The organism is Sutcliffiella horikoshii (genome assembly GCF_008180725.1).
In the GTDB taxonomy this organism is placed as follows: domain Bacteria; phylum Bacillota; class Bacilli; order Bacillales; family Bacillaceae_I; genus Sutcliffiella_A; species Sutcliffiella_A horikoshii_B.
The window spans coordinates 403,700-458,079 of sequence record NZ_VTEV01000005.1 but is presented as its reverse complement, the minus strand read 5'-3'; the positions used below and the strand labels follow the sequence as shown (position 1 = coordinate 458,079).

The following is a 54,380-nucleotide window of genomic DNA, read 5'->3' as shown; positions in this document are numbered from 1 at the left end:
TCAAACAACAAGCGGAAGTATAGTAACCGGGCAGTTCACTGCGACAGATACCCTTGGTATACCTTTGAGATTTGATTTATTAACTCCACCTGTCAATGGCCGGGTTACATTAGATGCTAGTGGCCGGTTTGTCTATACACCTAATCCTGGCTTTGTCGGGACAGATACCTTTACAGTAATAGTCACAGACGGTGCCGGCGCAGCAGCAACAGCACAAGCAATCATTGTGGTGACTGGTGGAGCACAGCCGCAACCGCCAATTATTTCAGACCAAACATTTTTCTTAAATGTCAATGTTACGATTTGTGCAAAAGTATTAGCTGAGGATCCACAGGGATTACCTTTGGTGTATGAAATTGTTCGTGGGCCGAGAAACGGTGTTGCTTCTATTGATCCGATAACGGGAATCATAACCTACACACCGGACTTGAACTATATTGGAAAAGATGAAGTAGTGGTGCGTGTGACAAACAGTGACGGCTTATCAGCTGAAGCCATGATTACTTTTATTGTTCGACGTGGGTTAACGTTTAGTTGTTATGTTTGACCTGGATTGACCTGAGTTGACTGGATTAGAGATGAACCCTTTCGTGAGGAGAAATCTTCGCGAAAGGTTTTTTTTGTGGAAGGGCTTTACTGTAGATTGTCTTTTGTAATTTTGGAAGGGTCTAATGCTTCAAGTTCATCTTCAAATTTTTCAAAAAATGTAGAAGGTGGGTGAATAAGGGTAGAAGGTCGTTCGGGAAATGTAGAAGGTATCTTGGGAAATGTAGAAGCTCACAGGAAAAGGGTAGAACCTGAGCCGAAAAGTGTATAACATAAAAATTAGAGAACTTCACCCTTTCCCAATTTCTCTTTACAAATCAAACGGGTAGTGCCCCCTGAAAAATAAAATCAAATCTCCAATAACACCGATGCAAAAGAAAATAAAGTAGTAGCTGGCGTTGGAAACTTCCTTATTAAATAGTTCATTAAATGCTTGAACAAACAGGCGATTAAAACCGAACCAGCTTAGTACCCATGCGATTATTAAAAAAGCAACAATGGTCATTTGGCAACCTCTCCTTCATAAAACTATTCTAATTTTAACATATTCAACCAGTAAGCAATTTTTTATCGTACATGTCTTTCTAGAAATTGTTAATAATATCTTTAAAGTCCGTTTTTAGGAGTAGGTATATGCTTAATAAAAGAATGATCATTTCTTTAAGTGTGTTAATTTTTCCATGGTTAACTGTTCCTTTTATAGGAGTGAAATCATTTGTCCGTTTTTTGCCCGTAGCAACTTTCGCTAACCTAGTTATAAGTATATTTACCATAATTGCTAACCGAAAAAAATGGTTTAAAAACAATAACCCTCTATTTTCTAATGCGCCAATAGATCTTACATATATTTTAGGTGCGCACTTTATTGGAACACTGTGGATCTTTAAGTTAACATACGGTTCTTTTCGAAAATTTTTAATTACAAATATAGTGTTAGATTGGATAAATATATTTCTTTTTGGTGGCTTCTTGAAAAAGGTAGGAATATTTAAATTAAAAAGGATGTCACCAAGTATGTACTGGTGTATTACTGTAATTTTAGCAGTTGTTCTATATGGATATCAGTACATAATAGAAAAAGTGATTAGACAAACAAATAGCAAGCCCCCACTTCATGTGGTACAATCGGAACAGCGATTTTAAACGTGAAGGAAGAGAAAATACATGACAGTACCTGTTCAAAAAAATGAATACTACGATGTCACCGTACAGGATTTAACTCATGACGGTGCCGGCGTAGCAAAAATAGATGGTTTTCCGATTTTTGTCCAAAATGCACTTCCAGACGAGGAAATTAAAGTCAAAATTATAAAAGTAAAAAAAGGCTACGCATTCGGCCGGATTGAGGAAATCCACAAGACAAGCCCTTTTCGTGTCGACGCTCCGTGCCCGATATACAAGCAATGCGGAGGCTGCCAGCTTCAACACCTGAGCTATGAAGGTCAGCTTGTTGCCAAGCAAAAGCAAGTCAAGGATGTCCTACAACGCATCGGACACCTAAAAGACGTGCCGGTTCATCCGGTTCTAGGCATGGACAACAATCCGTGGCGCTACCGAAACAAAGCCCAGGTTCCAATTGGGGAACGCGAAGGTGGCCTGATTGCAGGCTTCTACCAACAGCGCAGCCACGAGATCATCGATATGAAGGAATGCTTGATCCAGCAGGAAATCAACGACCGTGTCGTTCAAACCGTCCGTAAAATTTGTGACAAGCATGGTGTGCGTGCTTACAATGAAAAAACACATAAAGGCGTGCTGCGACATGTGATGGCCCGTTATGGGTTAGTGACTGGCGAAGTGATGGTTGTGCTTATCACCCGCACACCAGACATTCCCAACCGCAGAGCGATTGTGGAAGAAATCACTGCCGCCCTACCAGAAGTGAAATCAGTCGTGCAAAACGTAAACACGAAGAAAACGAACGTAATTTTCGGAGACGAAACGCGTGTACTTTGGGGAAATGAGTACATCTATGATTTCATCGGAGACATCAAGTTTGCCATTTCAGCTAGATCCTTTTATCAGGTCAATCCGGAGCAAACGAAGGTCCTGTATGATAAAGCGCTCGAGTATGCCGAACTGACAGGTGAAGAGAGCGTCATTGATGCTTATTGCGGTATCGGAACCATCTCCTTGTTCCTGGCCCAAAAAGCGAAAAAAGTGTTCGGCGTCGAGATCGTGCCAGAAGCAATTGAAGATGCAAAACGTAACGCAGAACTAAACGAAATCACAAATGCACAATTCGCAGTGGGCGAAGCGGAAGTCGTGATCCCGAAATGGTATAAGGAAGGCAACACCGCGGACGTGTTAGTGGTAGATCCACCGCGTAAAGGCTGTGATGAAGCATTACTCCAAACCATTCTGGAAATGAAGCCGAAGAAGGTAGTGTATGTATCCTGTAATCCGGCGACACTTGCGAGAGATTTAAGAGTGTTGGAGGATGGGGGATATCAGACGGTTGAGGTGCAACCGGTGGATATGTTTCCTCATACGGTTCATGTCGAGGCAGTCGCGTTAATAAAGTTAAAATGAATGCTTTCAAAAGCTAGGGCAGCCGACTTTAGTTGAAATTAACATGTTCTATATGACCCTTGGCCCAATAGGTCCAAGGGTTTTTTAAGAAAGCAAGTGGTGGTTCCTTGCTTTAAGCCCACTTCAAATGGGGAAAAGGGACCTGTCCCCAAAAAAATTAACCCAAAAATTTTTGCACCATCCCAAAACCCCATCGCTCTAAGGGTCAATCCCCATAAAAAGTCCCAAAAACTGGACTAAAAAACCATTAAAATTATTAGAAAATTTGAAATAGATCGTTAATCTATGTATAATGGATTACAACAACAAAAACGGAAACGTATTTCCATCTAATGGAAACAAGTGGAAGCGAATCAGGAGTGATGGGATATTTTCGAAAAAAGGGTATTGAACACGCGTAATCAACGTGAACTTGTAAAGCTCATAGAAAAAGATCGAAGGAACAATTTACAGTTCTACGAGTATCTGGAGTACTTACATAATGAAGACAAACGATTTGGATTTTATGGGTATTATGACCACCACAAGCTTGTAGCCGTACAGTATTTTAGTCCATTGAATACTGGAATTTCCATAATGGACAAACACTATCTACCACTCCTCAAGCAACACCTAATCAAAACTACATCCACTTATTTATATGGCAGAGCTGATATACTTTTACATCTGGGCGACATGCCGAATCGACAAACGTATCCCTATTGTTACGGATATTTAAGTAGGACCAATCAATCACCATTACCAACCAACTCGCCGGTCAATCAGGCAACATTTGACCATATACCTGCCATTGAGGAATTTTATGCAGTCAAAGACATTATGATTGAAGTTCCGGAGCGGCTGCCAAACATTATTAGAAATGGTTCTGCTTTTATCGTAAAAGAAGGCAGTAAGGTTGTTTCCATTGCAATGGCACATTCCGAAACCTCCCAAAATGCCTTAATCGGTGGGATCTATACCGATAAGGATTCTCGTGGAAAAGGGTATGGATTGGCATGCACAAGAGCATTAGCAAATCACTTACATAAAAAACAGAGAACACCGTTTTTATTCTACGATGCCACACTGCCACATCTGCATTTGTTTTATCAGGCGTTGGGATTCACACTTACGGATGAATATGTGATGTTGTATTGAAACAAGGCATTTTTCTGCGCTTTAATATGTTCTGAATATATAAAATATTCAGAAGTTTGTACTATTTATTCTGGTAACAGAATAAATTTTTTATAACAAAGAAACGGAAACGTGTTTCCACTATGCGGAATCAACAAACTTAACATTTTTGCTGAAAGGAGGGATCGAAAACATGACACCATCAGTAGATAAAAGTAAAACAGGTGTGAGGGCGGTGGACCGTGCACTTGATATTATTGAGACGTTTTCCTTAAGAGAACGCGAGCTTACACTAGTAGACATCTCAAAAAAAACGGGGTTGCCACTGACAACCGTTCACAGAAATGTCCAATCGCTTTTGCAGCGAGGATATCTGGAACAGGATGAAATATCCGGGAAGTTCCGCCCGGGGATGCAATTTGTCCGGGTTGCAGGAATCCTTATCCAAGGGCTTGACCTGGTACAAAAGGCGTCTCCTTATTTGCAAAGATTGGCGAAAAAGACGGAAATGAATGTCAATTTAAGCATTTATGATGATGGGGAGGCACTGTGTTTAGTCAACATTGAATCATTCCATAACTTTGGATTTGAAATTAAGGTCGGGCAAAAGCTACCCATTTATGCAGGGGCCTTGTCTAAATTAATTTTAGCTTATTTACCAGAAAGAGAGTTTGATCGATTATCAGACACGTTCAAAACCTTTACGCCAATTACCATCTCGCAAAGGCAAGAGCTGAAAAATGACATCGAGTCCATTCGTCAGCACGGCTATGCCAAATCAGAAGGAGAGCTGCAATTAGGCGCTGTTGCCTATGCTGCCCCGGTCTATAACTACGAAGGTAAGCTAGAAGCAGGGATTGCCATAACTGGCCCTGAGCACTTTTTCAGTGAAGATAAACGACAAGCATACCTGAAAACGTTGCTTCTTGCCGCAGAAGAAATCTCGCGGGATTTGGGCTATAAGAAAGTTTACTAGAAAGGAGACTTCCAGATGGAAAAAATTAAACCAAAACGACTCCAGAAAGGAGATACGATTGGAATTGTCGCCCCCGCGAGTCCACACTATAACCGGAGCGATATCATTCGCGGCATCGAGACACTAGAGGAGTGGGGCTTCCGTGTCGTGGTCGGGGAAAATGTCCATAACAAGCATGAGTACTTAGCGGGAACGGACGAGGAGCGGGCCCATGATTTCAATGAGATGTTCCGGAATGATCAGGTCGATGCCGTCTTTGTCACACAGGGTGGATATGGCTCAGCACGAATGCTCAGGTACATAGATTTCGAGCTTGTGAGGAACAATCCGAAGATTTTTATTGGCTATAGTGACATCACCTCTATCCACCTTGCGATCCAAAAATATACAGGCTTAGTGTCCTTCCATGGACCTGGGATGGCGGGTTTTAACTCGGAGGATTTGACTGATTATCGAAAAGAGTTCCTTTTTAAAGCATTGATGGAAACGGAGCCAATTGGGGAAATACGCAAAGCAAATGAGAAGAAGTGGATCAATCAGATTAACAAGGGGGAAGCAGAAGGAGAGCTGGTAGGAGGAAACCTGACGCTCGTCTGTGCTTCACTTGGCACCCCATATGAGATTGACACGAAAGGGAAGATTCTTTTCCTGGAAGAGGTATGGTCAGAACCATGGAATATCGACCATATGTTCACACACCTACTCCATGCTGGCAAGCTACAGGAAGCCGCCGGAATTGTCATTGGCGAATGTACTTTGTGTGAGCCGAAGAAAATGGATCCGGGCTTCCACGTGACCTTTAGCTTGGAAGATATCTTATATGACTTTATTGAACCATTAGGAATTCCTGCAATCCATGGACTTCCGATTGGCCATACCGAAGACCTTGCAACCTTGCCGATGGGCGTGAATGCGTATCTAGATGCAACTAATAAAAAGCTATTTGTAACAGAATCTGGTGTGAAGTAGGGCAGTTTTCGTATTAAGGGGGTTATTTAATGCGAAAGCAGCTTTTCCATAAAAAAAGAGGGGGAAAAAGGATGAAAAAGCTAGGAAGTATATTATTAACTGTCATCTTGGTGTTCAGTTACATTGTACTACCAATGAGCAAGGTGAATGCAGAGGAGGCAGCGACCTTGAAAATCGGTTGGACAGCAGAGGCAGATAGTCTGAGTCCGTTTTTAGCGTGGACGATTTCCGCGACTGAAATCTTTAAGTTAATCTATGATCCATTAGTTGCCTTTGATAATAATGTCGAGCCTGTTGGTAGATTGGCGAAGGATTGGCAGGTAAGTGATGATAATTTAACTTGGACGTTTAATCTGCAAGAGGGAGTCAAATGGCATGATGGGACTCCATTCACTTCTGCAGACGTAAAGTTCACCTATGAAACTTTACAAGAAAGCGGCTTAGGCTTATACGCTGGGTACTTGGACGGAATCACCTCCATTGAAACACCGGATGAGCTGACGGTCGTTATAAAAACAGAGGAACCGAAAGCGAACATGCTGCAAAGCACGACGCCGATTTTACCCAAGCATATCTGGGAAGGCATCTCGATGGCCGACCTGGAAACATGGCCAAATCAAAACCCAATTGGAACAGGTGCTTTTAAGTTTAGTGAATTCAAGAAAGATGAGTATATCAAGCTGGAAAAGAACCCGGACTACTTCTACAAACCAGCCAACGTCGATAGCCTAGTATTCGTTCTTTATGCTAACACAGATACTTTGACGCAATCCTTAAAAATAGGCGAGATCGATGCAGCCATCAATATTGGAGCAAACCAAGTGAAAGTGCTGGACGCAGAGGAAAGCATGGAAGTGGTTTCTGCGACCACACACGGATTTACGGAGCTTTCCATTAACACTTGGCCAGATGACAATTCAAAAGGAAATCCACTCCTTCGTGAAAAAGACATTCGTCATGCGATGAGTTATGCGATTGATAAACAAAAAATCATTGATGTGGCTTATGCCGGTCAAGCAACACCTGGATCGACATTAATCCCACCAAGCTTAGATTTCTGGCACTACAACCCGGAAAACCTGCGTTCCTTTGATCCGGAAAAAGCGAAGGAAATCTTAGATAATGCCGGATTTACGGACGAAGATGGGGATGGAATCCGAGAAGCGGATGGAGAGCCACTAGAGTTTGAATTAATGGTTCGTTCGAAAACTTCTGAGGAGGTCCGTGCTGGGGAAATGATTAGCAGCATGCTAGAAGATGTGGGAATTGGTGTGAAGCTTGAAACAGTTGATGATGGACTTTTGGGCGACCGAATCTATGATAATGCCGACTTTGATATGTTCATATGGGGATGGGGAACAGATGCCGACCCAACTACGATTCTAAATGTAATGTCCTCTGAGGAAATAGGGAACTTAAGCGACTCTTACTATGCCAACGAAGCATACGACAAGCTACTGGAAAAACAAGAAACGATCATAGATAAAGAGGAAAGACAAAAGGTCGTTCATGAAATGCAGGAGATGTTATACGAGGATGCCCCATATATCATCCTTTTGTATGACAACGCTCTTCAAGCTGTGAATACCGACAAATGGGAAGGCTGGACAAAAGTAGCAGGGGTCTACTTCTATTCTTTCAATCACGAAAACTATTTAAATGTGAAATTAGCATCAGCTGGGGAAGAAGTTGCTGACACTGAGGATGGTACCGTAGCTACTGCATCGGACACTAATGAAAATGCAGAAGCATCCGGTAACGCCGGAGCAATCATTGCCGTTGTCATGGTGGCAGCCGTGATTATGACTGGGATGTTCCTTGTAAAACGCAAGAAAAAAGATGTGTCAATTGACGACGATATGTAAGAAAAATAAAGGGCAAAGTGCGAAGCTACTTTGCCCTTTGTTACAAAGGCGAAGGTGAAATCGATGAATAAATACTATTTAATGAAAAAACTCTTCCAATCCATGGTGACAATCTTCCTCGTGTTAATCATTAACTTCTTTCTTTTTCGCGTCATGCCGGGAGACCCGTTAGCCATGATTGTGCGGAACCCGAATGCTTCCGAGGAAGCGATTGAAAAAATCAAAGTGTTATTTGGAGTCGACCAGCCCATGTACGTCCAGTTCTGGCTCTATTTTAAGCAGCTGGCCCAAGGCGATCTCGGAATGTCCTTTATGGCCAAAGAGCCAGTTATTCAAGTCATTGGCGAAAAACTGGTCCCGACGCTTTTACTCGTAGGATTATCCACAATCGTCGCAATCATTGCTGGAATGTTCATTGGGATTGTGGCGGCGTCTAAACGAGGGAAGAAAATTGATATTATCTCTTTAACCTTTTCTCTGATTACTTACGCGATGCCTACCTTTTGGCTTGGAATCATGCTGGTTGTCTTTTTTAGTGTCACACTGAATCTATTTCCAACGAGCGGGATGAGTACAGCAGGTGCGGTATTTGCCAATTCTTTTGAGAAGGCACTGGATGTGTCCAAACATTTATTTTTACCAACCTTAACATTGGCCCTAGTTTTAATTGGGCAATTTGTCTTGATCATGCGTAATTCCTTACTTGAGGTTTTGACAGAGGACTATATCACCACTGCGAAAGCAAAAGGCTTCTCGGAAAAATTAATTATCAGAAGACATGCGCTGCCAAATGCGATGCTCCCCATGGTGACCATCATCGCAATCAACATCGGTTTTATGATTGCAGGCGCTATTCAAATTGAAACGGTATTTTCGTGGCCAGGCTTGGGGCGCTTGATGTATGAAGCATTAAACAACAGAGACTATCCGTTACTACAAGGGATATTCCTTATTGTCAGTGTCTGTGTCGTGCTTGCCAATCTTTGTGCGGACATCATATATGGTTACCTGGATCCACGAATAAATAATAAAGCCTAGGGTGAAACAAGATGGAACAAAAACATATCATTGCAGCAAAGAAAACAAAAGAATTTCTCTCAACATTTATCCGAAACAAAATGGGGTACTCAGGAGCAATCATCCTCGGATTCTTCGTGCTGATTGCAATCTTTGGTCCACTGTTAACCGACTATGATCCAAAGGAATACGGGGTAGCGGACGTGCTAAGCCCCCCTACCTGGGACAACTTGCTCGGAACCGATGACCTTGGCAGAGATGTGTTAGGAGGCGTCATCTTAGGTGCCAGAATCTCGATTATGGTCGGATTTATCTCCACCTTAATTTCGATGTTTGTCGGAACGGTGGTCGGGATCGCTTCTGGCTATTATGGAAGAAAAGTAGATACATTGTTAATGAGAATAACCGACGTGTTTTTGGTGCTACCATGGCTGCCACTTGCCCTCGTCTTAACCGCTATTCTCGGTGCCAGCCTCTGGAACATCATATTGGTCATTGGCTTAACGAGTTGGCCAGGAACGGCCCGGATAGTTCGCTCCCAAACCCTTTCAATCAAAGAAAGGCAGTTCATTGAGCGTGCTCGCTCCATCGGGGCCAATCACTTCTATATTATGAGAAAACATATTTTACCGAACGTATTTCCTTTGATTTTCGCCAACACCGTACTCGTTTCGGCTGTGGCGATATTATCTGAAACAACCTTGAGCTTCTTAGGAATGGGAGATACAACACAGCCAAGCTGGGGCATGATGCTCCATTATGCCTTTGAATCAGGCGCTGCAAGTCTTGGGGCGTACTGGTACTTGATGGCGCCGGGATTATGTGTCGTGCTGGTGGTACTTGGCTTTACCTTTATCGGGTATGCCTTTGATGAAATTTTGAACCCAAAGCTAAAAAGGAGATAGATGATGAGTCTTCTAGAAGTTAAAAACCTAAAAACCTATTTTCATACTAAAGAAGGAATCGTCAAAGCAGTGGACGATGTCAGCTTCACACTTGAAAAGGGCGAAGCGATTGGCCTCGTTGGCGAATCCGGCTGTGGGAAAACGACCACTGCCCTATCCATAACCAGCCTTCTTCCACAGGAAGGGGAGATCGCTGGCGGGGAGATCAATTATAATGGGAAAAATTTAGCAGTGTTAAATGACAACCAAATCAGGCGCTATCGCTGGAATGAAATTGCGATTGCCTTCCAGGGGGCTATGAATGCCTTAAATCCCGTCAAAAAAATCGGCGAACAGCTCACCGATGTGATGATGTACCACAACAAACTCGATTACAAGGCAGCCAGGAAAAAAGCGAAGGGGCTCCTGGAGCTAGTTGAAATCGATCCAGAGCGAATCGACCAATATCCCCACGAATTTAGTGGCGGAATGAAGCAACGGGTTATGATTGCGATGGCTCTTGCCTGCGATCCGAAAATATTAATAGGCGACGAGCCGACAACGGCGCTCGATGTCATGGTGCAAGCACAGATATTGGAATTACTGGAAAAGCTGCGGGCAGAGCTTGGGATGTCGCTCATTCTCATTACACATGACCTATCCGTCATGGCGGAAACGTGTGACAAAGCCGTGGTGATGTATGCCGGGAAAATCGTAGAGACGGGAACGGTGGAAAACGTGATCAATCACAGCTCCCACCCTTACACGCAAAAGCTTGTTAAAGCGTTCCCGGATATTCACGGAAAACGGGAAATGACGGAATCAATTCCCGGGTCTCCGCCCAATTTAATCAACCCGCCAACAGGCTGCTATTTTCATCCGCGCTGCGAGCATGCAACGGAGGAGTGCAGGCGGACGACGCCAGAACTCAGAAAAATAGCCGAAGATCATTATGTCGCCTGTCACTTAAGGGGGGAGTAAGATGAAAAGTCTCATTAAGACAAAAGATTTGCGCGTCCACTTCGATTTACAGACTGGCTTTTTAAAAGGGCTTCTCTCAAAGGAAAAAAAACGCGTCAAAGCGGTGGACGGCATTGATATTGATATTAATAAAGGGGAAATCTTGTCGCTCGTTGGGGAAAGTGGCAGCGGGAAAACGACAACAGGAAAAGCAATCCTGCAATTGCTTGAGAATGTGGAAGGAGATATCACCTACGACGGCAATCCGATCTTGCAAAAGGATAAGAAGCAGCTTCAAGCATTCCGGCAAAAAGCCCAGATGATTTTTCAGGATCCATATGAGTCACTGAACTCCAAGTTTCTAATCATCGACATCGTGGCAGAGCCGTTAGAAATTAATGGCCTTATCAAAAATGAACAACAAAAAAAGGAAAAGGTCAAAGAAGCGTTAGAGTGGGCTGGATTAAGACCAGCGGAGCAATATTTGTACCGTTATCCTCATGAACTAAGCGGCGGACAGCGCCAACGGGTCGTCATTGCGGCAGCCCTGATCTTGAACCCGGAATTTATCGTGGCAGATGAACCGGTGTCAATGCTGGACGTTTCGGTCCGTGCTGATATTTTACGACTGATGGTGGATCTCCGTGATAAAAAAGGCATCTCTTATTTGTTCATCACCCATGATATCTCGCTTGCCTGGTTAATTTCTGACCGGATCGCCATCATGTATTTAGGAAAAATTGTCGAGATTGGTGATGTTGATAAGGTGATTTCCGCAAGCCTCCATCCATACACGAAAGCATTGATTAATGTCATGCCAAAACCAACCGTGGCCGGAGAAAAACGGAAGCGGATGATTCTAAAAGGAGAAACACCTAACCCAAGCAATGTCCCAAGCGGATGCCGGTTCCATACAAGATGTCCGTTTGCGGAAGAACAATGCAAAGCGGAGGAACCACCACTAGTGGAATACAGCGAGAACCATTTTGCAGCCTGTCATTTTGCAGAAGAGCTTAACTAAGGAGTGAATGTTTGTGCCAAAAGAACAAATCGATGCCATCTTAGAACGGGAAAAAGAAGGCTTAGTCGCATTAAGTACCTATATCCAGCAAAACCCGGAGCTGGGAGGAAAAGAGTATAAATCCTCTAAAGCTTTATGTGATTATTTAGAGGAAAAAGGCTTCACGGTTCAACGAGGAGTGGGACCTTTCGAAACAGCGTTTATTGCCAACAAGAAAAAAGGAGAAGGCGGTCCCCATATCGCGTTCTGCGCAGAATACGATGCCCTGCCGGATGTGGGTCATGCGTGTGGGCACCATCTTATTGGTGTCGCCGGTGTCGCAGCCGGTTTAGCGCTTGCACAGATGGAGGTTGATGAGCCGTTCGAAGTATCCGTAATAGGCACCCACGATGAAGAAGGTGTAGGGGGGAAAATCGATCTCATCAACGAAGGTGCCTTTGAAGGTGTGGATGTCGCGATGATGTTAATTGCTGATGGTAATAATTTTATCTAATTGTGCAATGGCTTCCTTGCCTTCCTCAGGAGTAATCTTCTCGCGTTTAAACATGTCATTGTGCATACTCAAGATGATTCTTGATTTCGGTGCTACTTCCCGGATGGGTAAAACAAGACGAGGACGATTAAAAATATGAATTAAGTCAAAAGACTGGTCTTTGATGTATTCGACTACCCCTGCCCGATAAGTCTCTAATAGTCCTCCTGGAACTCTTACATACTGAATACCATCTTTTGTTTCCTTATCAGGCAAGGTTTCATCTTGCCGCCCTATTATCGTTATCGAATGTTTTTGTTTTAAGCTCGGAACAGCTCCTGAAATATATGTTTGGATTGCACCGCCTTTTACTGGTGGGACTGGAAGCTTTTCCGTACTAACGATGAGTACCTTCATTTTCTTTTTCCCCCTCTCCATTCTGCGTGTAATTGTTCAAGCACGGGCCACTTGGTTTGATCGATTTCAACGATTCTGTTTACGACAGCATCAAGCTCGCTACTTAAGGCGATAGTTGGCTCAAATAAGATATCTTTTACATTCTTGTAAAAAAGGTTAGGAAGGGAAAACTCGACTAACAGGATTTCGAATAATTCGTCTGTAATCGGGTTGGCCTCATCATATGCATCCAGCATGGCAACAATCCAATTAATATCCCATTTACCGAGATCATCCATCGACCCGCCGATTAATTTTCGTAAATCTCGAATCGGGATATCATACGCCACTCCATCCAGATCAATAATCCACATTCCTCCTGGACCCATTTGGCCATTCGACCATCCATAATCTTGGTGAACTAATCCCCATTCTTCATTGCCTAATGCGGCAAGCTGTTTATAAGGCGATTCTTCCAGCTTTGTTATGGCGTTCTTAGCCTGCTCTTCAAACATATCAACCGTGTTCAAAATGGTCTTACTAGCAGGCATTTCCGAATATAACTTGGCAATATCTCGGAACCATGTCATTTTTTTCATCACTTTTTGATACGTTTTTGGCCAACGGTAAAGCCTTGAAGCGACTTCTGCTCCTTTAGGGGGAACATATCCTTTTGAAAGTTGATGAAATTCTCCGATTGCATTGCTCAATAGCTTTGCCCCTTCTATGTCTGCAGAAACTGGTTGAAGTGGTTCGATCCATTCAGCTACGAACCAAATCTTACCCCCCATTACTACGACATTACTATCACTTTTTGTCTTGATAATCGCAGGCACTCGAGCATTCTTTTCGTTCACTAAATATTCCTGTGCCCCTATACTAAATAAACTCCGTGTCGGTCTTCGATGGAGTATTTTCAAGCTTTTTGGACCTTTGTTTGTTTCGATTTTCCATATCAGTCCGCCTTTATCTGCCTTCGTGGTAATAACTACCCTACTACTCACGGTGAAATCATAATGCTTAATTACTTCGTCTGCCATTTCCTCTATATATGGCGGAACATAAAATTCACCTAAGGTTTCATCAGCATCATCCCACGGCATAATGAGTTCTTCCAAGCTGTTCATCCCCTTCTCTGAGTATATTGTCTATCTATAGTATTCAATGGGATAGAAACAGGTTAGTCATTTGTCCATTATTAAGAAATAATAGGTAAACGTTTAGAAGGAAATTTATGATGGCACTTTGAACGTTTGTGCCAAAATGAGTCTAGTGAAAGGAAAATAAAGGGGATCCTTCAAAATTTCGTTCCTAGGAGGGCAAAAGTGTTACTGGTTTTAAAAGTGCAGGTTGTTTTGGAGAAAAACAAAAAATTCCTGAAAGGTCATCCATTCATTACAAATGACATACCTAACCTTGCATATATCGCTGATGTAGAAACGGGAGAATATTATTCAGTCTAGAGGTTATGGTATCCTTAGGGAAATCACCATAAGGAGAATATATATGAGCGCAAATTTACACGACTTTGTCCAACATACAATGGACAGGATGGAACCTTTTGATCAGCAAAATGTCGATTGCATCAAAAAACTGGTGAAAGAAGCCATTAATTTTTATCAACTTAATTCTTATCAAGAAGTGGAAGAAACAAAAGAAGGTACCACAGAATTTTTATATATACACTCGATGATGGAGGAAAACCTTTTGTCTAAAGTAGTGGAACTCTCTATGGGAATGGACAAAGGTTTTGACATAGAGGAGGTTTATAAAGGCTGTGTCATAAGAGAATATTAGATAGAAAAATGTGGGTTCCCAGACATTATCGTTGTCGGAGTCCCTTTTTAATAAGGCTCCACAAAAGATATTGTTGCAGCTTATTATCCTTTTATGGTTCCATTTGCCGTGTTTAAGAATCAGGAGTAAAATTGATATAAATTTAGGCGGGCTAAACGACTCTACATTTTTTCAGTGTTGAGTCGTTTTTGTTTTAATTATGGTATACCATGGAAACCGCAATACATTTTTCATTTAGCAGTAATTCCAAATACTAGTGTTTGAAAATTAGGGAGGAAGCATGTTATAAAGTTATTTAGTGTGAAATTTTTGAACGGGTATTAGAAGTTGCAATTATGACGAGAGGATTTGAGTTTGATATGATAGATAATTTTTGGCGTGATTTACCGAAGCCGTTTTTTGTGCTAGCGCCGATGGAAGATGTGACAGATGTAGTTTTTCGCACGGTGGTAAGGAAAGCTGGGCGACCGGATGTGTTCTTTACTGAGTTCACAAACTCCGATAGTTATTGTCATCCAGAAGGAAAAGACAGCGTGCGCGGGCGTTTACTTTTTACAGAAGAAGAACAGCCGATGGTGGCACATATTTGGGGAGACAATCCTGAGTATTTCCGTCAGATGAGTATTGGGATGGCGGAGCTTGGTTTTAAAGGAATAGATATTAACATGGGTTGTCCTGTGCCGAATGTGGCGACTAGAGGGAAAGGGAGCGGCCTTATCCAAAGACCGGATGTAGCAGCCGAACTAATTCAGGCAGCAAAAGCGGGTGGACTTCCTGTCAGCGTCAAAACACGACTTGGCTTTACGGAAGTAGATGAGTGGAAGGAATGGTTGAAGCATATTTTAGAACAGAATATTGCCAACCTATCCATTCACTTGCGAACGCGAAAAGAAATGAGCGAAGTTGATGCGCATTGGGAATTGATACCGGAAATCAAGGAGTTACGTGACCGCATTGCACCGGATACGTTGCTAACCATTAATGGAGATATTCCTAACCGTCAAGTTGGGCAAGAGCTTGCCGATAAATATGGCATTGATGGCGTCATGATTGGACGTGGTATCTTCAAGAATCCTTTTGCTTTTGAAAAAGAGCCGAAAGAACACACTAGCAAGGAGTATTTAGATCTCCTAAGGTTGCAACTGGACCTTCAAGATTATTATGCGGAAATAGTACCGCGCAACATGTCTAAGCTTCACCGCTTTTTCAAAATTTACGTGAAAGGCTTCCGTGGAGCCGGAGAACTGAGAAATCAACTCATGAACACAAAATCAACGGATGAAGTACGTGCATTGTTGGATGAATTTGAAGGTGCGCTGTAGGGACAGGCACCGTGACCCAGGTATACCCAAATATAACAAAAAGCCGAGAATACCTGCGATTCTCGGCTTTCGTGCGTTTATATGGTGAAAAAATGGATCAGAATGCCTGTCCCCTCGAACCCTCTTTCTGATCTAAATAATAACTCAAAAACGTCAGAAGACTCGCACCAACCGCAACAACACCGCCTACCCAAGTGACATGAATGAGGCCCACATTATGGTATACGATTCCGCCTAGTGCAGAACCAAACGCAATGCCGACGTTACTTGCCACTGGCATGAGGGAAGCAGCGAGTCCAGTTGCTGTTGGTTGATAAATTTTGGCTAGATCTATCAGGTAAAGCTGAGTGGATGTAGTTAAAAGAATGGCCATTAAAGACATCAATCCAATGTTGACAAGTCCCAGTCCAAAATGATTAATGGTCCAAAATAAGCTAATCAATACAGCTGCCTGTACAAGAAACACAAATCGAAGGCGACCGATTGCATTATGGCTGGCTATTTTACCTGCCAGGATATTGCTGAAAATCGAGATGAATCCGTACGCAAAAAGAATTAAACTAATGGAATAGCTTGGTGCGCCCATTCCCTCCAAGATAGGAACAAGATACGTGAAAACGACATAGGTCCCCCCAAATCCTAGCGCGGGAATGAAAAAGGCGATCAATATTCTCGGGTTGGTTAACAACGAGAACTGATCTTTGATGGAGCTTCGAACTTGGCTGAGCTTTCTTGGCAGGACAAAATAGGAAGCCAGGAACGCCAACACTCCCAGTATGGTCGTCAACATGAATGTGGAATTCCATCCGAACCAGGATGCCACGACCGTCCCGATTGGTACTCCAATAACATTTGCAAGAGTAAAACCACCAAATACAAAAGATATCGCAAGTCCACGCTTTGCTGCCGGCATGGTTTCACTTGCCACAATCATGGCCAAGGAAATCAAGACCCCTGTTACTATGGCCGTCAAAATCCGAAAAGCAAGCAGCATCGTGTAAGATGTGGAAACGGCGCATAGAGCATTAAAAATAATGAACGCTCCAATCAACACCAACATCCATTTACGCTTTGGGAAATGACTGGTTGCGGACATCACAATCGGGGTGGCGATGGCAAACGTAATCGCAAACGCAGAAACGAGCGTACCAGCTTTAGCATTAGACATATCAAGGCTTGAAGATATATCCGTCAAGATTCCCACTATAACAAACTCACTTGTACCAAGAACAAATGTTAATAAAGATAGGGTTAAAATAAGCAACCAATGTTGCCTCGTTAATTTCTCAGATTGCATAAATACCTCTTTTCTAAGCTGTATGTGCATGTGTAGGATAATAGATAAATAACTTAAATATCATAACATAATGAATGGACTTTTAAGAAATTTTCTAGCATGAAAAAAAGCCAAGAATCTCAAGGATTCTCGGCTTTCCTGCGTATGTGTATGGGGGAATGGGTCGTCGTGCCTGTCCCCTCAACCCATGCAATCACTCTCCACAATATCAACTAATGCTTTCAACTGGCTCACACTAGTTTCCAAGGTTAACGAATAATAGCGCATGGTTCCTTTTTGTTCCATTTGTACCAGTCGATTGGCTTTTAATATTTTTAAATGGTGAGAAATGGCCGGTCGAGAAAGGGAGGACGTGTTTGCAATTTCTCCAACACTAAGGCTTTCGTGTTCTGCCAATAGTAATATGATATCTTGCCTGGCAGGATCACTTAATGTTGTAAACAACGGAATACAGGACCGAAAAACATCTATTGCTTTTTGTGTCATGGATGTGGCCTCATTTATGGATTTAGTTTAGTTTTCTTTCATGACAAGCTTCGCAACTTTAGCTGCTGTTCGTCTTGGTAAAAATTTGGCGGCCAATGCCCCAACTTTATTAAAACCGCCCGTTATCACCACACCTTTTCCTTGCATTAACGCATGATATCCTTGTTGTGCTACAACATCAGAGGACATAGCATTGCTAAACATTTTCGTGTTTTCTACTTTTGCAACTGAGCTAAAGTTTGTTTTGGTTGCGCCAGGACATAGAGTAGTTACTGTGATGTCATCTTCTTTTAACTCTTCAGCCAATGCTTCCGAAAAGGATAGAACAAAAGCTTTTGTTGCATAGTAGACGGCCATGTTAGGTCCTGGTTGAAATGCTGCAGTACTCGCTACGTTTAATATTTTTCCGGTTTTACTCTTTTTCAGGTCTGGCAGCAAATGATACGTTAATTCAGTTAAGGAGGAAACATTGAGCTGGATCATATTTAATTGCTGCTCAATATTCAGCCTTTCAAAGGATCCCAATAATCCAAAACCGGCGTTGTTTACTAATACATCCACGGAGATATTCTGTGATTTCATTTCATCCACTATTTCTTTAATTGCATTAGGCTTGCTTAAGTCCTTAGAAATTACGGTAACGTTAATGTTTGGGAAATCTCTCTTTATTTCTAGAAGCTTTTCTTCATTGCGTGCTATTACTACTAAGTTGTAGCTATCATTGGCAAATAATTTTACAAAGTCCAACCCAAGTCCACTAGATGCGCCTGTGATTAAAGCTGTTTTCGTCATATATAAATTACCTTCCTTTTTGTTAAAGTATTTAAATGTTTAAGTGTTTAAACATATAATACAAAATATATTTTACTTCTGTCAATTGTTTTTTAATAAATGTGTAAGGTAAAATTTGCAATGAATTACTCCTTCTCTGCTTATTCTTTTAATCTAGTGTTAGCTCCATATTTATTGTGAATGTATTGTGCTTGCTTGAAGCCCGATTTTGCGTTTGCCTGTCTCTTTCTCCAATTTCTCTCTGAGGAGAAATCTTAAGGTTCCTTAAGGAATAGACAGGAAGGCGCATAAAGATGAGTAAAAAGCCGAGAACACTTGGTACTCTCGGCTTTCGGGCTTATTCAAACATTATATTGATCAGCGTGCCTGTCCCCAAACTGACTCCAAAAAGTACACCATTTCTTCATTGATTACATATATCTTGATCATGTTACCATTGTAGTCGGGTGCTTTTTTTGTTTCCACAAGCCTTTGAAGTAAAGCGTTTTTTTCTTGATCTGATAAAGTATCCAGCTCATCTTCTAACCAAGTAGAATGCAAGTGAAACGTCTTCCATTCATCCTTAGAGTTTAACCAAGATGGTAAAGATGGTTCCTTTTTTTCGTTGTGGAACCCCTCTTTATATACTTCCATTTGGTCATCTATTGCTAAAATTATTTCAGAATTAAAGATGTTTTGGGAGTGAATATGAAGCCTTATGTAGAATTCATCCAGTTCTGCAGCAGCTTGTTCTTTCCACATTTTATACAGTTCTAGCATGGCGGAGACTACTTTCTTTTTATACCATGCAGGTACAGGGTGAATATCATGATAGGAGAACAACTTTAAGTTATCCACTTTATACTCCGTTAATTGTTGGGTATCAAAAGAAGAATGAGTTTCTATAAGTTTATCCAACTGACGAACTCTTCTTTTCCAGCCTCTAGTTTTTTTCATTTTGATGCACCTCTAGGAGTTATCGTATATGTTTATAAATTAACATATATTCCAAGGAGCAAAGCTTAAATATTCCTTAATATTGGGGGGGCACCGGATAATAAGCTGAGAGTGCCAAAACTCCTGGCTTTCTTACTGAAATAAACACAAAAAGGGCCGAGGTGCCTGTCCCCTCGACCCAAAAAATACTTGAATCCACCAAGAATCCATGGTAAAGTCAAGTAGATTGTATTTTTAATTTTTCAACGTTACTTATAATTATCCCTATTTTAATTTTACAATACAATCCACCTCCGAGTCAACCCCCTAACTATTCATTTTCGAAAAAAAGGAGTGTTTGCATGAGTACGGAAATACAGTTGGAGCAAAAACGTGTAGACGATGTGATGGAGACCATTACAGAGGAGATTGGGAAGCTGGAAAAGGAGACTTCCAGACGTAAGGATGAAGTCATTCATATTCGCAAACACTTTTGGGATGAAGTCAAGGTTAGTACGGATTCTTTTGATGATTATTTGGAAACAATCATTGGCTTAAGGCAAGAGGCACAAGCGCTGTCAGTGAGTCAGAGCTCGCATCGGCATGCGTCTAAACGGTTAATTACGCTGCGCAAAATGCAAGAAATTCCTTATTTCGGCCGGATTGACTTTATAGAGGACGGAACATCGGAAGAAGAGCAAATCTATATTGGAATCTCAGCCCTTATGGATCAAAGTGGGGAGGATTTCCTGGTCTATGATTGGCGAGCACCAATCTCAAGCGTCTACTATGATTACCAGCCTGGGCGGGCGAGGTATATGACCCCGGGTGGCGAAATAGAGGGAACCTTAGAAAAGAAGTGGCAGTACTTAATTCGAAATGGTGAACTCGAGTCCATGTTTGACACAAGTCTCACCATTGGGGATGAAATTTTACAAAAGGTTCTTGGTAAAGCGACTGCAGATAACTATATGCATAATATCGTCGCCACCATCCAGCAAGAACAGAATAGGATTATCCGTCATGACAGCGGTAGACTCTTAATTGTTCATGGTGCGGCAGGTAGCGGGAAGACATCAGCGGCTCTGCAACGGATTGCCTATTTGCTTTATAAATACAGAGATAACCTCGATGCAGACCAAATCCTTTTATTTTCCCCGAACTCCATGTTCAAGAGCTATGTGTCCAATGTCTTGCCGGAGCTTGGTGAGGAAAGCATGGAACAGGTTACCTTTCAAGAGTATCTCGATCACCGTCTGTCTAAAGCGTTTCAGGTGGAAAATCCTTATGAACAGTTGGAATATGTATTGACGGAGAATGGTTCGCCTGGCTATAGCGCAAGGCTTACTGGTATAAAATTTAAGGCGTCCCTTCGTTTTTATGATGCCATCCAATCTTATATGGAATCGTTAGCCGCGGAAGGAATGACGTTTAAGGACATCACTTTTAGAGGGGAAACGATTGTAACGGCCCAACAAATTTCGGATCGATTTTATCAACAAGAAACGTCCCTCCGCCTGTCCAACCGACTGGAAAAATTGAAGGATTGGCTGATTAAAGAGTTAAAATCCATTCAAAAGACGGAAAGCGATCAGTCATGGGTTCAGGAGGAGATGGAGCTTCTCAGTAACGAAGAATACCACGAAGCACGGGCGTTTTTGGCGAAAAAGAAAGGCTTGGAGAGAGAAGAAGTTGCGAATTATGAAGTGGATCCGAGGGCACTTGCACGTTTGCTTGTGCATAAGAAAATGAAGCCATTACGACAGCGGGTTCGCAGCTACCAATTTATCGATTTCAAAAGCCTATATCAGCAGATTTTTGCGGAATCAGCTAAGATTGGACAATGGCTGGAAGGGGAGGCACCTGAAGAGTGGCCGACGATCTGTCAGGGTACAATTGAAGCGCTGACGGCAGATAAACTGTGGTATGAGGATGCGACGCCGTTTTTACTTTTAAAAGAATTGATTCTTGGCTTTCAAATAAACAGTTCGATCAAGCATATTGTCGTGGACGAAGCGCAGGATTATTCTCCGTTTCAATTCGAGTTTATGAAGCGTCTTTTCCCTGCTGCCAGAATGACCGTTCTTGGTGACTTTAACCAGGCGATTTTTGCCCATGCAAGTGAAGCAGTCAACTTTGATGTGCTGGAGGGCCTTTATGGACCGGAGAAAACGGAAATCATTACTATTACGCGTAGTTACCGATCTACACGTCCGATTATCGAGTTTACGAGAAAACTTGTTCCAAATGGAGATAAAATAATTCCGTTTGACCGAGATGGCGAGGAGCCGTTGGTGACGGAAGTGGATGATTTTGAGAGCTTGCATGCTGGGATCACTTCACGAGTGGAGGAGTTAAAGGCTCGTGGATATCAAAGTGTTGCGATCATCTGCAAGTCGAGCGAAGAGAGTGGGAGGGCGTTTGAAGCACTTTCTGTAGACATCGAGAATTTGAAGCTGCTGAAAATGAACTCGATGGAGTACGAACAGGGCGTGGTCGTCGTGCCGTCGTACTTGTCCAAGGGTGTCGAGTTTGATGCTGTCATTATTTATAATGCGTCAGATGAAGTGTATGGTGATGAGAGCTTGAGAAGGGTATTTTATACTGCATGTACTAGGGCGATGCATTATTTGGAAATTTGTACGGTGGGGAAAGGTTCATTGACCCGGTTGTGCGTTAATAGATAGAATTTATTATTGAGAAGAAACCAAGTCTGTAATGATGGACTTGGTTTTCCTTTTAGCAGAATTGATTAAACTCAAGCATCACTTGATATACATAGTGGAAGAAAGAATTTACAATTAACCTATCAAAAGCAAAGAGGTGATGGAAGTGTTTGATATGAAGAGAATTGGAGTGCAGATTGCCAACTGGCGCAAAGAGAAGAAGTTGACACAGATGAATTTGGCGGATCAACTGGGGGTAAGTTATCAGGCGGTGAGTAATTGGGAGCGTGGCGAGACGATGCCGGATATTGCAAAGCTACCTGAACTTGCGACCATTTTAGAGGTAAGTATTGATGAGCTATTGAATCATGAAAAGGGAAGTGCTCTGATTCAGCAGATTATAGCTGGGGAAGAGAAGGAATATATAGCTTCTGCTGAGGAGTTTTCCAATGTAGCGCCGCTCCTTGATTCCGAAAAAGCGGATGTGCTTTTTAAAAGTCTATCAGATACTCTCACCATGAAAGATTTGGCCACATTTGCACCGTTTATCAGTCAAGATGTGCTTGATGAATGTGCCAAAAAGAAATTTGATGAAGAAGGAATAAAACCGTTAGCAGGCATTGCGCCATTTGTAAGTCGTGAACTACTGGATGAATTCGCGGAAAAATCAGTGAGCGAGCAAGGGATTAAATCCATCGCCCCAATTGCCCCATTCATAAACCGTGACAAGCTGGGACTCTTTGCAGAAAAAGAATTTGATTCACAAGGATTAAAACAAATAAGTGTGATTGCTCCTTTTCTGAAACAAGAAGTACTAACTTCACTGGCAAAGCAAGGTTTTGAAAAAGAAGGAATCCGTTCTATTGTACCGCTCTGCCCATTTATGGATAAAGAAGTGTTGAATGAACTTGCGCTCAAAGCTATTTCAGAAAAAGGGTTAAAAGAAATTATACCAGTCATGCCATTCGTTGATCAGGGAGTACTTAATGCGGTTTGTGGGGACAGGTTCCTTGACCCGTCTGTGCGTTAATTTAAAATAAGTATTTGTACTACGAGTGCATAGTCCGCTGCATTGGAATTCGGTTTTTGTCTTGCTGGAAGAAAAATTTACGTAAAGTCCGCCACAAACGTTTGGGATTAAATGTTTGTGGTTTTTTATGTTATGAAACATGGGAGTGAGGGTTTAATCTATCCCACCTTTCGAAAAAACTTGCATTTCTATTTTTGATACCTTATAGTTAACTGCATGGTTAACTATTATAAACAAAATCTTGATCAAGTATTTTCTGTATTATCAGATCCAACCAGAAGGGCCATTATTCAGGAGTTATCAAAAGGTGAGAAGACAGTGAAAAAGCTGGCTGAGCCTTTTGATATGTCTTTACCTGCGTTTTCAAAACATATGAAGGTGTTAGAAAATGCCAAATTAGTCTCTTTTAGAAAGGTAGGAAGGTATAAGTATTATCATCTTCACCCAGAAGCTTTTGATGAGGCGACAAAGTGGCTAAATGATCTCAAGTCGTTCTGGGAAGGTCAGCTGACAAGCTTAGAAAGATATTTATTAAAAGAAGAAAAGGGAGGAAACAATCATGATCACGATGAATAGCCCCCATGATTTTACACTACAGTTAAACCACACTTACCCTGTCAAAAAGGAAAGAGTGTTTCATGCATGGACAAAGCCTGAAGAACTGAAGAACTGGTGGGGGCCAGATGGATTTACCACTACGATTGATGAAATGAATGTGGAAGTGGACGGAGCATACAAATTTAGTATGCATTCTCCAGACGGAAATACACATGTATTAACAGGTCAATATTTAGAAGTCGTACCGCATGATAAATTAGTTTTTACTTGGAAGTGGGAAAATGGAGACGAAGAATTTCCTGCAACAAAAGTTACCATTGATTTCGTGGAAAAGGAAAATTCTACTGAAGTGGTAGTCACACATACACACCTTCCAAGTGAAGAAGCTGCACAGAATCATAATTTTGGTTGGACAAGTTCATTAGAAGAAAGCCTTAGAAAATACGTGGGATAATTAATATAGGATAACGAAAAGGGAGAGAAATGAAATGAATGAAAAAATGATATTTGATCAGATGGAATTTGCGCGTAACATTGTATTAAAGCATGCTGAGGATGTAACAGAAAAAAATGCAGATATGGTTCCAGATGGATTCTCAAATTCTTTGCGCTGGCAGCTTGGTCACATTTACGCTGCAGTAGAAGGCATTGCTTTTCATTATTCAAATGAAACAATGAATCTTCCTGAAGGATATGGAGAACTATTTAAAAGTGGAACACGACCATCAGAGTGGAAAGTAACTCCGCCAGCACTTGATGAAATCCTAACATTATTATCAGAACAAGTTGGTCGGGTTAAAGAAACATTTGCAGGCCGTCTTGATGAAAAGATCTCACAACCAGTACCTATCGGACCTTTAAAACTGGAGACTATTGGGCAATTACTTTCCTTTGCAGCTTTTCATGAAAGTGAACATATCGGTGTGATTAAGTCTTTGAAAAATGCTGTAAAAGAAAAATAATTTCGACATGCTTTTCTTAAGAAAAGAGAGGAGGCGAGCTTTCGTGCCAAACGATTATCATGCAGAAATAACTTTACCGATACCAGCCCTAAAATTGTATCATTCCGTTTCAACAGAAGAGGGCGTTCGCAGTTGGTGGACAGTGTTTACAAAGCTTGAACATGAGGTCGGAGGAACTGCCGAATTTCGTTTTCCAAAAGCCGGTTTTTATGTGAAAGCCGAAATCACTGAGCTAGTACCAAACCAATTAGTGGAATGGAAGGTCATCGATTCTTTGCATCCAGAGAGCAGTGGATTCCAAAGCTTACGTGACTGGGAAGGAACCGTCATTCGTTTTGAAATTCAATCGGTAACTGAAAAAGTATCAGTTTTACAGTTTACCCATGTCGGGCTGAATGAAGAGCTAGAATGCTTTGACGCATGTCAGCGAGGCTGGACTTCTTATTTAACAAGCTTGCAAAACTTGGTTGTCTCTGGAAAAGGGACTCCTTACAAGGAAGAATACTAGGAAAATAATCGGTAATAGCTTTAGCACCCTTTCTAGATATTTTGGAAGGGTGTTTTTTTGTTTCAGCTTGGTGGTGTTATACTTGTTGGTGCATTTTTATTTTCGCATATTATATCAGAATAGGGGACAGTAGAACCGTCCCGTAAGTAAAAGTAGGAGGCGATAATATGCAACAAAAGATGTGGTTCTTGGTGAATGCCTCATGATATTCTATTGGCTGAAACAGTCCTTGGTAATTCTTTTACTTGTTTTATTTGCGTTCGTAGCAAATTTATATCTGATTAACCCTTATTTGACTATGGAAAATACACTTTTAAAACAACTGGTAGTCCTAGTGTCCGTTTCACTGATTTTGTTTGCGTGTAATCAATTGCTCTATAATCATGAAAAGTAAAAAAAGAATTCATGCAGCATCCGATATGGGATAAAATGTTCATCATCCTCCTAGTTACTGAAGTGGTATAAACGCAACAGCCCAACTCCCGTCATTCTCCTTTACCATCTGAAAGGCCCATTCTTGACCATAGATGTTGGTGTAACTTATATGGCCATAGCTATCTCCGTGGTCATGAAAGGTACCATCCTGAATACCAAAGAGGACATCTTTGTCAGGAATGACCATCTCTCTAAAATATTCCTCTTTTTCAATTCGTCTTACATCCTCGCGATCTGTGTAAAGCTCGTATTGTAACTCCCACTCTTTGTCGCTTGTAGCTTGCACAAATAATTTCGCAATGCTGATAGGGGAGAGGTCTAATAGTAGTTGCTGGTTGAAACCCATTTTTAACTGTTGATAAACATCAAGTTCCTCGGCAGTTAACTCAAAATTTGCTGCTTCGGGATTTCCTTCTACTAAAACAGGAGAGTTTCCATTTGCATAAAGCGTGTCAATAGAATAGATTATTTGACCATCTCTCGTTAACCCATGTAGTTCAAACATTTCGTCTGGTTTTATATCTGTAAAAGCAAACCAATATCTCTCTCCACTCTTTGACATAATTTTCTCGGTCTTAACTTCTTGCTTTGTCTCAACCTTTTTCAAAAGTACTTCTGAAACATCTGAGCTAATGATTTTTCCGAAAACTAGAGGGAAGGGAGAATCTTCATTAATAGGAGATATAAATTCATGACTTATATGACTCTGATCAATGATCGCATGTTCTCCACCATCTGTAATATCCTCCCGACCTTGATTAATATTACTAATAAACATGGCACTTACCATTTCTATATTTACCTCTTTTTTTATTTGGTAGGTGAAAAGAACCATCGCACCGGAATCTACTTCTTCTATATGAAGTATTTCATAGTCATCATGTTCAATAAGTAAGTCCGCCACCTTCTCCTCCCAAGTCTCATTTGCAACCACTGCGCTATCACTCGACCTCTCCAAGTTATTGAAAATCGCCGGTATTAAAATAAGCATAAATATCAGCGTTGCCGCACCTAAGGCAACATAGTACTTCCGGGGAGTGGATGCTTTCTTTTCAACAGACTCAGGCATTACGTTCATTCTAGAATTCACCTGTTCTTGAACTCTCTCTCGTTCCTTGTCACTCATCACAATTTTTTGATTTAGGGCTTGGAAGTCATTAGATTGCTTCATATCGGAATCCCTCCTTTTCCAGTTCTTTTCGCAAAATTTTTAGGGCTCGGAATAAATCAACCTTTACCTTTGCCTCAGAACACCCCAGAATCTCAGCTGTCTCCCCAATCGAAAACTCCTTTATTTTGCGTAAAATAATGACATCCCTAAAGGAAGGCTTGATTTTACTTATGGCAAGATACAACTGCTTTTCAGACTCATTTAGAATTGCGATATCTTCTGCTGACTTTTCATCATGCAAGCCAAAGGGAAGAAAGCTTAAGTAGTTTGCTATTGTTTTGTTTTTTCGTATAAAGTCTATGGTTAGGTTACGAGCAATCCGGAATAACCAGCTTTTCTCACGACCACCATGAAAATTTTCTAAATGATTGTAAGCTCGAACAAACGTATCCTGCACAATATCCAACGCCTGCTCCCGGTCCCCAATCATAAAAAAAGCATAATTAAACACATCATTACTGTAAGTCTCATACCAATCATTAATCCGCTGCTTCCTACCGAGATGATCCATACCCCCACCCCTTTCTTTTCTCTTTATTATTACAACGCGCCACCAGAAGATAAGTTACAAAAAATTGAGGAGACAGGCACGGTGACCCATATTATATTAGGACTCGATATTGAAAATTTTCGGATGAAAAAGAAGGGTAACATCCCTAGGCATTGCGACAAAAGGAAATACCTAAACAGAAGATTATGATATTATTTACAATTATAGCACCGTGACCCATTAATAAAACGGCCGCGGTCTCTGTCCCCTCGGCTCTATATTCTCCCACCCATAAACAACTTCCGTAAGTTCCTTCCCAGCAATCTGCACTTCAAGTTCATCTATTTTTATGCCACCTAGTGCTTCGTAAAATAAACACGAATCATTATCTTTCAAAACTAGAACAAGCATGGTGTTTAATCCCATTCCTATGATTTCGTCAACGATTGGTTGAACAAGTGCTTTTCCAACCCCTTGGCCTTGATACTCATTTAAAATATAGATGGCGTATAATTCCCCATCGTAGCCATCATACCTACCACTTCGTTCTTTCCCGCCGGATGAAAAACCAACTATTTCCCCTCCATTATCTTCTGCTACATATACTCCTCCGTTAGGAATGCTGTTAATCCATATTTGTTCCCGGCTTTCATAAGTTAAATTGTTCAAGTATTCATCCGGTACAATTTTGGCATATGTAGTTTTCCAACTTTCAACGTGTACTCTAGCTATCCCTTTCGTATCTGATAAAGTTGCTTTTCTAATTTTAAAAACCTTATTATCCATTTGCTTACCTCCCGTCTAAATATCACTTCAAATCCTCTCACAAGTTGCAGATTAATTTACTAGATTCTACGGTCCTTCAGGCAATTTAGTTTCACAAAAGACACGAGATACTGGTAAAATAATACTAAAACATTAAAACGGTGAAATGAATGCAACTAAAAATGTTTAAAGATATAGATATAACCAACCCAGAGCCACCTTATTTTCAAGTGGATGATAGTCAAAGAATACGGTTTGGATGGACGGTGCTTGAAGAGAATCCAGGAACGCTTAAGAGAATTTTTAAAAGCCTGAAGCTAGAAAAACAATCAAGGGTGGATTGCACCTTTCTTTCTGGCTATGAGTCGGATAGGTTCAAGCAAAAAGAAACACTCCATCTAGGTAGAAGGTTCTCCATCACCAACTGGAGAGAAAATCGAATCTGGAGTGACGATTTAGACTGTACATGTGTTTATACGACCATCACAAATGTAACCACGGGAAGTTTATACCGATAGATGATTGGGCTAATGAGAGGGCATCAGAGGTCGTTACATATTTGCTTTTACAATGAAGCCTTCCTTTTATATGCAAGCTCGGATGTACTTGATATTGTCTCTAGTGAATCGAATATCAGCATTTTTAAAGAAACTTTTAGGGAGTATTATGATACATATCATGAAGAGAGGGAAAGAGGGGACGGTAAAGTTGTTTAAAAAACTATTAATTTTCGCAGGTTTCCTAGCTATTTTAGGAGCTTGCACAACGCAAGAGCAAGAATTAATCAAAGAACCAATAAGCCTTAAAGAAGTGTTAGAGGTATTAACTGAGGAAGGGTATAATTTAGATGAAAAAGAAAACATTGCAACTGAGAGTGTTTTCGCACAAGAACTAAATGCTGTGACACCTGAAGTATATAGTATAGAAGAGAACATGTTGTCCATATATATTTTCGCCTCACCAACCGAAAGAGCAAAAGGTATTGTAGACTTTGAAGAAAAAACCGCCACAATGGAAGTGATAGAACACCATTCTTATGGAATAAATAACATTTTGGTATTCTATGTGAGTGAAGATGAAAAACTGCAGAAAGATTTGTTTGATGCGTTAATTTTATTGGATACCCCAAAGTAAAAGATAGAGGAGGCGATAAACATGACCAACCCCACCAAAGACACCTACAACAAACTAGCCCAAACCTATCAAAATGACACGGACGAAGGAAGTCCTTATAACGCTTACTACGAACGGCCGGCAATGATGGCTGCTTTGCCGGCTGACTTGAAGGGTAAAAAAGTGTTGGATGCCGGTTGCTCGGCTGGCTGGTACTGTGCTCAAATGGTGCATCGCGGTGCCGAAGTTACGGGAATTGACCTAAGTCCGGACATGATAAAAGCGGCAAAAGAGAGGGTGGGGGACGATGCGACGTTTCTTTGCCACGATCTTCAAGAGCCTCTGCCATTTCAGGACGATTCCTTTGATGTGATTGTCAGCTCCCTTACGCTTCACTATTTGAAGGATTGGACCTCGACATTCAAGGAATTTAGCCGTGTTTTGAAGCCAGGCGGGATCTTCTTATTTTCGATTCATCATCCGTTCATGGACTATACGAACTTCCAGTGTGAAGATTACTTCCACACACAGCTACTAACAGATACTTGGCAAAAGCCGACCATCACCATTGAAGTCAGTTTTTACAGGAGGCCGATGGAGGATATCGTCAATCAAACTACTCAATTTTTCATGCTTGATAAACTGATGGAACCAAAGCCTCACGAGAAAATGAGAGACATTAAAGAAAAGGCTTATCACTATCTCATGACAAGTCCTCATTTCCTTATAGTGAAAGCAATGTCTAAAAAAATGCCCAAGGAATAAGATCTCTGGGCAATTGTGCATTTAATTAGGTGGATGGGGAGCGCCAGGTGGATTATATGGTGGTGGCACTCTTAACCAACCTCTGGCTTTCATTAAATTTTTCAGTGGTGCAGCAAATTTCATTAAATTAACCTGTATGGAAAAAAACAAAAGCCCCACATCGGTTCGAACTGTTTTGGACATAGCTTGGGCACAGAAGGTTACGGAGGCCGCAACTTTTACAGAAATAAGATTGGCAATCTCATCATCGGTTAATCTAACACCCTCGGGAACAGCACTTGGTTCGGAGGCTGGTTTATTTGGATAAATAAGGGGCAGTGGCACTCCTTCTTTAATCAGGAATTCCTCTATCTTTTTCGTATCAGCGAAGCTGCCTTCCAGCGCCTCTTCCAAAACGGGCTTCAAGTCAGTGTCAGTGGTAGTGTTGAGTGCAACCTGATAAAGAGTATGCGCTTCCTTAAAAGCTGTAAAAGCTGTCCAAAGATCCATTACTTCGCCAACATGTAAAGGGAATTTAGGCTCTTCATCTGTGAAATTTTTAATGATGGCTGCTATGGCTTCTATTGCGCTAGTCATGGTGAAACCTCCATATCCTGAAAACTTTTTCTAAAAAAGTAGCTCTCTCTAATCTTTTAGTATGGGGTTTTTCGTAAAATTTATTACAGTTTTCGAAATATGGGGAAAGGACCTAGAGGAAAAGGAGGAGGGGAGGCCTCGAACCCTTAAAAGTCGAAGCGATTCTTAATAGCCCTTGCGACATCCTCCGCGCTCATATTCGTATTATCAATCTTAATGTAATTCTCAAATGGTATCTCCCCATCCATTGAGTTCAACCGATGCTTCTCCAACGTCTCCAACAAATCGTTCTCCGACCATTCCAAATCTCGCTTTTTCGGCTTGTGCTCCAGGCGGTTTGGCGTTTTATTTCGCTCCAGCCGCTCGTCTAGATCTGCTTCCAATTCGACATAGTAAACTGTCGCACCTCTGGACTCAAACAACTGGGTGAGGTTCTTCACATACTCCCAATCTGACTCCTTATCAAACATCCAAACATAAGTGAAAATCATGCCATACAGGTCGCTTTTTGAAACCTCTTCAAAAATCTCCTGCCTAAACAAATTCACTAACCGCTTTGCTTCCTTTGTGCTGTAGTCAAAAAAATGCCCAACCAAGTCAATCGTCATATGGTTATGAAAAAGCTTTAAATCCGTTATTTTCTCTAACTCTTGGCCAACCGTCATTTTCCCGACTGCTTGGGGGCCGAATATATGTACAAATTTCATAGGGATCGCTCCTTTAAATATAGAAAATATGAAATCCTAGGTTGTTAGCCTGGTAATCAGCATCATCTAACCGATGACACAAAAGAATTAGGAATATTTTAACATACCAAAAAGTGTTTTTTAATGATTGGTTTGAAAAATATTATATTTCTGAAAAAATAACCGTAGTTATGGATATATATGTTAAATTATAAGGAGAGAATTTTTAAAAAGTAAAGGTACTTGGTGAAAGAGGGGGAAATCAATTTGTTGTACGAAAATTTAAATGCTTTCATTTATGGATTTTTATTTTGGTGGGCTATACTCCTTGTTTTCAAAAGGTTTCCTGGTAGCTATAAGCACAAAAACACTTGGAAAAGAGACATATCCGTTACGTTTATTCAAAGTTTAGTTTTGCTTGCAGCTTTTCAGATTGTCTTTTATTTTCAAAATAGCTGAACACAATTATTAAGCGAAGTAAGAGGGTGTATGGATGATATATAAAGTGCTGTTATTTATGGCCATTGCTATTTTCATTTTCAATTATTTAGTCGGACCGCGTTTCTTAAATATGGAAAGTACTGATAATGGATTATTTGGGGGATTAATGATGTTGTGTATAGTTATCGGGCATATCTTGGAACGAGAAAAATGAGGTGAGAGGTAAAATTGGTCAGTGTGCCTGTCCCCTCGACCATAGGGAGGTTTCTTTCGCTTGTGCAGAGCGGTAGAAACCTCTTTTTTTTGTAAAATTGTAGAACGTTGGCGTGGAAAGGTAGAAGCACGTTTGGGAAATGTAGAAGGTAACTCGGGAAATGTATAAGCTGATCGAAAAAAGGTCGAAGGTGACAGGGAAAAGGTATAAGTGTATGTAAGCAACAAAATGGAGCAACCACGAAAGATGAAAATCGTGTTGGCAGGTAACTGTGTGTGTTTCTAACTTTACTTTCTGACTCTTGAAAAAGGATAAGCGCTTATTTTTTTGAAACTCTATTATTCTCCCATTTCCCACGTTAACCTATGTTATTTTATTAATAGAGGTGACATGATGAAAAAGAAGCCGATTTATGTAGAAATTCCAATTGAGTCTAGTATAGATGACATCTGGGAGAAAACTCAGGATCCTAAATTGCATGAGCAGTGGGATTTACGTTTTTCTTCTATTACCTATTTACCAAAGGAATCAGAGGATAGCCCGCAGTCCTTTTTATATGAAACGAAAATTGGGGGTGGGCTGAAAGTTGCCGGTTGGGGGAAAAGCATTGGTACGCATGATAAGAAGGATGGGTCGAAAACGTCTTCATTGCATTTTGGTACGGATCAAAAGATTTCTCCCATTTCAGAAGGAAAAGGCTACTGGCGATACATACCGACTGATAAAGGGATCACCTTTTTAACCCAGTATGACTATGAGGTGCGTTACGGATGGTTTGGCAGATTGTTAGATTTTTTTTTCCGTCCTGTTATGGGGTGGGCCACAGCGCTTAGCTTTGATGTGCTGAAGCGTTGGGTAGAAAAGGGGGAAACGCCGCGAACACAGTATGTGCGTTTCTTTAGTACCATGCTAATTACTATGCTGTTTTTCTTTGTTTGGTCTTATCAAGGACTTGTCCCGAAGTTGCTGGCTAAACATCCTGAGGAAGTGTCCATGTTTTCTAGCTTAAGCTCCATGGAAGGGGCTGCTGCGGTACAGGCTGTTGGGATTATTGGGGTTTTAGAAATATTATTTGCAGTTCTATGGCTTTTTTATCGTAAAAAAAGACACTTATTTGCTTTGCAGATTCTGGTTTTTCCTCTATTAACCGCCAGTGCCTTAATTGCTAGTCCATCAATGGCAACACACCCGTTTAATCCTGTTACGTTTAATGCTAGTCTTTGGGTTCTTTCCATCATTGGCTTTTTACTAGCAAAGGATGTACCAACGGCAACCAGTTGCAAGCGCACAAGAAGGGGCGATTCAAAATGACCATCTATCAAGAACTATTGGGGGAGGATTTTCAGCGGCTTCACCCAAAACTACAGGATCGTTACGCATTACCAATTGGTAAACCGTTTTATGGAGTGGGAACGATGGTAAAAGTGAAGACAGGTTCACCATGGCTGAAACCCTTTTTAATTTTATCAGCTCGTTGGCAATTTCTTTTCCCTGAAAGCGGAAAAGATGTGCCGTTTACCATAAAAAATACTTCTCGATCACTGCCGTCCGGTAAAACGGAAATATATTGGGAACGCACCTTTCATTTTGAAAAGATTTCTCGGAACTTTAACGCGTACATGACAATCGATCCGAAGCGTAAAGTGGTAAAGGATTATTTAGGGGAGCCGCATTTATTTTATTCGGATTTAAAAATGAGCGTTACTCGGGAAGGACGAATGCGGATTCGCTCTGGTTCTCAACGGTTTTTGGCAGGTAAACGCGAAATTCCTATTCCCCGGTTATTAGAAGGTGTGGTAACCGTGGAGGAAGGGTATCATGATGCGCGGGAAGTATATACGATTCAAGTGGAGATACGAAATCGAATGGTAGGGAGGGTGATGGCTTATGAAGGCGAATTTAAAGCACAGCCTCTTTAGTCCCATTACTCTTGCAGGTATTTTCTTTTTCTTAGCAAGCAGTCTCTTTACAGCAGAACCCTATTTATTAATGCTGACTGCTGCACAATTGATTTTCGTTCCTCTCATGCTCCAGCTGCTAGTGGAAGTCAAGCGGAAGCATATTATCTTCACGTGGATGACGATGCTAGCAGTCTTTTTATTATCAGTGGTCCCATCTAGCACAGGGCAAATCATATTAGCCTTCATCTATTTGATGTTTACTTTTTTTGTCGCGTTATACGGGGTAAAGCGGTTCTTCAAACGTGGCTTTACTAATTGGGCAGAACTACCGATTGATATTGGTATGATGTATTTGTTTGTAGGGGGCCTATGGTTCTTTGCATATATTGCGGGAGTTGATACCGGTTTTAGTCCGCTGATCACGTGGTTAACAGCCATTCATTTTCACTACTCCGCCTTTTTATTTCCTATTTCGTTAGGGTTCTTTGGGCGTTTGCACGATTCCAACTGGTATCCTTTTATTGTCGGGAGTATTTTAGCTGGCCCGATGCTCGTTGCCATCGGCATCACGTTTTGGCCTTTACTAGAATTTATCTCTGTGCTGGTTTACATTTTTGCCATCTATAGCTTAATCATTCTTGCATTTCGAACACGTTTTGTGACCAACCTGCAGGCACTTTTCATAAGGCTCTCCTACGTTGCACTTGGTATCACCATTGTTTTTTCCTTGCTTTATGCGGCCAATAGCGCGTTTGGAAGTTGGTTTGTTAGCATTGATTTTATGTTGATGTTTCATGGCTTTTTTAATTGTGTTGTTTTTGGAATGGTAGGGGTTATTGGGTGGGTGATGGCGCCACCTCCTTCCAAACAGACTGACTGGAACTTTCCGGTAAGTCAGATACGAGGGAAGCTAAAAGGAGCGGGAGAACAACGACCGGGATTAGTAGATAATCTAAATGATTTTGTGGATGTAAAAGCTTTACCCAACACCATCGTTCATTTCTATGAGCAAACAGAACGGTATCAGCTAGTTGCTTCTGTAAAATGGTCGACATGGTTTAAACCATTGGCATGGTGTTACAAATGGGTGAGCACACAAATGCAACAATTAAACCTTCCTATCTCGAGTAAACCTACTGAGATGACTTTTACAATCCGGGCAGTGGATTCAAAGCTTGATGGGAGAAAAAATCCTAGGGCCTGGGTCCGTCAGGTGGAAAATCAAACTGTATTTGTCGCGATTTATTCTCAGCATGAGACCGAGGGGAGAACCTATATGAATATAGCACTTCCTCTTCCTTACTCGTCCATGATTGGTGTTTTGCAGCTTGATGCTGTGAACGATGGGTCGCTTGTTCTTTCAAGTGAAGGTGAAGGGGATCCGGGGATTTATTTAGCAGCGGGGAAGACGATTTTCAAGCTGCCGTTATCCGAGTACTTCATTATTAAAGCAACAGGTGAAGGGGGGCTTACTGCTGAGCATAAGATGAAGATTTTTGGGGTGCCTTTTTTGAGGGTTGATTATAGGATTGATGAAAGTGGGTTTGCTTCGAGCGGTCCAACTTAAAGTATAAAGGGGGAGAGAGGGGAACTGGTTGCTGAAATGGGTCAGCAAACCTGTTCACTCGACTCCCCCAATAATCAATTCCAGTTTACAGGTGGCTTAACCAATTGCGCTTTTAATCCAAGCTCTTCTGCAGCTGCCAGGATAAATTCTTTTCTGAAGAAGTAGCTTTTGTGGCTTACGATTTTGTCGTTTTCAATTTCTTGAATTTGTATGTCATGAATTTCGCCATTGGCTAACACGATAATGACGGCTTTACCCCAAAGAATAAATTCTTGAGCAGTATGGCCGGGTAACCCAAATTTAAGGGAGCCTTTTAACATTTCGTCTTTAGAGAATTCCTGGAAACCGAAGAACGCTTCATTTTGTGCTTGATCACTAAACAGACTCAGCATACTTTCTAAATCGCCATTATTAAAAGCTTGTAAGTATGCTTGAATGGTGTGGTTTTGGACTTGTGAATCCCAGTTCGTCTTGGGTTGTGAAAAGTCCATAGATGCTATTTTTCTTCTCGCACGTTGAACAGCCGAATAGACACCGCCGGGCGTACTATGGACGATTCCGGCTATTTCTTCTGCACTAAATTGAAATATGTCCATTAGTAAAAATGCAGCTGTTTGCTTTGGAGTCAAATTCAATTCCAAAGATGTTAGGATTTCTTCCAGTATGAGATGGTCAGAGAAATCAACATTAGTTTCAGGTGCTTCATCTAACGTACCTATTTGACGTTTTTGCTTTCTGCACTGATCAATCCACGTATTGGTTGCCACTCTAAAAAGATAGTGTTTCTTGTCCGTAATATCACTCCAACGCTCTGGTAGTAACCCAAAAGCCTTTATCATCGTCTCTTGAAAAAGGTCTTCTCCATCCCAGGAAGAACCAGTGACATATTTACAATAATTCCACAAATCTGTTGTGTAAACAGAAACTAATTCCTCAAATTCATATCTTAGTTTTCGTGCTTCTTCCACCAAACCTCTGTTAATGGTACTTGCCTTTTCCATATGAGTTCCCTCCTAAAGTGTTTATACTATAAAGACGTTTTGAAATTGTAGAATTATACGGGTAATGGAGAATTTAGTTTACTAGTTTCATTATCGATGATTTTAGGGATATGAGGAAGGCAGAAAGATAAAACCTCAGAGTATTTTTTAGTGATTTAAGATATGTTGAAATACCGATACTTAAACAATCGTTTGTTCAAAATTTTATTTTGTAAGTTGAAATAGGGGTTGAAGAGCGTTCGTGATTTTTCAACCATTTTCGCAAGGTATATTAGGATAAGGAATAGTGGAAAAGTGTTCTTCTCTCTTTAATAAACCAATGGCAAATATTACGCTTATAGTGTAAAATTACACAAAAGAGGAGGAGGGTGATTATGTCATTCCTAACAATTATTACTGTTCTTATACTGGGTATCTCCATGCTAGTCGTCGGTTATATTACCAAGAAAAATTGGTTGAAATTACTGTCTTTGTTTCCAACGTTGATCTCCGTGATCCAATTAATTATCTTGATGAATTTGTGAGAAAAAGGTGGGTCGCCGTGCCTGTCCCCTCAACCCACCGCTAGGCATTCACACATCTTTCTAGGTACAAGTTTATAGACTCCTGTCCCTTGAATAGGATGTAAGGAATAACTTGAGGGAGTGTAGTCTAGTGAACTTTAATTATAATGATCAAAGAAGAATCGTTGGTCGCCCAGGCTTTGGTTTAGGTGGATTCGGTTCTGGCTTTGGTGTCCGTCCGGGTCTAGGATTCGGCCGTCCAGGCTTTGGCTTTGGTGGTATTGGTTTCGGTCTTCCATTTGTAACAGGATTGGCAGCCGGTGCGCTGTTAACACCAAGACCATATCCGTACTATCCATACCCGCCTTATCCATATCAACCATATCCCTATTATTAATGTAACAAAATGAAACAAACCACCCTCTAACAAGGTACTTCATGTCAGAGAGTGGTTTTTGTATTTTTTATTCAAAGTGGGTGGACGTGCTTGTGCGCCTCGACTCAAAAATAAACCAAATAAATAACCAGTGCCAACACAATGCGATAAATAGCAAATGGCACAAGCTTGACTTTATTAATTAATTGCAAGAAGAACTTTATGGAAATTAAAGCGAAAATAAACGAAGTAACAAAACCGGCAGCAAAAAATGGTAAAGCTTCGATAGTGAAGTACTGCCAATTTTTCAGTAAGGACAGTCCGCTCGCTCCAACCATAATGGGCACTGCCATAATAAATGTAAAATCTGCGGCAGCACGATGGCTCATTCCAAGTAGAACTCCGCCAGAAATGGTGGAACCCGACCTTGAAAATCCTGGCCATAAAGATAAGCATTGAATCAGTCCGATGGAAAAAGCCTGCTTATAGGTCATTTGATCAACACTCTGCATTTTCAGCTCTTTTGGACCGAATAGGTCTGCCATAATCATCAATACAGCTCCGATGACAAGTCCAATCAGAACAGTCTCCAGTGAAAATAAGTGTTCGTCAATATAGTCCTCGAATAGTAACCCCAAGAATCCTGCAGGAAGCAGCCCCACCAAAACATGGGTAAGTTTAAGTTGTTTGGAACCCTTTGAGGTAGATTCTCCTCCTCGGAAATGTTTTAACCCGAGCAGTTCTATGAATCTGTTCCTGAAAATTACCACTACTGCCAGAATCGACCCGAGCTGTATGACAATCTTAAATGTGTTGGCTACATACTTACCAAGAAACTCGTTTGATTGTAGGAGCATATCGTCTACAATAATCATATGCCCTGTTGATGAAACAGGAGCAAACTCCGTCAAACCTTCGACAATCCCTAATATGACTGCTTTTAATATGGTAATAAAGTCCATCATCTAGCTCCTTTTTATTTGTGCGATAACCTAATTACTATATTACAAATAATTAGTTTTGAAAATATGAAAAATTTTCAATAGCTTGAGAGATTTTAATCATTTTTGTTATCTCTGGCTACGAACTACATGTCGTAGGTGGGGGAGCCTGTTTTTGCGGCTCCAAGTAGAAGGAAAGATGAGAAATATGCTTGTTTTTAATAAAAAAAAGGCTGTTTTTATGGTGAAAATTTAGGTTCGGACACTTTTCTCCAGTCTTTGGTCAAAATTTGATGGGATATCGAAAGGTTCGGCCAAAATACCAAGGGGTTTGGTCACTTTGTACCAGGGGTTCGGTCAATTGAATTTTTGGTTCGGTCAAAAATTGAAAATCTTTGGTCAACTTTGCGGAAACTTCGGTCAAAAATGCGAAATCTTCGGTCAACTTCGCAAAAACTTTGGACATTTGCAAGATCTGACCAACAATACATCACTTATTTTCAACTTATTTTAGTATGATTGATTTAATTAATGAAGTACATAAACGAAGGGAGAATCCTTATGTTATTCATGCTAATCGTAAAGGCATCAACAAATTCGGAAACAGGAAATCGCCCGAATCCAGAACTCAATGCAGCTATGACGAGGTATAACGAGGAACTAGTCAAAGCAGGCGTGCGAGTCATGGCGAAAGGACTGCATCCAAGCTCAAATGGAATGCGCATTTCTTATCCAGAGCCGGGAGGGGAGCCGATGGTGGAAGAGGGTCCATTTGCTGAACCGAACAACCTGGTTGCCGGGTTTATTTTAATTGATGTGAAGTCAAAAGAAGAAGCTGTTGAGTGGGCAATGCGGATGCCGGATCCTCAAGGATATGGGGAAGGGCAGATTGAATTACGTCAGGTGTTCGAGTTTTAAGTTAAGAGAAGGAGGAGGGGGCAGTCGACAGTGGGTAACCGTTCCTGTCCCCTCAATCCAACGTTACCCTCCGTTCACCGTATCGTTCAATTTCTTTCGATATTTGTCTTTATAAGTTTCCGTATCTTTCACTAGCTCATCGCAAAAAGATGCCACGTCTTCTCCGGTGAGGTCTGTTACTTTTTTCCCTTCTGCTGCACCTTGTTCGAAAAGTTCTAAAATGCCACCGAATATACGACTGCATTCTCTCCAGTCAGTCGGACCTCCAGCAGTCCACATATACTTCTGGATCGCGTAGTAAGCATTGCGGTACACAGCAGGTAGTGCCTTCGCGCGCGCCTCCATTTCTCTCCATTCCTTTTTGTCGTTTAAGCTTCCGATGATTTTTTCTAAAAAGCTCATAGTATCTCTCCTTTTGTTTTAAGTTGGTTGATCTTGCTTGAAACGAACTCCCATTTTCCCCAAAACGTTTTAAGGTGCTCTTGGCCAGCTTCGTTAAGTGTGTAAAATTTTCTCGGCGGTCCTATAGTAGAAGGCTTCTTCTCCATATCCACCAGATTATTTTTCTCCAGACGCATCGTAATGGTGTAAACCGTGCCTTCCACCACATCTGTGAAACCAAGTGCCCGCAGTTGCTGCGTAATTTCATAGCCGTACGTTTCGCCTCGGCTGATGATTTCCAATACACAACCCTCAAGCACTCCCTTCAGCATTTCTGTAATATTATCCAAATCTATCCCACCAATCATGTACTCTGTATTACTTATTACTAGTATATAGTATTACTAATTAGTGGTGCAAGTGGAATTTTGTTTTTTGAAAAAACATTAGAAGAATAACCCAGATGAAATTGGATAGGTGAAAGTGGTAGTTGCTGAGTTATTATAAGTGGAAAGGAAAGACGCCAGGTCCATCACCTGGCATCGATTAAAGCGAACTAGAAAAGGTTGTGAACTCTTTTGAAGTTTACAACGCAAAATAGAAGTGGGTAGGTGTGCTGCCACCTTGTACCAAATTATTTTTGCTTTGTAGGCATTGAGAGAAGCGAATGGTTGGCAGAACGTGGTAGAATTATTTGAAAGGTTGTTTATAAGGTAGAGTTTTTCTAATTTAAGGAGGGAATGGAATGTTTACTTCAGTTAATGATTTTCTAAATGAATGGAAACAAGAAGCAGCTGTTACCCAAAAAGTATTGGATGCGATGACGGATGAATCGTTGAACCACGAAGTTTCCCCAGGATTATACAGTGTTGGAAGCCTGGCTTGGCATATTACAGGATCCGCTTACTACTTTCCCGCTCAGGTTGGTATAAAATTTGAGGTTCCTGATATTCGAAAAGAGACCCCAAAATCGGCTGCTGAAATCAGCGAGACCTACAAAACAATTAGTCAGCGCTTTACACAAGCTTTTTCTGAACAAGTTACAGATGAAACGATGAATAAAATGGTGAATTTATTTGGCGGAGACATGCCATTTCAGGCTGTTTTACGTCTGTTGATTCAACATCAGGCACATCATCGTGGTCAATTGACTGTCCTTATGAGACAGGCAGACTTGAAAGTTCCTGGAGTGTATGGTCCTAGTAAAGAAGAATGGGAAGAAATGAATGCCCAAAAGAGTTGATATCGTCATAATGCAGAAAGCCGGCCTAAGCCGGTTTTTTGCGTTGGCTTATTTCAATCAATGAATAAGGATAATGGAGTGGATAAAATGAAGGTTATTGGTCTGATTGGCGGAATGAGTTGGGAATCTTCTGTTGAATATTATCGGATTATCAATCAAGAGGTTAAAAGGAGGTTGGGGGGATTGCATTCAGCGAGATGTTTATTATATAGTGTCGATTTTCATCAAATAGAACGTTACCAATCAGAAGGCGCCTGGGAAAAGGCCGGGGAAGTGTTAGGTAATGCTGCCCGTTCTTTAGAAATGGGGGGAGCGGACTTTATTGTCATTTGTACCAATACGATGCACAAGGTTGTAGAGGACATCGAGTCAAAAATAACGATTCCCCTATTGCATATCGCAGATGCAACCGCAGCCCAAATCAAGGAGAAAGGTATAAATTCGATTGGATTACTAGGCACAAGGTACACCATGGAGCAAGATTTTTATAAATCTCGCTTGGAGCTGAACGGCATAAAAGTTATTGTACCAAATGAAAAGGAAAGACAGAGCATAAACAAAGTTATTTATGAAGAGTTATGTTTAGGTAACATTCAACAAAAATCAAGGGATTACTATAAACGAGTTATTCAGGGCCTAATCGATTCTGGTGCCAAAGGGATTATCTTAGGCTGTACAGAAATTGGTTTATTGGTAAAACCGGAGGATTCAGATGTTCCTCTATTTGACACAGCATACATCCATGCTTTTGAAGCGGTGAATATGTCATTAGAATGAGAAATGTGGAAGAATTAGGGGTGGAAGAAATGAAAAAAATGACGTTATGGGGAAGAGATGAACAGGACGATAGATTGGTTTTAGAAGTAATAAGAGGAGAGAAAACCGCGACATGTACACCAAAAGTTTGGTATTATGACTCCCCGGAAGAACTACCTACGGAAGTAGGGGATCTCGTTACGGTACATGATCAACAGGGAAACCACAGGTGTACCATCAGGATTACCGAAAATTATGAAATACGCTTTGGGGATGTTGACGAGAGGATTGCAAAAGCGGAGAACTCCAATTCAGTAGGAGAGTTTGGTAAAGACCACATCGTTAGCTGGAAAGAAGCGTTACGACAAGAGGGTATTGGATTAGATGATGATACGATTATAGTAGTAGAGCATTTCGAGTTGGTGGAAGAGAAGTAGGGACAGGCACCGTGGCCCGATTTAGATTCAAGTTATTTTTAGGGGTGATATTATTCCATTTCATAAGTTATTGGTGATAGTAGTTATGGTTTTATTATTAATAGCCTGTAAAGACGCCAATGTGGATAATCCCACTGCGAAAGAAATCTTATCTGAAAATAGGGATGCAGACATTATCCAACTGGACGGCTTAATTTACTCAAGAAACATAGATGAAAACAGGGAGAGTGATTTTGTCAGGGGGGATAAGATAGGGGAAATACTGGAGCAAACAACAAAAGCTTGGTGGTTCCGGGACCTTTACGCAAGTAAGCTACCAAAAGGAACAGAGATTTTTTCAACAGAGAAGGAATACATACAGGAAGATGCTCCGATGGTGATTTTAGTGGAAATAGACGGGGAGTTAATGGAATATCATGTTTTAGTTGAGGGATAGTAGGCACGAGTCTAGTGAAAAATTGGGTCGCCGTGCCTGTCCCTTTAGCACCACTACACCATCAAATAGTCAAAGGAAATACCAAATAGAATGATTCCAACACCCAAACTAAAATGAACCTTTTTTTCGTTTACTCTTGTCTTTTCTAATAGTGTATAGATAATTCCAATTAGGCCAAGAAAGATAACACTATTAATGAGATAAGAAAGATTCGTAAAAATGAGGTGATGAAACATTTGAACAAATCCAGAGATAACTCCAAAACTACACAAAAGAAGAGGAATTCTTAATTTCCAATACATCGTATCACCAAGCTTTCTTAAAAGATTCTATGTGGACCATGGGGACATTCCCTTTTTATTCTTCTTTGTCTCCTGAAATTGAACGAAATGACGCCTCATCTCCATTATGAAAGAGCTTAACTCCTTCGTACTCTTGGTTTAGGTTCACCTTATAGATAATACTATGTATCGATGATGTACTTGAAATATCAGGCGTTTTTTCACTATTATACAATAAGTGTAACGTATCCTCCTGGCTTTCTACATCAAAATCAGTAAAGGTCTCTGCGTGATCACCTTGTGCAACATTAGACGCATTTAAATACACAAACATGGAGTTATTCTCCTCATCAAAGTAAAGATGGACACCGTTTTCCTCTCTCACACTCTGAAAATAGGACTGTATCTCCTCACTTAAATCTTCTGGATCTACATTTAAATAGGACAACGTAGAGGCGGAATAACTACACCCAGTTAAAATCGCATAACTAAACAGCACGATTATTATTTTCTTCAAAATCATTCCTCCGGTTTCTAAAATAAGTCTCCTACATAAATGCTAAAAGAAAAGAAATCCCCCAACTCCCAACAAAAAAGATCAAACTTGAAATGAAGTATAAACTCATTTCAGGGGAACTGGCTGCTTCATACTGATGTTCATAATCGTTATTGGTAAGAAATTTTGCGACAGTTCCTTGTGAATTAGTGCTGGCCTTACTTGTAATGTTGGTAATCCAGCCTAACCCAAACAGACAGAGGCTGGAGATGAAAATAGTATCAATGAACTTCCAGTTTCCGAGTAAACTGATGACATAGGTGCCGCTTATCATTAATGAAAGTAAAATAAGAATGACCGTGGTATTAAGGTATTTAGGTTTAATATGTTTTTGTAAAACTTTGCTGATATAGTCAATTGAAAGAGCTGCTAGCGTAAAAAGAATTAACAGGATAATCGTAAAAACCACACTATAGTAATAATGCATTCCCCCACCTCCAAAGTAACTTCAAATTGGTATATCTCTTCTACGTTTTGATTTGAGTAAGGTTCCAATAATTCCATAATTATATAAAAAGTGGGTCGCTGTGCCTGTCCCCTGGCTTCTCCCCTCGACTCCTCTCCACCAAAAAAATGTTTATCCCCCATCCGCTTAACAGATACTATCCACGTACATAAAGAATAGGAGTGTTAAATGATGGATCAAGACATGAACTATAGCCAAGACAACAAGTTTATACCTGTGACCTCGGTCTCGGCACATAACGGGGAACAGGTTACCGAGGATTTGTATTACTACACGAACCAAGTGGTGAATATTTGCATCCATGGAAACTCAGAGGGCTGGGTGCTGATTGATACAGGCATGCCGAAGTCCGCGCGAGAGATCCTTTCCGTTGTGGAGAACCATCTAGGAAAAGGGGCCCGACCAACAGCAATCATTTTAACGCACGGTCATTTCGATCATGTCGGGGCATCGGTGGAGCTAGTGCGGCATTGGGAGGTTCCAGTGTATGCGCATGAGCTAGAGCTTCCGTACCTAACTGGCAAAAGCGATTATCCAGAGCCGGATCCGAGTGTGGAAGGTGGGCTCGTTGCGAAAGTTTCTTCTTATTTTCCGAACGAATCAACTGATCTTAGCGGGCATGTCCATGCATTACCTGAGGATGGGACTGTACCGGGTATGGAGGATTGGAGCTGGATTCACACGCCAGGTCACTCACCTGGGCATGTGTCCTTGTTTCGCGAGACAGACCGCACACTCATTGCAGGGGATGCTTTTGTTACCGTGAGGCAGGACTCCCTTTATAAGGTGATTGTCCAAAAGCAGGAAGTTTGCGGCCCTCCACGGTATTTTACAACAGATTGGAACCAGGCATGGGAGTCAGTAAAAAAACTGGAAGCATTAAAGCCGCGTTTAGCCGTCACCGGGCACGGCACTTACATGGAGGGGGAGAAGCTTGCTGAGGGGTTGTCAAAACTTGTGCAAGAGTTTAAAGCCGTCGCCATCCCGGACTATGGAAAATATGTATAACTAAAGGATTGAGAATGGGGCAGGATCATGCTCGTCATCTTTTTATCCTTGCATGCAGGTGAACTAAACTCACCTGCATGTTTAATGCTTTTTCTTCATGCTCTTCAACAGAAGGGGAAGTGCAATAAGGATAAGCATATACTTTATATATGGTTGTGCTTTTTCTTGGAAGCTTCCTATCGTTTTAATGGAATCGTCAATGGGTATGCCTCCGGCTAGGTTTAACAGGATAAATCCTCCGCCTCCTATAAGCGCGATACCAATCGGAATCGCTATGGCGGAGATGATGAGTAGTAATATTTTTTTCAACAAAGTATCCTTCTTCCTTTCTTTAACCAGCTAGTTCCTCTGATAATCTCTTACTATAAAGCTGCTTCACTACTAAACTAATGAAAAGGGTCAAGATTCCCACACCAAATATAAGAAGATAGATTTGAGAAGAGAATCCGTCGACTAGGAAGCCGAATAGCATTTGCCCAATAGGGACAGCGGTTGTTCCTGCAGTGATTTGAATGGCCATGACTTTTCCAATCAGGTGGCTAGGGGTTTCTTCTTGGATCTTGGTATTAATAAAGATGTTAACTACCGTCAAGGCAAACATAACGAGCATGGAACTAAACGTTACAATCAAGTATTTGACAAACGGGCTGGAAATGAGTCCGCTAGTTCCGGCAGCCATGGCGAAATAAACGACGGCACAACCTATAATCCAAAGATATAAATTGCTTACCTTTATCTTGCCTTTTAACATACCGATCGTCATCGCGGAAAAAATGATGCTCAAGGAAATGCCGGACTGCGTAAAACCAAAGTAGGTGTCTGGCATGCCGAACAATAGTTTAACCATATAAGGCAGACCCACAAAGAACATAGGTGCGATAAACAAGCTGACTATAAAAGTGACGATAATACTTTTTAAAATAAATCGATTATCATGAATAATGTACATAAGTCCTTGTTTAATATCGGATACAACCATCTTTACTAGTGGCTGAGGGGGGCTTTTTTCAAAAGGTATTTTGATGCATACTTCCATGATAGCTGCAAAAAAGAAACAAATCGCACTGACAATGACAATAGCTTCAATACTCACGAAGCTATACAAGACACCACCGACAATGGGACCGATAAAGTTAGAAATGGACATGACGCCAGAAATGACACCATTGCTTTTCAAAAGTAACTCTTTCTCAACAAGTAATGGGATACTTGATTGCACGGCAGGCTGATACATCGCACTGATTAAAGTTAGGGCTGTCATCAGAAGTGCGATGGATACAACGGTCACATTGCTGCTAACGAGAATGATGGCAAAGATGGCGATGAGTGTACCGCTGATTACATCAAGTGTCACCATCATCTTTTTCTTATGAAAGCGGTCCGCGATGGCTCCCCCAATTGGTGAAATAAAGATAGTCGGGATGATGGATAGAGCCAATATCGTACCGAAAATAGTAGCTGAACCTGTCAAATCAAGGATATAAAGGGAAAGGGCAAATCGGAGGACAGATGCTCCGAACATGGAGATAACCTGCCCCACTACCATTAACTTGAAATGACGATTGAATTCTCTCATGTTACTCCCCCGCTAAAAGTTTTTGGAGTGCAGTCGATAATACGTTTATTTGCTTGCTGATTTGTACATTGATTTCCTCTGATGCCTTAAGAGAAAGGTCTGGTTGATGCATGAGTCCAGTCATGTACACCTCAATCAAGGTTAATATTTCTTCCTTTTGCATAGTGGTCTTAAACGTGCCATTCTCTATCTGTTCGGCTAAAAATAATGCAAAGGACGTTTGGAGATATTGAACATTGGACACTTCATTTAGTTGCCCCTTCACCAATTCCAATCGTTGTGGATCTTTGGAATAAAGGGAAATAAGCTCATAATAAATGGAACCATCTGTTGTAATGGAAGACTTGATGTGTTCCCCGATGACATGAAGAAAATCGTCCAGCTTCTTAAAAGGCGTCTCCTTACTTTGAAAAATGGCATCTACTTTTTCCTTCATGGAAGAAGTCAAGGTTTCCTGATTTAAAATAAAGACAAATACTTCATCGATATTAGCGAAATACTTATAAACGCCACCCTGACTCATTCCAGATTCCAAGACAATATCCCTCATTGCAACCTCATAGACGGGCTTTCTGTTGCATACACGCTTTGCTGCTTCTACTATTTCTGCTTTTTTTCGTTCTGCATGTTCTGGTTTAACTTTTGGCATGGAAGCCACCTCTTTCTTTTATGGTTGATAATTTTTGATGATTTCAACGATTAGTTGGGCCGCCTTTTGAGCACCATTTTCGGCTAGCACCTTTTTGCCCAATTGCCTTGCATTTTCTTGAACAGAATTTGTCTGAGTGTATCGAATGGCAGCGGTGAGTTTCTCTCCCGTTAGTTCTTTTCTAGGGATGGCCTTTGCTCCAACACCCAACTCATTCATCCTTCTGCCCCAAGCAAACTGGTCATTTCCGAACGGAATGATGACTTGTGGTACGCCAGAACGTAAAGCGGCAGCTGTCGTCCCTGCACCACCGTGGTGGACAACGGCAGACATATATGGAAAGAGCCATTCATGCGGCACACTTTTCACAAAGAAGACATCCTTTGTATTTGCTCTTTCTTCCATTCCACCGCCTGCATTGATGATGGCTCGCTTGCCTGTTGCACGCAATGATTCAAGTACCATGTCCGTCGATTCTTTCGCGCGCTTCTTATCACCAACGCTTCCAAACCCGACATAGATTGGCGCATCACCATCTTCTAAAAATTTTTGCAACTCTTCTGAAGGCTGGTAGTCCTTTTGATCTTCTATAAACCAATTCCCAAAAGAATGCACATGCTCCGGCCAATCTTTGGGAACAGGAAAGACGCTCGGACTTAAGGAAACGATAGTCGGGTTATTCTTTGTCCGCTGCTTCGGATAGGGATTAGTGAATCCCTCTGGCAGCTTGCCATACTTCTCTGTCCAATAACGCTTAAACCCTGTATTGGCCATCTTCCAAAAACCCTTTTCAAAGACAAGGTGTGTCAGCTTATTGGAAAGCTTCCCAAGCCGCACCTTGTCATAAAAAATAATTGCAGGATATTCATTTGTCGGAACCATAGGGAAGGGAGAGGCAAGTATGCTTGGAATTCCCATCTCTTTCGCCACAAAATAACCAAGTGGCGAACCTGGATGATAAACAATAGCATCCGCACCCTCGCACGCTTTATGCTGATCCGCCTGAGCACCGACCATCAAATCCATCAGGTCATCATTCTTCAAGCTTGAGAAAAATTTAAAGGGATTATCCGCTTCCTTTACCACACCACTCTCAATAATTTTGGCGACATCTCCTCGAATCTTTGCATATTCAAATCCGTAGCTTTCCACAAGCCCTTGATAGGACTCAGAAGCGGCAATCCTAACATCCATTCCAAGCTTTTTCAGTTCTAATCCAAGTGCAATATATGGCTGGGTATCTCCGCGAGTACCACTTGCTAACATCGTAACCAACATGTATAAACAACCTCCTGTGAGATGTAAAATTATTTTAGCGACAACGTTGTCGTTTTTATTGTATGACATGTTAATGTTGGAGTCAATATAAAAATGACAGTGTTGTCGTTTTGATGGATTCTTCTATTATTGAGGGAAGGGGAGAGGGTGTTAATCTATGTTGGAGGTGGGAGTGTTATTTTCCTGTTGAATGAAAAAATAAGCTGTTTTTGATAAAAAAATGCCTGTTTTTGCTTAGGTGAATTGGGTTCGGACAATTTTCAGCACCTTTCGGACAATATATGTTGCTATAAACGATAGGTTCGGACAAGATATCCAAGGGGTTTGGACAACTTTTAACAGGTTGAATTTTTGGTTCGGTCAACTTCTTGAAAACTTCGGTCAACTTTCCAAAATCTTCGGTCAAAATCGCAAAATATTTGGACAACTTTGCGAAAACTTCGGACATTTAACAAAAAGGCATATATCAACCGGAAAACTTGCCCCTGTAGGTTGTCTGTCTTTCAATTCTTCTAGCATAACAAAATTTAAACAAACGTTGGTTTAAACGAAAAATCATCATTGTAATAAAAGGCTCTAAATCCATTCGTCAAAGCTCAACCATTTTCGCATCCTATATTAAAATAATACCTTCCAATCCATTCAACAACTCCCCACCCAAACTGGGTCTCCGTGCCGGTCCCCCTAATCCAAAAAATCCCTTGCGCAAATATGTCGCATCGTGATATAGTCAAACTACGACATATGTCACAACGCGACATACTCGAAAATCAGAGGTGACCACAATGGATCTAACCAAGATTATAAAAAAATACATACCCATGACAGAAACCGCATTCTACATCTTACTGTCCTTAACAGAGCCTCGGCACGGTTATGGCATCATCAAACATGTTGAAGAAATCTCAAGCGGCCGTATCCGTTTAGGCTCCGGCACTATCTACGGAACGCTGACAAAGATGCAAAAGGATGGAGTCATCACCGTGTTCGCGGATGCGGAGCGAAAAACGGTGTACGAAATCACCGATAGTGGGAAAGAACTGATCACCGCAGAGATCACACGACTAAAGGAGCTTCACGGAAATGCATTGAAGTACGAGGGGGAATTTAAATGAAAACGGTCACCAAACCATTATGGAGCTATGATATACAAAAAACAGAGCAATGGCTCACCGATCAGGCAAAGGCAGGCTATCATCTAAAAGAACTGCACCGTTTCAAACGTCGCTTCATATTCGAAAAGGCCCAACCAAAAGACGTCACCTACCGAATCGGCTACGATAAAATAAAACCCGCAACACTTTCCAACACGATGCACAACGATGGCTGGGAAAAAGTCACCCAAAGCGGCAAGTGGTATGTAATCGCAAATGAAAAACCCAAGGCAGAAGTGACCACTTCCACCAGTCGAGACGCCATCATCAAGCGCAACAATTTGATCTTTTACGCCTTCATGGCCATACTCATCTACATAACAGGCGCAACCCTTGCAAACGTGGCCCTCATCACCACCGCCACCATTGCAAGCGACGGCAACGTGGAAGTAGTGGAAAGCCCACTCTGGATTATCACTTACATTGGCGCAGCACTAGTAGCCGCCTTTTACATGTTCATGATCTACTCTGTTTGGAAAATAAAGAAGACTAACAACGCGCTATCACAAGAGAGCCAAACAACCTACAAGCTCCAACACACCCTAGAAAAGAAAAACCTAACCAAAGCAGAGGAAAAGCAAATGAAGCGGGATGGCATCATCTTCAAACGGCGCAAGTTCGGCTGGATGTACTCACCGGACAAACTGGAACACTGGCTGGAACTAATGGCAGCAGAAGGAAACCGCCTTCATCGCGTCAACAGACTAGGCACCACCTTCTACTTCCGAAAAGGCGAAACGCAACAAGTCAAATACAGTGCAGACTATCAGAATCTATCGAATGACAGCTATTACGAGATTCATAGACAAGCAGGTTGGAAGAACGAATTCAGCTCCAAGGGTGCCCTTCAAAAGTGGACGATCTGGAGCAAGGAATATGCAGAAGGCGAGACACCACCAGCCTTGTACAGCGACAAAACACACAAGCTTAAACAAGCCAAGAAAGTGGCCTTTTCTTATACAGTTCTATTCTTGCCATTGGTGCTAATGTACCTCTTCATTGCCAGCGTGAACATTGGCTACATGTTTCGAAAAGAAGAGGCCTGGACTTTACAAGATACCAATACCATCATGTTTTTCATCTGTATCCTCGTGTTTGGGTCATTCATCACAAAGACTTGGATGTATTATATGAGGTTAAGGAGAGCTTGAAAATAGAGGCATAAAAAATGACCATTAGAACCCACACGGTTTTAATGGTCATTTTAATAGGTGCTATTCCTTTTTCATAATCCCTGCTGCCTGAAGCTTCGCCAATAGTTCGTTAAAGTCTGCGACTAACTCAGGTAGGGTGGTTGCCGTAGAGTCAGCTTGGTGCTCGATTTGAAAACTAACCTCATCGGGTTGGATCTTAACGAGCGTTCCTAAACCTGGTATCAACTTTTTCGCCTCGTGTGCCATAGTAGTCTCCTCCTTTTTCATCAAATTTCCTCATTGCTTTTTTCAGGTGTCAATGCAAATATTATCCCAATGGTACTTGGTGGAACGCTGGCAAGCAGGAACATCCAGATGCCGGTGGTAATAGATAGGATTCCAAAACAAATAACGGACAAGGCCACAATGAAAATCCCAAATTTGACTTTAGAAGCTTTCAAAGGCTCTTCCATATTCATATTAATGGACAAGATCACGCCTGTAATCCCCCAGCTGGCAAAATGAACAAGCATGATGACACCCAATACCATGGCAGCCTTTAATTCCATTCCGAACATGATTAAAGTGAATAGGATGTACATGGAAGCAAGGCTGAAGAACCAAGAAATGGCTCGTGCCTTTTGCCAAATATGGTCATGCAGTTCGTCTAACCCACGCTGCTTTTTGGCCATATGGCGGCCAAACCACCAAGCTAATATGCCTATCGCAGCTCCTCCATATAATCCGACCAACCCGCCAATTTGTACAGCCATTATTTCTCTCCCCCTTCTTCTAAAATAAAGACCTCTTCAATGATGCAATCGAATACTTTTGAGATGTTGTATGCTAGTTCGAGTGATGGATTGTACTTTCCCGATTCAATCGCAATGATGGACTGTCTCGAGACGCCTACCTGTAAGGCCAGGTCCTCTTGCGTCATCTTCGCAGCCTTGCGAAGATCCTTAATCCGATTTTTCAACTTTTCCACACCTCCGATTATTTTTGTAAAGCTAGCTTTACAATCGGTTGTAAGTAAAGCGTACTTTACATTTCACTAAATGTCAAGGGTGCTTTACAAAAAGGTGATTGACGTACAAGAGGACTCCGATATAATTATGGTTATTATTGGATATAAAACAGGGAGACAATATGAAGAGAAAAATCATCATAGGATTTTTAATAGTGGCAGTAATTTCCGTCGTATCTTTTAAACTATTTCAGAATTCTACAAGTAACATCAACCCAGAAGTAATAACAGATTTAGTGGGAACCATCTATTTTACAGAAAGAGTGGATGAGGTTCTTACCTTGTTCAAATCAGATGCTAGCCTGCAAAATAAAACATTAGTTTACAGCCATAAAGGCAAGGGCAACGACTGATTCGGAAACTATAATGATAATATATAGGGTTTCGTTATGATAAGGCCGAGGAAACGGTTTATTTCATTGCGATGGATAACTGGTCTTGGAGTTTGTTCTCCTCTTGTCTACCTTGGAGAGCGCGGAGTTTGTGGATGCGGATAAGATTCAGTGGGTGGTGGACTAGCATACCGTATTCGCTTCACAAAGGTAAATTTCTTCATAAAATAAATATGGTGTGAAGATTTCAGATCCTCACACCATATTCGAAGTTAATGAAAATTTAGAGGAGACCATCGCCCCTGTCCCCTCTACCCACAGTCTATACAGAATGTCTTCTGGATAAATACTTCGGCAGCAGCTTCGCGTTGGCCTACTTCGTCGTTGAAGCGAATGGCGAGGAAGCGGAAGTTTTCTACTTGGAATGCACGGGTGTTGCCTTCATTAAAGAATTCAGATCCCTGTACCTCTTCAATGATTGGAATAAAACTGTCTTCTGTGAAGATGAACACTTGAAGTGGGAATGGAGGGAAGGCGCCGACGCCAATAGATGTAATCTGGATGAGCGTCTTATTATGGTTATCGGTTTCATCAGAAAAGATGATTTCTGTTTGATTTGGACGAAGGGGAAAAAGAGCTGGAATATTCCCGTTTTGATCTATCCCATTTCCTTGTACAAAGTGGCTCTCAATATGAGTTTGTTTTTTCACAAAGAATGACCTCCTCTTCCTTTGCAGCAAATGCAAAATGTTTTTTCGATATATACTCGTAATACGCTTGGGCTATCCAATACATTAGAAACCGTAAGACGAGTGAAATTCTCCACCTGAACACCTCTAGGAATTCCTATAAATCCAGGTCCAATAGAGTTTGTCTGTAATCGCACCTCAATGGGTTCTAGTGAATCTCTAGTATAAATCCTTACATCTAACACACTAAATGTATTATCTAGTGGAGAAGGTTCTACAGAAAGCTGCAAGAAAGTTTTGTTATGGTTGTCCGTATAATCTTCAAAAACAGTGAACTCTTCGGCATCTCCAGCTACATTAATAGAAAGAGGGATGTTCCCAGTAAGACCTTGTCCGTTTCCTCTCACCTTATGTGTTGCAACTTCGCAAGAGTTCTCTTTGCAAGGATGTTTTGTTCCTCCATTATCTCTTGTTTGCTGTTGATTAGAAGTTAGTGCCACTATACAATCGCATTGGTAGTGATGCCTACAGCTCATTATTCATTTCTCCTTCCGAACAAGATATGCAAAATGTTTTTTGTAAATAGAAACTAATTTCTCGCTGGAACGATGATGGTAGCGTAGTAAGTTGCACAGATATCCGTCGAACGTTCTCAAACTGAAAGGATCTTGCTTGTGAGAGAGGGATAGTATATTCAAGGGGTTCTTCCGAATCATCTGTAGTCACATTTACTAGTAAACTTACTTGACCATCAATTTCGCCTGTTGAAAAGGTGCGGATTTGGAAGAAGGTTTTATTGTGGTTTTCTGTAAAATCCTCAAATAGTATACTTTCATCAGAAGTTACGAGAAAAGTAATAGGGATATTACCTGTTTCGTTTTCTCCAAACCCCTGATACGTATGGGTTTCGACAAAGTGCTTTGCAGGGAGTGTCCGACTATCACTGGTTGACTGGCCCCGCAGATCTGTTAATTCGCTTTTAAAACTATAGTTCCTAATCAAAACTAATTCCTCCTATCATTAATTTAACTAGCACTATATACTATGTTTTAATCATAGATAGTGTTCCAAAAATGATAGAAAGTACAGTATTTTAATAGAGTTGTTAATAGCAATTCTAGTATGGAATAGAGAGTAGACAACAATTAGAATGAAACAAAAACACTTGGAATAAATATCAATATGTTGTAAAATATTCATATGAATATCCACTAGGGGAGCCAATTGGCTGAGACGGAGCTTTACGCGACGGACCCTTTGAACCTGATCTGGGTGATACCAGCGGAGGAAAGTGGCGCATTGAGTTTAGTACGTGTATATTCTCAAGCTCCTCTTTCCCGTGGAAGAGGAGCTTTTTTCATTATTTAATAGTTTCGTTCTTCTATGGGAAAAGGTGGGTATTCTCCTAAAAAATTTTGAGGAGGAATACGACATGAAGTTTTCTGAGCAGTTACGAAGAGAGGCAGATCCGATTTTTCAGGCAATCTTTGAACACCCGTTTGTAAAAGGTATTGGGGAAGGGAATGTACCAAAAGAGGCGCTTATTCATTATGTAGAGCAAGATTTTGAATATCTATCTACGTTTTGCAGAATTTATGGGCTGGCGGTTTCTAAATGCACCGACCGCAAAGATATGGAATTTTTCCAACAACAGATAGGGTTTGTGCTAAATTCTGAAGTACATCCACACAATAATTTTTGTGAAGTGGCAGGCGTACGTTATGAAGATTTACAAAAAGCTCCACTTGCCCCGACTGCCCACCACTATACACGACATATGATGGAAGCAGCAGCAAACGGGACATTAGGAGAAACACTTGCTGCCTTAGCCCCTTGCCCATGGACATATTGGGAAATTGGGAAAAAGCTTATTCAAGAAGTGAAACCTACACCTGATCATCCTTTCTATCAATGGATTATGTTCTACGGAAACAGGGAAGTGACTTCGATTACACAAGTTTTCATGGACAAGATTGATGTTTGTGCATCAAAAGCAGGTGAAGAAGAAAAGCAACGTATGCGAGACCA

General features: G+C 41.2%; 69 protein-coding genes, 1 pseudogene and 1 riboswitch (2 of these 71 running past the window's edge). Of the genes and pseudogenes, 40 read left to right on the top strand and 30 right to left on the bottom strand.

Features of this window, described 5'->3' with window-relative positions:
* Window positions 1-547, top strand: partial view of a tandem-95 repeat protein gene (locus tag FZC76_RS14595; protein ID WP_187442086.1) — the 3' end only. 8,813 nt of this gene lie to the left of the window's left edge; the window shows 547 of its 9,360 coding nt (coding positions 8,814-9,360); the start codon falls outside the window, past its left edge; the stop codon is at window positions 545-547.
* A 309-nt stretch (window positions 548-856) separates the two neighbouring features.
* Here FZC76_RS14595 and FZC76_RS14590 read toward each other — a convergent pair whose 3' ends face one another.
* Window positions 857-1,051, bottom strand: a complete 195-nt coding sequence (locus tag FZC76_RS14590) for a hypothetical protein (RefSeq protein ID WP_148988894.1) — start codon at window positions 1,049-1,051, stop codon at window positions 857-859.
* Window positions 1,052-1,179: 128 nt separating this feature from the next.
* Here FZC76_RS14590 and FZC76_RS14585 point away from each other — a divergent pair, with 128 nt between their 5' ends.
* The 11 genes from FZC76_RS14585 (at window position 1,180) to FZC76_RS14535 (ending at window position 12,379) form a co-directional block, all read left to right on the top strand.
* The gene (locus FZC76_RS14585; RefSeq protein WP_148988893.1) at window positions 1,180-1,689 is read left to right on the top strand and encodes a hypothetical protein; all 510 of its coding nucleotides are present in this window, start codon (window positions 1,180-1,182) and stop codon (window positions 1,687-1,689) included.
* A gap of 21 nt (window positions 1,690-1,710) precedes the next feature.
* Window positions 1,711-3,078 carry a 23S rRNA (uracil(1939)-C(5))-methyltransferase RlmD gene (rlmD, locus tag FZC76_RS14580; RefSeq protein ID WP_148988892.1) on the top strand — a complete coding sequence of 456 codons (1,368 nt, stop codon included), beginning with the start codon at window positions 1,711-1,713 and terminating at the stop codon, window positions 3,076-3,078.
* A 387-nt stretch (window positions 3,079-3,465) separates the two neighbouring features.
* A complete protein-coding gene (locus tag FZC76_RS14575) occupies window positions 3,466-4,215 on the top strand; it encodes a GNAT family N-acetyltransferase (protein WP_148988891.1) in 750 nt (249 codons plus the stop codon).
* A gap of 172 nt (window positions 4,216-4,387) precedes the next feature.
* Window positions 4,388-5,170: an IclR family transcriptional regulator gene (locus FZC76_RS14570; protein WP_148988890.1), complete on the top strand. Its 783-nt coding sequence runs from the start codon at window positions 4,388-4,390 to the stop codon at window positions 5,168-5,170.
* Between the two features lie 15 nt (window positions 5,171-5,185).
* The gene (locus FZC76_RS14565; RefSeq protein WP_148988889.1) at window positions 5,186-6,139 is read left to right on the top strand and encodes a S66 peptidase family protein; all 954 of its coding nucleotides are present in this window, start codon (window positions 5,186-5,188) and stop codon (window positions 6,137-6,139) included.
* Between the two features lie 71 nt (window positions 6,140-6,210).
* Window positions 6,211-8,004, top strand: coding sequence for an ABC transporter substrate-binding protein (locus tag FZC76_RS14560; protein ID WP_187442085.1), 1,794 nt, complete (start codon window positions 6,211-6,213; stop codon window positions 8,002-8,004).
* A 63-nt stretch (window positions 8,005-8,067) separates the two neighbouring features.
* Window positions 8,068-9,042, top strand: a complete 975-nt coding sequence (locus tag FZC76_RS14555; protein ID WP_148988887.1) for an ABC transporter permease — start codon at window positions 8,068-8,070, stop codon at window positions 9,040-9,042.
* Window positions 9,043-9,053: 11 nt separating this feature from the next.
* Window positions 9,054-9,926 carry an ABC transporter permease gene (locus FZC76_RS14550; protein ID WP_148988886.1) on the top strand — a complete coding sequence of 291 codons (873 nt, stop codon included), beginning with the start codon at window positions 9,054-9,056 and terminating at the stop codon, window positions 9,924-9,926.
* Window positions 9,927-10,886 (top strand): ABC transporter ATP-binding protein, encoded by a 960-nt coding sequence (locus FZC76_RS14545; RefSeq protein WP_222928513.1) that lies wholly within the window; start codon window positions 9,927-9,929, stop codon window positions 10,884-10,886. It begins immediately after the preceding gene.
* A 1-nt stretch (window position 10,887) separates the two neighbouring features.
* Window positions 10,888-11,886: an ABC transporter ATP-binding protein gene (locus FZC76_RS14540; RefSeq protein WP_148988885.1), complete on the top strand. Its 999-nt coding sequence runs from the start codon at window positions 10,888-10,890 to the stop codon at window positions 11,884-11,886.
* A 13-nt stretch (window positions 11,887-11,899) separates the two neighbouring features.
* On the top strand, window positions 11,900-12,379 hold the full coding sequence (locus FZC76_RS14535) for a zinc-binding metallopeptidase family protein (RefSeq protein WP_148988884.1): 480 nt from the start codon (window positions 11,900-11,902) through the stop codon (window positions 12,377-12,379).
* Here the strand turns inward: FZC76_RS14535 and FZC76_RS14530 are convergent.
* Together FZC76_RS14530 and FZC76_RS14525 are read right to left on the bottom strand one after the other, a co-directional pair.
* Window positions 12,353-12,775 (bottom strand): annotated as a pseudogene (locus FZC76_RS14530) (glycosyltransferase family 4 protein); the annotation flags it as partial. The gene FZC76_RS14535 and the pseudogene FZC76_RS14530 sit on opposite strands and share 27 nt — an antisense overlap.
* Window positions 12,772-13,857, bottom strand: a complete 1,086-nt coding sequence (locus tag FZC76_RS14525; protein ID WP_392396843.1) for a CotS family spore coat protein — start codon at window positions 13,855-13,857, stop codon at window positions 12,772-12,774. The pseudogene FZC76_RS14530 and the gene FZC76_RS14525, both read right to left, overlap by 4 nt.
* A gap of 222 nt (window positions 13,858-14,079) precedes the next feature.
* Here FZC76_RS14525 and FZC76_RS23105 point away from each other — a divergent pair, with 222 nt between their 5' ends.
* The 3 genes from FZC76_RS23105 to FZC76_RS14515 all read left to right on the top strand — a co-directional run bounded on the left by FZC76_RS23105 (window position 14,080) and on the right by FZC76_RS14515 (window position 15,873).
* Window positions 14,080-14,217 carry a hypothetical protein gene (locus FZC76_RS23105; RefSeq protein WP_187442084.1) on the top strand — a complete coding sequence of 46 codons (138 nt, stop codon included), beginning with the start codon at window positions 14,080-14,082 and terminating at the stop codon, window positions 14,215-14,217.
* Between the two features lie 43 nt (window positions 14,218-14,260).
* Window positions 14,261-14,551: a DUF6407 family protein gene (locus FZC76_RS14520; protein ID WP_148988881.1), complete on the top strand. Its 291-nt coding sequence runs from the start codon at window positions 14,261-14,263 to the stop codon at window positions 14,549-14,551.
* A 335-nt stretch (window positions 14,552-14,886) separates the two neighbouring features.
* Window positions 14,887-15,873 (top strand): tRNA dihydrouridine synthase, encoded by a 987-nt coding sequence (locus FZC76_RS14515; protein ID WP_148988880.1) that lies wholly within the window; start codon window positions 14,887-14,889, stop codon window positions 15,871-15,873.
* 97 nt (window positions 15,874-15,970) lie between these two features.
* Here the strand turns inward: FZC76_RS14515 and FZC76_RS14510 are convergent, their stop codons facing one another.
* The 4 genes from FZC76_RS14510 to FZC76_RS14495 form a co-directional block, all read right to left on the bottom strand.
* A complete protein-coding gene (locus FZC76_RS14510; protein WP_148988879.1) occupies window positions 15,971-17,170 on the bottom strand; it encodes an MFS transporter in 1,200 nt (399 codons plus the stop codon).
* A 180-nt stretch (window positions 17,171-17,350) separates the two neighbouring features.
* A complete protein-coding gene (locus FZC76_RS14505) occupies window positions 17,351-17,656 on the bottom strand; it encodes an ArsR/SmtB family transcription factor (RefSeq protein WP_148988878.1) in 306 nt (101 codons plus the stop codon).
* Between the two features lie 27 nt (window positions 17,657-17,683).
* Complete coding sequence (locus FZC76_RS14500) at window positions 17,684-18,448, bottom strand: SDR family NAD(P)-dependent oxidoreductase (protein ID WP_148988877.1); 765 nt, start codon at window positions 18,446-18,448, stop codon at window positions 17,684-17,686.
* A 357-nt stretch (window positions 18,449-18,805) separates the two neighbouring features.
* Window positions 18,806-19,384 carry a hypothetical protein gene (locus FZC76_RS14495; RefSeq protein WP_148988876.1) on the bottom strand — a complete coding sequence of 193 codons (579 nt, stop codon included), beginning with the start codon at window positions 19,382-19,384 and terminating at the stop codon, window positions 18,806-18,808.
* A gap of 341 nt (window positions 19,385-19,725) precedes the next feature.
* Here FZC76_RS14495 and helD point away from each other — a divergent pair, with 341 nt between their 5' ends.
* The 6 genes from helD to FZC76_RS14465 all read left to right on the top strand — a co-directional run bounded on the left by helD (window position 19,726) and on the right by FZC76_RS14465 (window position 25,087).
* The gene (helD, locus tag FZC76_RS14490; protein ID WP_148988875.1) at window positions 19,726-22,050 is read left to right on the top strand and encodes an RNA polymerase recycling motor HelD; all 2,325 of its coding nucleotides are present in this window, start codon (window positions 19,726-19,728) and stop codon (window positions 22,048-22,050) included.
* A gap of 154 nt (window positions 22,051-22,204) precedes the next feature.
* Complete coding sequence (locus FZC76_RS14485) at window positions 22,205-23,059, top strand: helix-turn-helix domain-containing protein (RefSeq protein WP_222928512.1); 855 nt, start codon at window positions 22,205-22,207, stop codon at window positions 23,057-23,059.
* 216 nt (window positions 23,060-23,275) lie between these two features.
* Complete coding sequence (locus FZC76_RS14480; RefSeq protein ID WP_148988873.1) at window positions 23,276-23,635, top strand: ArsR/SmtB family transcription factor; 360 nt, start codon at window positions 23,276-23,278, stop codon at window positions 23,633-23,635.
* The gene (locus FZC76_RS14475) at window positions 23,619-24,071 is read left to right on the top strand and encodes an SRPBCC family protein (protein ID WP_148988872.1); all 453 of its coding nucleotides are present in this window, start codon (window positions 23,619-23,621) and stop codon (window positions 24,069-24,071) included. The genes FZC76_RS14480 and FZC76_RS14475 overlap by 17 nt, the downstream gene beginning before the upstream one ends.
* A gap of 34 nt (window positions 24,072-24,105) precedes the next feature.
* Complete coding sequence (locus FZC76_RS14470; RefSeq protein WP_148988871.1) at window positions 24,106-24,579, top strand: DinB family protein; 474 nt, start codon at window positions 24,106-24,108, stop codon at window positions 24,577-24,579.
* 43 nt (window positions 24,580-24,622) lie between these two features.
* Complete coding sequence (locus FZC76_RS14465) at window positions 24,623-25,087, top strand: SRPBCC family protein (protein ID WP_187442083.1); 465 nt, start codon at window positions 24,623-24,625, stop codon at window positions 25,085-25,087.
* Between the two features lie 296 nt (window positions 25,088-25,383).
* Here the strand turns inward: FZC76_RS14465 and FZC76_RS23100 are convergent, their stop codons facing one another.
* From FZC76_RS23100 to FZC76_RS14450, 4 genes are all read right to left on the bottom strand, one after another.
* Window positions 25,384-25,527 (bottom strand): hypothetical protein, encoded by a 144-nt coding sequence (locus FZC76_RS23100; protein WP_187442082.1) that lies wholly within the window; start codon window positions 25,525-25,527, stop codon window positions 25,384-25,386.
* An 8-nt stretch (window positions 25,528-25,535) separates the two neighbouring features.
* Window positions 25,536-26,693 (bottom strand): hypothetical protein, encoded by a 1,158-nt coding sequence (locus FZC76_RS14460; protein WP_148988869.1) that lies wholly within the window; start codon window positions 26,691-26,693, stop codon window positions 25,536-25,538.
* The gene (locus FZC76_RS14455; RefSeq protein ID WP_148988868.1) at window positions 26,680-27,204 is read right to left on the bottom strand and encodes an RNA polymerase sigma factor; all 525 of its coding nucleotides are present in this window, start codon (window positions 27,202-27,204) and stop codon (window positions 26,680-26,682) included. The genes FZC76_RS14460 and FZC76_RS14455 overlap by 14 nt, the downstream gene beginning before the upstream one ends.
* 219 nt (window positions 27,205-27,423) lie before the next feature.
* A complete protein-coding gene (locus tag FZC76_RS14450; RefSeq protein ID WP_148988867.1) occupies window positions 27,424-27,969 on the bottom strand; it encodes a GNAT family N-acetyltransferase in 546 nt (181 codons plus the stop codon).
* A gap of 149 nt (window positions 27,970-28,118) precedes the next feature.
* Between FZC76_RS14450 and FZC76_RS14445 the strand changes: the two genes are divergently transcribed.
* The 3 genes from FZC76_RS14445 (at window position 28,119) to FZC76_RS14435 (ending at window position 29,826) form a co-directional block, all read left to right on the top strand.
* Window positions 28,119-28,466, top strand: a complete 348-nt coding sequence (locus FZC76_RS14445) for a hypothetical protein (RefSeq protein WP_148988866.1) — start codon at window positions 28,119-28,121, stop codon at window positions 28,464-28,466.
* A gap of 190 nt (window positions 28,467-28,656) precedes the next feature.
* Window positions 28,657-29,082 carry a hypothetical protein gene (locus FZC76_RS14440; RefSeq protein WP_148988865.1) on the top strand — a complete coding sequence of 142 codons (426 nt, stop codon included), beginning with the start codon at window positions 28,657-28,659 and terminating at the stop codon, window positions 29,080-29,082.
* A gap of 21 nt (window positions 29,083-29,103) precedes the next feature.
* Window positions 29,104-29,826, top strand: coding sequence for a class I SAM-dependent methyltransferase (locus FZC76_RS14435; RefSeq protein WP_148988864.1), 723 nt, complete (start codon window positions 29,104-29,106; stop codon window positions 29,824-29,826).
* Between the two features lie 21 nt (window positions 29,827-29,847).
* Here the strand turns inward: FZC76_RS14435 and FZC76_RS14430 are convergent, their stop codons facing one another.
* The gene (locus tag FZC76_RS14430; protein ID WP_148988863.1) at window positions 29,848-30,402 is read right to left on the bottom strand and encodes a DUF3231 family protein; all 555 of its coding nucleotides are present in this window, start codon (window positions 30,400-30,402) and stop codon (window positions 29,848-29,850) included.
* A 146-nt stretch (window positions 30,403-30,548) separates the two neighbouring features.
* A complete protein-coding gene (locus FZC76_RS14425) occupies window positions 30,549-31,109 on the bottom strand; it encodes an AAA family ATPase (protein ID WP_148988862.1) in 561 nt (186 codons plus the stop codon).
* A gap of 472 nt (window positions 31,110-31,581) precedes the next feature.
* Between FZC76_RS14425 and FZC76_RS23095 the strand changes: the two genes are divergently transcribed.
* From FZC76_RS23095 to FZC76_RS14405, 4 genes are all read left to right on the top strand, one after another.
* On the top strand, window positions 31,582-31,743 hold the full coding sequence (locus FZC76_RS23095) for a hypothetical protein (RefSeq protein ID WP_187442081.1): 162 nt from the start codon (window positions 31,582-31,584) through the stop codon (window positions 31,741-31,743).
* 393 nt (window positions 31,744-32,136) lie between these two features.
* Entirely contained in the window at window positions 32,137-33,054 is a 918-nt protein-coding gene (locus FZC76_RS14415; protein ID WP_148989048.1) for a DoxX-like family protein, read from the top strand.
* Window positions 33,051-33,662: a DUF4166 domain-containing protein gene (locus tag FZC76_RS14410; RefSeq protein WP_148988860.1), complete on the top strand. Its 612-nt coding sequence runs from the start codon at window positions 33,051-33,053 to the stop codon at window positions 33,660-33,662. Before FZC76_RS14415 ends, FZC76_RS14410 begins: the two co-directional genes overlap by 4 nt.
* Entirely contained in the window at window positions 33,631-35,211 is a 1,581-nt protein-coding gene (locus FZC76_RS14405; protein ID WP_148988859.1) for a YndJ family protein, read from the top strand. Before FZC76_RS14410 ends, FZC76_RS14405 begins: the two co-directional genes overlap by 32 nt.
* A 74-nt stretch (window positions 35,212-35,285) precedes the next feature.
* Here FZC76_RS14405 and FZC76_RS14400 read toward each other — a convergent pair whose 3' ends face one another.
* Window positions 35,286-36,212, bottom strand: a complete 927-nt coding sequence (locus FZC76_RS14400; protein ID WP_148988858.1) for an RNA polymerase sigma factor — start codon at window positions 36,210-36,212, stop codon at window positions 35,286-35,288.
* 374 nt (window positions 36,213-36,586) lie between these two features.
* Here FZC76_RS14400 and FZC76_RS23090 point away from each other — a divergent pair, with 374 nt between their 5' ends.
* Together FZC76_RS23090 and FZC76_RS14395 are read left to right on the top strand one after the other, a co-directional pair.
* Entirely contained in the window at window positions 36,587-36,736 is a 150-nt protein-coding gene (locus FZC76_RS23090) for a hypothetical protein (RefSeq protein WP_187442080.1), read from the top strand.
* Between the two features lie 130 nt (window positions 36,737-36,866).
* Window positions 36,867-37,112, top strand: a complete 246-nt coding sequence (locus FZC76_RS14395; protein ID WP_148988857.1) for a spore coat protein — start codon at window positions 36,867-36,869, stop codon at window positions 37,110-37,112.
* Between the two features lie 104 nt (window positions 37,113-37,216).
* Here the strand turns inward: FZC76_RS14395 and FZC76_RS14390 are convergent, their stop codons facing one another.
* Entirely contained in the window at window positions 37,217-38,053 is an 837-nt protein-coding gene (locus tag FZC76_RS14390; protein ID WP_148989047.1) for an undecaprenyl-diphosphate phosphatase, read from the bottom strand.
* Window positions 38,054-38,593: 540 nt separating this feature from the next.
* Between FZC76_RS14390 and FZC76_RS14385 the strand changes: the two genes are divergently transcribed.
* Window positions 38,594-38,950, top strand: coding sequence for a YciI family protein (locus FZC76_RS14385; protein WP_148988856.1), 357 nt, complete (start codon window positions 38,594-38,596; stop codon window positions 38,948-38,950).
* 63 nt (window positions 38,951-39,013) lie between these two features.
* Here FZC76_RS14385 and FZC76_RS14380 read toward each other — a convergent pair whose 3' ends face one another.
* Together FZC76_RS14380 and FZC76_RS14375 are read right to left on the bottom strand one after the other, a co-directional pair.
* A complete protein-coding gene (locus FZC76_RS14380; RefSeq protein WP_148988855.1) occupies window positions 39,014-39,352 on the bottom strand; it encodes a DUF1048 domain-containing protein in 339 nt (112 codons plus the stop codon).
* On the bottom strand, window positions 39,349-39,681 hold the full coding sequence (locus FZC76_RS14375; RefSeq protein ID WP_148988854.1) for a PadR family transcriptional regulator: 333 nt from the start codon (window positions 39,679-39,681) through the stop codon (window positions 39,349-39,351). The genes FZC76_RS14380 and FZC76_RS14375 overlap by 4 nt, the downstream gene beginning before the upstream one ends.
* A gap of 395 nt (window positions 39,682-40,076) precedes the next feature.
* Here FZC76_RS14375 and FZC76_RS14370 point away from each other — a divergent pair, with 395 nt between their 5' ends.
* From FZC76_RS14370 to FZC76_RS14355, 4 genes are all read left to right on the top strand, one after another.
* Complete coding sequence (locus FZC76_RS14370; RefSeq protein ID WP_148988853.1) at window positions 40,077-40,574, top strand: DinB family protein; 498 nt, start codon at window positions 40,077-40,079, stop codon at window positions 40,572-40,574.
* Between the two features lie 87 nt (window positions 40,575-40,661).
* Window positions 40,662-41,351 (top strand): aspartate/glutamate racemase family protein, encoded by a 690-nt coding sequence (locus FZC76_RS14365; RefSeq protein WP_148988852.1) that lies wholly within the window; start codon window positions 40,662-40,664, stop codon window positions 41,349-41,351.
* 29 nt (window positions 41,352-41,380) lie between these two features.
* Window positions 41,381-41,767, top strand: coding sequence for an ASCH domain-containing protein (locus FZC76_RS14360; protein ID WP_187442078.1), 387 nt, complete (start codon window positions 41,381-41,383; stop codon window positions 41,765-41,767).
* 85 nt (window positions 41,768-41,852) lie between these two features.
* Window positions 41,853-42,203, top strand: a complete 351-nt coding sequence (locus tag FZC76_RS14355) for a hypothetical protein (RefSeq protein WP_148988850.1) — start codon at window positions 41,853-41,855, stop codon at window positions 42,201-42,203.
* Between the two features lie 53 nt (window positions 42,204-42,256).
* Here the strand turns inward: FZC76_RS14355 and FZC76_RS14350 are convergent, their stop codons facing one another.
* The 3 genes from FZC76_RS14350 to FZC76_RS14340 are packed head-to-tail and all read right to left on the bottom strand — an operon-like array spanning window position 42,257 to window position 43,467.
* Complete coding sequence (locus FZC76_RS14350) at window positions 42,257-42,505, bottom strand: hypothetical protein (protein WP_148988849.1); 249 nt, start codon at window positions 42,503-42,505, stop codon at window positions 42,257-42,259.
* Window positions 42,506-42,560: 55 nt separating this feature from the next.
* Window positions 42,561-43,001 (bottom strand): membrane lipoprotein lipid attachment site-containing protein, encoded by a 441-nt coding sequence (locus tag FZC76_RS14345; RefSeq protein ID WP_148988848.1) that lies wholly within the window; start codon window positions 42,999-43,001, stop codon window positions 42,561-42,563.
* A 31-nt stretch (window positions 43,002-43,032) separates the two neighbouring features.
* Entirely contained in the window at window positions 43,033-43,467 is a 435-nt protein-coding gene (locus tag FZC76_RS14340; protein WP_148988847.1) for a hypothetical protein, read from the bottom strand.
* Window positions 43,468-43,677: 210 nt separating this feature from the next.
* On the opposite strand from FZC76_RS14340, the gene FZC76_RS14335 reads away from it, so the two are divergent.
* A complete protein-coding gene (locus FZC76_RS14335) occupies window positions 43,678-44,514 on the top strand; it encodes an MBL fold metallo-hydrolase (RefSeq protein ID WP_148989046.1) in 837 nt (278 codons plus the stop codon).
* Between the two features lie 81 nt (window positions 44,515-44,595).
* Here the strand turns inward: FZC76_RS14335 and FZC76_RS14330 are convergent, their stop codons facing one another.
* The 4 genes from FZC76_RS14330 to FZC76_RS14315 are packed head-to-tail and all read right to left on the bottom strand — an operon-like array spanning window position 44,596 to window position 48,017.
* Complete coding sequence (locus FZC76_RS14330) at window positions 44,596-44,823, bottom strand: hypothetical protein (RefSeq protein ID WP_148988846.1); 228 nt, start codon at window positions 44,821-44,823, stop codon at window positions 44,596-44,598.
* Window positions 44,824-44,845: 22 nt separating this feature from the next.
* Complete coding sequence (locus tag FZC76_RS14325; RefSeq protein WP_148988845.1) at window positions 44,846-46,090, bottom strand: MFS transporter; 1,245 nt, start codon at window positions 46,088-46,090, stop codon at window positions 44,846-44,848.
* Window position 46,091: 1 nt separating this feature from the next.
* Complete coding sequence (locus FZC76_RS14320) at window positions 46,092-46,739, bottom strand: TetR/AcrR family transcriptional regulator (RefSeq protein WP_148988844.1); 648 nt, start codon at window positions 46,737-46,739, stop codon at window positions 46,092-46,094.
* A gap of 18 nt (window positions 46,740-46,757) precedes the next feature.
* Window positions 46,758-48,017 carry a glycosyltransferase gene (locus FZC76_RS14315; RefSeq protein WP_148988843.1) on the bottom strand — a complete coding sequence of 420 codons (1,260 nt, stop codon included), beginning with the start codon at window positions 48,015-48,017 and terminating at the stop codon, window positions 46,758-46,760.
* 785 nt (window positions 48,018-48,802) lie between these two features.
* On the opposite strand from FZC76_RS14315, the gene FZC76_RS14305 reads away from it, so the two are divergent.
* A complete protein-coding gene (locus tag FZC76_RS14305) occupies window positions 48,803-49,132 on the top strand; it encodes a PadR family transcriptional regulator (protein WP_148988841.1) in 330 nt (109 codons plus the stop codon).
* Window positions 49,129-50,322 (top strand): DUF2812 domain-containing protein, encoded by a 1,194-nt coding sequence (locus tag FZC76_RS14300; protein WP_148988840.1) that lies wholly within the window; start codon window positions 49,129-49,131, stop codon window positions 50,320-50,322. Before FZC76_RS14305 ends, FZC76_RS14300 begins: the two co-directional genes overlap by 4 nt.
* Window positions 50,323-50,385: 63 nt before the next feature.
* Here the strand turns inward: FZC76_RS14300 and FZC76_RS23350 are convergent, their stop codons facing one another.
* The 3 genes from FZC76_RS23350 to FZC76_RS14285 are packed head-to-tail and all read right to left on the bottom strand — an operon-like array spanning window position 50,386 to window position 51,283.
* Window positions 50,386-50,592: a hypothetical protein gene (locus tag FZC76_RS23350; RefSeq protein ID WP_222928511.1), complete on the bottom strand. Its 207-nt coding sequence runs from the start codon at window positions 50,590-50,592 to the stop codon at window positions 50,386-50,388.
* Complete coding sequence (locus tag FZC76_RS14290) at window positions 50,592-51,077, bottom strand: hypothetical protein (RefSeq protein ID WP_148988839.1); 486 nt, start codon at window positions 51,075-51,077, stop codon at window positions 50,592-50,594. Before FZC76_RS14290 ends, FZC76_RS23350 begins: the two co-directional genes overlap by 1 nt.
* On the bottom strand, window positions 51,077-51,283 hold the full coding sequence (locus tag FZC76_RS14285) for a helix-turn-helix transcriptional regulator (RefSeq protein ID WP_148988838.1): 207 nt from the start codon (window positions 51,281-51,283) through the stop codon (window positions 51,077-51,079). The genes FZC76_RS14290 and FZC76_RS14285 overlap by 1 nt, the downstream gene beginning before the upstream one ends.
* 170 nt (window positions 51,284-51,453) lie before the next feature.
* Between FZC76_RS14285 and FZC76_RS14280 the strand changes: the two genes are divergently transcribed.
* The gene (locus FZC76_RS14280; protein ID WP_148988837.1) at window positions 51,454-51,684 is read left to right on the top strand and encodes a hypothetical protein; all 231 of its coding nucleotides are present in this window, start codon (window positions 51,454-51,456) and stop codon (window positions 51,682-51,684) included.
* 290 nt (window positions 51,685-51,974) lie between these two features.
* On the opposite strand, the gene FZC76_RS14275 is transcribed toward FZC76_RS14280, so the two are convergent.
* Genes FZC76_RS14275 through FZC76_RS14265 form a run of 3 tightly spaced genes read right to left on the bottom strand, consistent with a single transcriptional unit; the run spans window position 51,975 to window position 53,354 of the window.
* Window positions 51,975-52,373, bottom strand: a complete 399-nt coding sequence (locus FZC76_RS14275; protein WP_148988836.1) for a hypothetical protein — start codon at window positions 52,371-52,373, stop codon at window positions 51,975-51,977.
* Window positions 52,370-52,888 carry an exosporium protein D gene (locus tag FZC76_RS14270; RefSeq protein WP_148988835.1) on the bottom strand — a complete coding sequence of 173 codons (519 nt, stop codon included), beginning with the start codon at window positions 52,886-52,888 and terminating at the stop codon, window positions 52,370-52,372. The genes FZC76_RS14275 and FZC76_RS14270 overlap by 4 nt, the downstream gene beginning before the upstream one ends.
* Window positions 52,878-53,354: a hypothetical protein gene (locus FZC76_RS14265; RefSeq protein ID WP_148988834.1), complete on the bottom strand. Its 477-nt coding sequence runs from the start codon at window positions 53,352-53,354 to the stop codon at window positions 52,878-52,880. Before FZC76_RS14265 ends, FZC76_RS14270 begins: the two co-directional genes overlap by 11 nt.
* A 201-nt stretch (window positions 53,355-53,555) precedes the next feature.
* Window positions 53,556-53,659, top strand: a riboswitch (TPP riboswitch).
* A 125-nt stretch (window positions 53,660-53,784) separates the two neighbouring features.
* On the opposite strand from FZC76_RS14265, the gene tenA reads away from it, so the two are divergent.
* Window positions 53,785-54,380 carry the 5' portion of a thiaminase II gene (gene tenA, locus FZC76_RS14260; protein WP_148988833.1) on the top strand. 94 nt of this gene lie beyond the right edge of the window, so the window shows 596 of its 690 coding nt (coding positions 1-596); it begins with the start codon at window positions 53,785-53,787; its stop codon lies off the right edge, out of view.

Excerpts from the sequence above, each read along its gene's own strand:
- FZC76_RS14500 (WP_148988877.1), bottom strand. The coding sequence starts at position 18,448 with ATGACGAAAACAGCTTTAATCACAGGCGCATCTAGTGGACTTGGGTTG.
- FZC76_RS14290 (WP_148988839.1), bottom strand. The coding sequence starts at position 51,077 with ATGGCTGTACAAATTGGCGGGTTGGTCGGATTATATGGAGGAGCTGCG.
- FZC76_RS14515 (WP_148988880.1), top strand. The coding sequence starts at position 14,887 with ATGACGAGAGGATTTGAGTTTGATATGATAGATAATTTTTGGCGTGAT.
- FZC76_RS14565 (WP_148988889.1), top strand. The coding sequence starts at position 5,186 with ATGGAAAAAATTAAACCAAAACGACTCCAGAAAGGAGATACGATTGGA.
- FZC76_RS23090 (WP_187442080.1), top strand. The coding sequence starts at position 36,587 with ATGTCATTCCTAACAATTATTACTGTTCTTATACTGGGTATCTCCATG.
- FZC76_RS14405 (WP_148988859.1), top strand. The coding sequence starts at position 33,631 with ATGAAGGCGAATTTAAAGCACAGCCTCTTTAGTCCCATTACTCTTGCA.
- FZC76_RS14400 (WP_148988858.1), bottom strand. The coding sequence starts at position 36,212 with ATGGAAAAGGCAAGTACCATTAACAGAGGTTTGGTGGAAGAAGCACGA.
- FZC76_RS14390 (WP_148989047.1), bottom strand. The coding sequence starts at position 38,053 with ATGGACTTTATTACCATATTAAAAGCAGTCATATTAGGGATTGTCGAA.
- FZC76_RS14350 (WP_148988849.1), bottom strand. The coding sequence starts at position 42,505 with ATGTATTGGAAATTAAGAATTCCTCTTCTTTTGTGTAGTTTTGGAGTT.
- FZC76_RS14585 (WP_148988893.1), top strand. The coding sequence starts at position 1,180 with ATGCTTAATAAAAGAATGATCATTTCTTTAAGTGTGTTAATTTTTCCA.
- FZC76_RS14370 (WP_148988853.1), top strand. The coding sequence starts at position 40,077 with ATGTTTACTTCAGTTAATGATTTTCTAAATGAATGGAAACAAGAAGCA.
- FZC76_RS14510 (WP_148988879.1), bottom strand. The coding sequence starts at position 17,170 with ATGCAATCTGAGAAATTAACGAGGCAACATTGGTTGCTTATTTTAACC.
- FZC76_RS14450 (WP_148988867.1), bottom strand. The coding sequence starts at position 27,969 with ATGGATAATAAGGTTTTTAAAATTAGAAAAGCAACTTTATCAGATACG.
- FZC76_RS23100 (WP_187442082.1), bottom strand. The coding sequence starts at position 25,527 with ATGATGAACATTTTATCCCATATCGGATGCTGCATGAATTCTTTTTTT.
- FZC76_RS14545 (WP_222928513.1), top strand. The coding sequence starts at position 9,927 with ATGATGAGTCTTCTAGAAGTTAAAAACCTAAAAACCTATTTTCATACT.
- FZC76_RS14495 (WP_148988876.1), bottom strand. The coding sequence starts at position 19,384 with ATGAAAAAAACTAGAGGCTGGAAAAGAAGAGTTCGTCAGTTGGATAAA.
- FZC76_RS23095 (WP_187442081.1), top strand. The coding sequence starts at position 31,582 with ATGATATATAAAGTGCTGTTATTTATGGCCATTGCTATTTTCATTTTC.
- FZC76_RS14380 (WP_148988855.1), bottom strand. The coding sequence starts at position 39,352 with ATGAGCTTTTTAGAAAAAATCATCGGAAGCTTAAACGACAAAAAGGAA.
- FZC76_RS14540 (WP_148988885.1), top strand. The coding sequence starts at position 10,888 with ATGAAAAGTCTCATTAAGACAAAAGATTTGCGCGTCCACTTCGATTTA.
- FZC76_RS14410 (WP_148988860.1), top strand. The coding sequence starts at position 33,051 with ATGACCATCTATCAAGAACTATTGGGGGAGGATTTTCAGCGGCTTCAC.
- FZC76_RS14470 (WP_148988871.1), top strand. The coding sequence starts at position 24,106 with ATGAATGAAAAAATGATATTTGATCAGATGGAATTTGCGCGTAACATT.
- FZC76_RS14335 (WP_148989046.1), top strand. The coding sequence starts at position 43,678 with ATGGATCAAGACATGAACTATAGCCAAGACAACAAGTTTATACCTGTG.
- FZC76_RS14425 (WP_148988862.1), bottom strand. The coding sequence starts at position 31,109 with ATGAAATTTGTACATATATTCGGCCCCCAAGCAGTCGGGAAAATGACG.
- FZC76_RS14550 (WP_148988886.1), top strand. The coding sequence starts at position 9,054 with ATGGAACAAAAACATATCATTGCAGCAAAGAAAACAAAAGAATTTCTC.
- FZC76_RS14455 (WP_148988868.1), bottom strand. The coding sequence starts at position 27,204 with ATGGATCATCTCGGTAGGAAGCAGCGGATTAATGATTGGTATGAGACT.
- FZC76_RS14300 (WP_148988840.1), top strand. The coding sequence starts at position 49,129 with ATGAAAACGGTCACCAAACCATTATGGAGCTATGATATACAAAAAACA.
- FZC76_RS14325 (WP_148988845.1), bottom strand. The coding sequence starts at position 46,090 with ATGAGAGAATTCAATCGTCATTTCAAGTTAATGGTAGTGGGGCAGGTT.
- FZC76_RS14430 (WP_148988863.1), bottom strand. The coding sequence starts at position 30,402 with ATGACTAGCGCAATAGAAGCCATAGCAGCCATCATTAAAAATTTCACA.
- FZC76_RS14475 (WP_148988872.1), top strand. The coding sequence starts at position 23,619 with ATGATCACGATGAATAGCCCCCATGATTTTACACTACAGTTAAACCAC.
- FZC76_RS14525 (WP_392396843.1), bottom strand. The coding sequence starts at position 13,857 with ATGCCGTGGGATGATGCTGATGAAACCTTAGGTGAATTTTATGTTCCG.
- FZC76_RS14485 (WP_222928512.1), top strand. The coding sequence starts at position 22,205 with ATGAAGAGAATTGGAGTGCAGATTGCCAACTGGCGCAAAGAGAAGAAG.
- FZC76_RS14480 (WP_148988873.1), top strand. The coding sequence starts at position 23,276 with ATGGTTAACTATTATAAACAAAATCTTGATCAAGTATTTTCTGTATTA.
- FZC76_RS14415 (WP_148989048.1), top strand. The coding sequence starts at position 32,137 with ATGAAAAAGAAGCCGATTTATGTAGAAATTCCAATTGAGTCTAGTATA.
- FZC76_RS14445 (WP_148988866.1), top strand. The coding sequence starts at position 28,119 with ATGCAACTAAAAATGTTTAAAGATATAGATATAACCAACCCAGAGCCA.
- FZC76_RS14555 (WP_148988887.1), top strand. The coding sequence starts at position 8,068 with ATGAATAAATACTATTTAATGAAAAAACTCTTCCAATCCATGGTGACA.
- FZC76_RS14305 (WP_148988841.1), top strand. The coding sequence starts at position 48,803 with ATGGATCTAACCAAGATTATAAAAAAATACATACCCATGACAGAAACC.
- FZC76_RS14560 (WP_187442085.1), top strand. The coding sequence starts at position 6,211 with ATGAAAAAGCTAGGAAGTATATTATTAACTGTCATCTTGGTGTTCAGT.
- rlmD (WP_148988892.1), top strand. The coding sequence starts at position 1,711 with ATGACAGTACCTGTTCAAAAAAATGAATACTACGATGTCACCGTACAG.
- FZC76_RS14570 (WP_148988890.1), top strand. The coding sequence starts at position 4,388 with ATGACACCATCAGTAGATAAAAGTAAAACAGGTGTGAGGGCGGTGGAC.
- helD (WP_148988875.1), top strand. The coding sequence starts at position 19,726 with ATGAGTACGGAAATACAGTTGGAGCAAAAACGTGTAGACGATGTGATG.
- FZC76_RS14315 (WP_148988843.1), bottom strand. The coding sequence starts at position 48,017 with ATGTTGGTTACGATGTTAGCAAGTGGTACTCGCGGAGATACCCAGCCA.
- FZC76_RS14505 (WP_148988878.1), bottom strand. The coding sequence starts at position 17,656 with ATGACACAAAAAGCAATAGATGTTTTTCGGTCCTGTATTCCGTTGTTT.
- FZC76_RS14270 (WP_148988835.1), bottom strand. The coding sequence starts at position 52,888 with ATGAGCTGTAGGCATCACTACCAATGCGATTGTATAGTGGCACTAACT.
- FZC76_RS14590 (WP_148988894.1), bottom strand. The coding sequence starts at position 1,051 with ATGACCATTGTTGCTTTTTTAATAATCGCATGGGTACTAAGCTGGTTC.
- FZC76_RS14280 (WP_148988837.1), top strand. The coding sequence starts at position 51,454 with ATGAAGAGAAAAATCATCATAGGATTTTTAATAGTGGCAGTAATTTCC.
- FZC76_RS14385 (WP_148988856.1), top strand. The coding sequence starts at position 38,594 with ATGTTATTCATGCTAATCGTAAAGGCATCAACAAATTCGGAAACAGGA.
- FZC76_RS14460 (WP_148988869.1), bottom strand. The coding sequence starts at position 26,693 with ATGAAGCAATCTAATGACTTCCAAGCCCTAAATCAAAAAATTGTGATG.
- FZC76_RS14320 (WP_148988844.1), bottom strand. The coding sequence starts at position 46,739 with ATGCCAAAAGTTAAACCAGAACATGCAGAACGAAAAAAAGCAGAAATA.
- FZC76_RS14435 (WP_148988864.1), top strand. The coding sequence starts at position 29,104 with ATGACCAACCCCACCAAAGACACCTACAACAAACTAGCCCAAACCTAT.
- FZC76_RS14340 (WP_148988847.1), bottom strand. The coding sequence starts at position 43,467 with ATGCATTATTACTATAGTGTGGTTTTTACGATTATCCTGTTAATTCTT.
- FZC76_RS14520 (WP_148988881.1), top strand. The coding sequence starts at position 14,261 with ATGAGCGCAAATTTACACGACTTTGTCCAACATACAATGGACAGGATG.
- FZC76_RS14360 (WP_187442078.1), top strand. The coding sequence starts at position 41,381 with ATGAAAAAAATGACGTTATGGGGAAGAGATGAACAGGACGATAGATTG.
- FZC76_RS23350 (WP_222928511.1), bottom strand. The coding sequence starts at position 50,592 with ATGAAAAAGGAGGAGACTACTATGGCACACGAGGCGAAAAAGTTGATA.
- FZC76_RS14365 (WP_148988852.1), top strand. The coding sequence starts at position 40,662 with ATGAAGGTTATTGGTCTGATTGGCGGAATGAGTTGGGAATCTTCTGTT.
- FZC76_RS14355 (WP_148988850.1), top strand. The coding sequence starts at position 41,853 with ATGGTTTTATTATTAATAGCCTGTAAAGACGCCAATGTGGATAATCCC.